This window comes from Reyranella sp. CPCC 100927, assembly GCF_007859315.1.
Lineage (GTDB): Bacteria > Pseudomonadota > Alphaproteobacteria > Reyranellales > Reyranellaceae > Vineibacter.
The window spans coordinates 1-57,262 of record NZ_VOHA01000021.1 but is presented as its reverse complement, the minus strand read 5'-3'; the positions used below and the strand labels follow the sequence as shown (position 1 = coordinate 57,262).

Genomic DNA, 57,262 nt, shown 5'->3' with positions numbered 1-57,262 from the left:
GGTGGTCAACGCGATCAGCCCTTTTCTCAGCGCCGATCGCAAGGAGTGGTTGATCCGGCGGTCGAACAAGCTCGACTACGTCAACGATAACAGGCCGATAGCCAAGCTCTATGAGGAACATGTCCGGGTGCTGCTGCAGGCCCATATCCTGCCGACCGAAATCGGTGCCGCGCTGTTCAAGCTGCTGCCCAAGGACATGACGATCTGGATCGTTCGCTTCGATGATCTGGCCCAGGCGTCGTTTGGCGTATGCAATGCCATCACCAGCCAGATGACGAGCCGGCTCAGCGACGGCGTGCGCATCCTGTTCTCGCCCGAGACCTGGGCCTATACGGCGTGCGGCAAGCTGCCAGGCTACCGCGCCGACGAAACGCTGCTGCATGAGATGGTCCATGCCGTGCGCCTGGCGCGCTTCGGCTTTGAGGGCACCAACCATGACCCCCTGCGCATGAACAAGGACCACGAGGAATTTCTCGCCGTCCAGATGACCAACGTCTATCGCTCGGAAAAGAAGGCCAAGTTGTTCAACCACGCCTACATGACGAGCGCGCTGGGTACCCAGGCGGAGGTCGAGCGCACGCTGGCGTCAATGGACTTCGTGACCGCGCTCGAGTCCTTTTCGGACGATCCGTTCGTCGCCGCAGTCGCCGCGATCAACACGCCGTTCAACCCCTTCCGCGACCTGACGCGCCTGAAGGACCAGGCGCGTTTGAACCAACAGCCCCGCCCCAACCAGCCGCAGCGCCCGCAGGTCCAGCAGCGCCGGTAATCGGGACGTTGGGCGACGGCACGGAGAGATCGATGGCAACACCACTGGTCCGCCCGCAGGGCGTCTTTGCAAACCCGCCGCAGGCCCGTGTCGGCGCCTTTGGACGCCCCGGCGGCCTGATGGCGTATATCGACACCGACGCAACCGGCTATACCCGCTACTACATCAACGCGATCGTTCTCAGTGGCCCGGATAACCAGGCCCAGGCGATCCGCAAGGCGCGCGATGCCCATCGCTACATGATCGCCAGTGCCGCGGCGCTGGCGAACCACAGAGGGTGGCCGACCTTCAAGTTCTACGGCTGGCAAGCCAATACCAACTTCCAGGCGCACGCCAACAAGCTCGCCGCGCGGGTCGGCGCCATGGGCTCGGGTGTCGCGATCGGACTCGACTACGAGGTGATCCTCCACACGTCCAAGGTGCTGGCCGAGAACTACCCGTTGGGGTGAGCACGCGATCGCGCAAGCACCGACGGTGTCGGCGCCGCCGGTGAATCTCTTGCTGTAAGCGCCGCTGTGCCTCGCTACTCTCCGGGCCGCACATCCGGAGGAAGCACCATGCAGGAGCGCACGATCGGCGCCGTGAAGGTTACGCGGATCGAGGAAATGATGGGGCCGGGCTTTCCCGCCGCGCAGTTCTTTCCCGAGTTCGATGCCGAGACCTTCAAGGCGCAGGAACACTGGCTGGCCCCGCGCTACTACGATCCGCCCAGCGGCAAGCTGGTGGCCAGCATCCACAGCTGGCTGGTGCAGACCGAGCACCACACGATCCTGATCGACACCTGCAGCGGCAATCACAAACCGCGGCCGGGCATGCCGCGTTTCGACATGCTGAACTCGCCCTGGCTCGAGCGGCTGGCCGCCGCCGGCGTGCAACCGGAAGCTGTCGACTTCGTGATGTGCACGCATCTGCACGTCGATCATGTCGGCTGGAACACCCGGCTGGACAACGGGCGCTGGGTGCCGACGTTTCCCAACGCCCGTTACCTGATGTCGCGCACCGACCATCAGCACTGGGAAACCGTCGCCCGCAACCCCGAGGCGGCCGCCTTCGAACGCAACACCTACAACGACTCCGTCCTGCCGGTGGTCGAACAGGGCAAGTCGGTGCTGGTCGACGACGGCCATGCCTGCGACGACTGCCTGACGGTGCGCGCCGCCGACGGCCATACGCCGGGCCATGTGCGGGTCGACCTCGCTTCCCGGGACCGCCGCGCGGTGTTCTCCGGCGATGCATTGCACAACCCGGTACAAGTACCGCTGTGGCGCTGGAACAGCGCGTTCTGTACCGATCGCGACCAGGCGCGCCGCACGCGTCACGGCATCCTGGCGCACTGCGCCGAGACCGGCGCACTGCTGATGCCGGCTCACTTCGGCACGCCGCACGCGGCACGTATCAAAGCCAAGGGCGATGCCTTCGAACTCGATTGGGACTGGGAAGGGCGGTGATACGTGGAATCGCTGGTCGCTGATACAGGCTGTCATCCCGAGCGCAGCGAGGGATCTTTCGATGCAGGCGCATCCGTGCATCACTTGCAGAAGATCCCTCGCTGCGCTCGGGATGACAGCTGTATCAGGGATGCGTGATTCCAAGTACCAGACGTCTCCGTTCAGGCCGACGGAGAACCGGCGGGCGTTGCCATCTGCGCAACCGCCTGAGCATACGCACGCGCCGCCTGCGTTGCGGATTCAGCGATATCGATGAGCGAGGGAGTGCCTTCATTCGCCGCCGCCCGCCGCGCTGCCGCCGCGGCATCCCTCATTTGCCGCCACAGGTCGTTGGCAAGGCCGCGCATGTCATCGGTCGCAATGGGCGCGGTCGTGACGATCTCGACCGTCAGGAGATCGAAACGATCCTGCCCGTGCATGTAACTCCAGCCGATCAGCTGGCTGTCCGGCAATGCGGCTACAAGCGCCGCGAGCAGCGCCTCCAGTGCAACGCGCTCGGCAGATGCCAGGATCACGTCATCGTGGCCAAGCTGGATGCTGATGGCTTTGGCGTGCGCACCCTCGGCATGCCGCCGGAAGCCGGGAGGCCCGGCATGCTCGAGCAGGACCTGGTTGCACAGGAAAATGCACCGATTGCAGATCGACATCGCTCCCGGGCCAGCAATCAGCTGTTCCACGGCATGACGGCTCTGCCCGCAGAATGAACATACGGTGGCGTTATCGCCGCGTCCGAAGAGGAGCGACCAGGCGCCCCGCAACCTCGTTCTGAAATCCATCCAGCCCTCAGTCCCGCCCGCCACGTTTGCGGGTGGCCATGTAGCCGACGACGGCGGCGATAAACAGGCCGCCCAGCACCGGATGTATGCCCATCAGTACGATGAAGACCAGGAGGCCCAGGATCCATTTCCCAATGGTGGCGAGCGTGCCGCCGCGTTTCGCAGCCGGTGCGGCGGGCGCCGGCGTGAAGGCAGGTGGTAGTTGTGCCTGACCAGCGCTGGTGGCACGCGACGTTCCCGGCGCGGCAGCGGCCTGGGCGGCGGCCTCGTGCGCCACGATGACCGGTTCGGGCGCCGGTGCCGGTCGCTCCCGGGGAATCCACCAGCGGCCCAAGGGTGTCTCGCCCCGCGCGGCCTTGACGCGAAAATCACGCGGCGCGACGGCCGGCACTGGCGTCGCCCCGTGACGTGCCGCCAGAGCACGGACTTGTGTGACCAACACCTCGCCCGATGACGGCGTCACCATGCGCACGAAGAAGGCGAAGCCCAATGCCGCGTCAAGGACGTCGCGCGCAGCGCCCCAGGTCTTGCCCACGGGGCCCGACGTCTCGATCTGGTGCAACAGCGCGCGGAAGCGGCGCAACGTGTCGCGCGGCACCGCGACACGCTCGTTGACGGTGAGGCCCGTCACTTCCTGGTGCGCACCCCGGCGCATCACACGCGTCTTGTCGGGATGCACGACAAAGCCCTCGGCCGTGACGATCTCGCGCACGTATTTCAGCAGCGCACCGACTTTCTTGGCAGCCTCGCCCGAGGCGGAGAACGTCATGTCGTCGGCATAGCGCGTGTAGGTGAATCCCAGCGCACGGGCGAGACCGCTGAGCCGCGCGTCGAGCTTGAAGCAGATGACGTTGGTCAGGACCGGGCTGGTCGGCGCACCCTGGGGCACGCGGCGCGGACCGCGCGTGGCGAACAGCCGCTCGCCGTCAACCTCCAGTTCGTCGACATCCGGCTCGGTGCAGATCAGCGCCAGCACCGTCGCGACGGCTTCGCTATAGCCCAGGCCACGGAACTTCCCCTTCACGCGGCGGAACGTCAGGGTCGGGAAGAAGTCCTTGAGATCGAGATTGACCACCACGTCGCGGCCGACATGCGGGGTGGCGTTGGTCAGGATCGAGCGGCCGGGCACGAAACCGTGGGCCGCGTCGTGCACGACGGCCTTGGCCAGCAGATTGTCGAGCACCCAGTACTGCGCCCGCTTCAGGCGCGGCATGGGTGCTGAAATCAGGCGCTCACCGCCGGCCTTCTTGGGGATCGTGAACCGCTGGTAGTGGCTGACGCGCGTGACCGCACGATCGTAGGCCAGGAAGCGCAGCTCGCTCAACGAGACGCCGATGGCCTCGGCCAGCGCCTTGGGCGAGGCGATCGACGGCAATCCGGCCTTGGGCGCCATCGCCGTCCCCGTCTGATGCAGACCGGTGGACACGCCGTCGCCGAGATAGAGCAGTTCCTGCTGGCGCCGTTCGTGCCAGGCCAGCGCGCGCTCGTGTCGGCCCTTGGCGTTGCGCAGCTTGGTCTCGGCCCGCCGCTGCAGGGCCGCCTTCTTGCGGCGCTTGTGCATCTCCTTCAGCGCCGCCTCGGGATCGCGCCACAGCGCCTCCTGGCGATGCAGATCGGCGATCTCGCGCTGCAGGTCGGCGCGGCGGCGGATCAGGTCGGCCGGCACGTCGGGCTGATCCGCGCCCGGCGGCCAGAAGCCGAGCCGGATCATCTCCTCCAGGATGACCTCGTCCTTGGAGCTTTCGCGGATGCGGTCATAGAGCTGCTGGCGCGTGAGCGTGCCGGGTTCAGTCATGAACCGGCCTCGCTCTCAGCCTCTCCCCACCGGGGAGAGGTCGGCGCGCCAGCGCCGGGTGAGGGGGCCGCAGTACACACGAGGTGCGTTTCATCGGGCACCGCGTGCGGCTTCGGCGCCCCCTCACCCGCCGAACGCTGCGCGTTCGTCGACCTCTCCCCGGCGGGGAGAGGTTCATGATCGAGGGGCGCCGGCCGGGATGCCTTCGTCGGATCCAAGGACTGGCCCGGTCCACTCGAAGCCGGCACGACCACCGTCGCGCTTTTGGGTTTTAGAAACCCATATTGCAAAAGCGCGACGGTGGTCTGTGCCGGCCCAGTGAAGAGTGGGCCAGTGACGCTTTGCCAGGCAGGGTGCAAGGACGGCGAAACGCCGCCCGGGTTGCAAGGTCCGCTCCGGCTGGCGCCCCTCGTCTGTGAATGCTTAGCGGGTTCGGCGTGTGGCAGCAACATCATCACGCCGTTCTTTCCATCGACGTGCCCTCGACCTGGGCATGAAACAGCCGGCGCACCGCCAGCATGTGCTCGCACGGTCCGCGCGCCAGTTTGTTGTGGCCGTAAAAGCCGCAGTCGCAGCGTGCCGTGACCATGCGATCATCATCATCGATGCCGATCGTGGGTTTCTGCGGCTTGCCGTTGTCCATGACCTCGCCGCTCACGATGCGCCGGCCATCGCGGCGCTCGACCGTGGCGATCGTGGCCAGCCGCGCGGCGACGAACCGGTCGGCTTTCTCTTCCTGTTCGGAGGCAAAGCGCAGCGCCCCCATCGGTAAGGGATCGCGCGCCAGCTCGCGGTGGCGGAACACGCCCTTGTCGAGGTCGTACATGGCGCGGCCGCCCTGCACGTACATGCCGAGCGCACTCTGCACGATGGCGCGATCCAGCCCGGTGTCGGCGGCGAGCGTTTCCGCTGTCGCGAAACGATGTGTCTCCAGTGCGGCGAACACGCGCTGGGCGGTGGCCTGGTCGACCTGGGCGCGCGGCGCCAGCAGATCGAACTGGCCGGCGCGCGACCAGTCGTTGGCCGTCCAGCCCGACAGGCCCAGGGTGAAACGCAGGCCGCCGAAATCGACCACGGCGAACGACGGCAAGCCCGTGCCCAGCAGATGCAGGCGCACCGATCGCGCCAACGGCAACGCGCGTTGCAGGATCATGAGCCGTCGGCGGCCCCAGACGCGGATCTCGGCACCCGTCGAGCCGGTGTAAATCGAGCGACGGAACGTCAGGCGCTCGTTCCACGGCTCAACCACGACCACGACCGGCTTGTCCGGCTCGAGCAGGAAGCGCAGCGAGCGCGGGCCATGTCGCTCCCGCCGCGCCGCCAGCCGCGAGAGGATCGCGTGCATGTCCATGGGGTGCAGGTCGACCACGTGCGTGGGCTGCGTCATGGCGCTGGAGACCTGCAGGAAGCCGCGCACCCAGCTGTCGGGCAGGTCGATCTTGTCCTCGCGGTAGGACTGCTCGCCCGTCGTCTGCACCTCGAAGCCCGACGGGTCGATGGTGAGTGCCGTGTCGCGGTAGCTGCGGATCTTCTGGAACTCGTCGTAGAGCGCGTGGCTGTAGTCGATGTTGGTGGTGCCGAAGGCCATGTCCTCGATACGCTCGAAGACATCGTGGTCGCAGGACAGCCGGCCGTAGCTCGATTCATCGAGGCTGAAGCACTCGAAGAAGATCTCGTCGGGATGAACGGTGATGACGGGATCCAGCACGAACCAGGCATCGCGGTTCGCCTGGTAGAGGTAGTCGAAGTAGCGCTGCCGCGCCTTGTAGAACGGCGCCATGATGTCGCTGGAGCGCTTCGAGATATCGTTCAGCTCGCGACGCAGGCCCTCGATTCGGACGCGAATGTCATCCTTGCCGGCGAGCGCCTCGGCGAGCAGCTGCTGCTCGTGCGCCTTCAGCCATGCGAAATAGGCTGTCCGGTCCTTCGGCTTGAAGCGCAGGTCGGAGACCACGACATGGTGCAGCGCCGAGATGGCTTCACGGAACGGCAGATGCCGGGCCACCTTGCCGACGAAGAAGGTCGGCGTGCGCAACACGTCGGGCGCGAAACCCAGGGTCGTGCTGGTGGCATCCGAGGACGCCGCGGTCTGCCCGAAATAGCGATGCACGAAATTCATCAGGCGACCTTCCCGGCGACGGGGCGGCGCTGGACCGGCGAGACGATCCCCGGGTGCCGTTCCATGATGTCGCGCAGCGCCAGGATGGCGTGGCTGCGATCGCGTGCCGTGCCGCTCAGCGTCAGGTCGGTGAACAGCGGCGCGATGCGCTGGGCCCGCACCGCATCGCGCAGCGCTTCGCCGTGGAGAAAGGCGCTCATGCGGTCCTTGGCGACGCGGCCCTTGTGAACCTGAAGCATCACGATGCGGGCCAGCGGCATCAGCTTGTCGAAGGCCGCGTCGCTGGCGACCGCGTCCTGCGTCAGCAGTTCGCTGACCAGCAGGTGCATGGATTGCGAGGGGTGCTCCAGCAGTCGGGTGAGCTGCGCACCCACATCCGCCGGTGCCAGACGGCTGCGCAGCAGGTGGCGCGCGAAGTCGAGGACCTCCGGCTTCACGCTGTCGGTGACCACGGCGATCGTTTCCGGCGTCCACGCTTCGGGCGGCCAGGCATCGAAATAGCGGCGCGCGAAATCGGTGATCTCCGGCCAATCGCTCTCGACGATCAACACCGCGTCAGCCGCCTCGGCGCGGAAACGAGCCGGCGCGTCGTCGTACGCAGCCATCACCCATTGACGCACGGCCAGGTGCGCATGGTTGCCCAGCCGCGCGGTCTGTCGGACCGAAAACGTGTCGAACGGCCGCTTGGGCAGCACAGTGGCGCCCAGCAGTTGCGCCCCCTTGGCGCGCGCCTGAAGCAGGCGCCACAGCGTGCCCGCATCCAGCGCCGCGAGCTGATCGGGCAGCGCCGCGTCCAGCAGGGCGACGATGTCGGCCGCATAGGCATCGTCGGGCGGCGTCAGGAACAGTGAATCGATCAACTCGCGCGCCAGCCGCGTCGCCAGCGCCGAATCGCGCGCCGCGACCCGTGCCACCAGCGGGCGGGCAGCCTGGCGCAATCCCGTCGATGGCGCGGTCGCGAAGGCGACCACCAGCGGCGCGTGTCGGGTCAAGGTCTCGTCGCTGTTGCGGCCGAACAGTGCCAGCGCCGCTTCCTGTACCTCCGGCGACGGCGCGCCCAGCAGCCGGCGCCAGACATCATCCGTCAGCGTCGCCGGATCGACGCCGGTCAGCGCCAGCATGTCGACGCCGGCGGCGGCGACGGCCGGCGACGGATGCTCCATCAGGCGCAGCACTACGTCCTGGGCCACCACCATGTCGCGCGCCGACCACAGCGCCGACAGGCGGGCCCGCACGGCGCGGATCAGGCTGTCGCCTGACGCATCGCGTTCGGCCGGCTGCGCCAGCAACCATACGGTAATCCCCTGCGCCAGCGGCTCACCGACTCCGGCGGCGAGTCGCCGGTCCCGTGCCCAACGCAGGATCGGTTCGGCAATGTCTTCGTGGCGCGCCGTCAACACCGCCTGTGCCAAGGCCGGGCTCGACCACGGCAGCGCCGCCTCGCGGTCGATCCGATCGACGGCGAGTTGGCGCGCCTCTTTCAGATCGGCGCCGATCAGGGCCACCAGCAGTGCATCATCGACGCTGCCCCGCGCGAGGCGATTGCGCGCTTCATCGAAGGCAAAGCGCAGGATGGCGGCGAACGGCGATGTCAGCAGCCGGCCCAGGGCCTCGCCCGCCAGCCCCTGCACGAAGGCCGCATCCGCCTGCATCACCCGCAAGCCATGCAAGGCCACGGGTTCGCATCCGCTACGCGCCGCGAGATCCAGGGCGAGATCGGGACGCGCTGCCCACAACGCGGGAAAGGCATCGTCACGGCGGGCCTCGTCGGCCGCCGGATGCTCGCCGATTTCCATGAACGTCATGCTGCCACTGCGCGCCGTCATCTCGGGTGCGTGGCGATAGAGCAGCTGGCTTGCGGTCCAGTTCCGTCCCAATGGCCCGATCGCGCGTGGCTGGCGCCCCCATGTGCCGTTGGACAGCCGGACCCAGGCCGTCCATCGGGCTGGCGGCGTCATGTCGTCGGGACGCAGGCTCAGCAGGTAGGCCGCCGCCAGCTCGACGAAACGCGGATCACCCAGGTCGCCGCGCTTGCGCAGGGCGCGCCAGATCCGGCGCTTGAAATAGAACAGTGTGGCTTGCGACAGGCCGACCCGGGGATCAGGTGTCCCGCGCTGCCAGCCGACCTGCACACGCGCACCCAGCGCCGGAACCCAGACACGTCCATCGCCGCCAGGGCGACGGCGGTACATCGGCTGCGCGGTTTCGAAACGATGCGCCGCCGCCGCAAAGAGAGCGGCATCGTCAGCCATCTCGGCATACTTGTAGAGCTTGCGCAGGCCGATCAGATAGGGCGGCCGCGCCGGCATCGTCATGACGGCCGCCGCCAGCACGGGCGCGCTATCGGTGTCGTGCTGCGCCAGGCCGGCCAACGTTGCCAGGATGGCACCGACCTTGGTTCGATCCTGCTCGGCAAGAGCGATGATGGCGCCGGCAAGCTGATGGGCATCGCGTGCGCGGACAGCCTGGGCGATCGCCGCCGGCAGTTCCTGGTCGATGTCGGTTGCCTGCTGCGCGGCGCCCACCAGCCGCGATCGCAGCGCGAAGCGCGCCAGGTCGCGCACCATCGTGCTGGTCGACCGCGCCGCGACGTCCTGCAGGGCCGGCACCGCGTCGGCCCCGGCCGCACGGGCCAACGCAAAGACCAGCGAGTAGCTGGCGTCGGCCGCCCCGACACGGCGGGCGATGTCGAGCAACGCCGGCGTCGCCGCCGTCAGCCGCACCTCACCGACGCGCCACAGCAGACGATCAAGCCCAGGCGGCTGTTGCGGGCTGCGCCGGCACTGATCGAGCCGCTCCAGCAACACGCGGGCACGCCCATCCGAGGCGCCCTGGCTGTCCGGCGCCGATGCCACCGGCGCCGCGCTCGCCCCGTCGAGCCGGCGATAGCCTTCGTTGATCTTGGAAACGACGACGCTATCGAATATCCGTTCGGCCGCCTCACGGACGACCGGCGTCGCGGTCTTGGTGCCCTCGCGCAAGGCCCGCCCGCGGCGGCCGTAGCGGAAATTCACCACGAACCGCTGTTCGCCCGGCAACGCGTCGTTCTCGATGAGGTCGACGTCGTAGACCTTGTCGGACGATCCTTCCTGCAGACCCAGCCGCGCCGAACGAACAACCTTCATCGGAACCCGGTGACAATCACTCAGCAGAACACGCGAAGCATCATGGCGCGCACAGTAGGCAAAGGTGCCGTATCGGACAACCGTGCCTCATCCATCTGGACCAAATGACGTCGAACGCGCCGCCTATCGGACGAAAGGTCGGTCATGTCTCACGGTATCTGCGCACCACATGACAAACGCATGAAGGACGTTACGGTGAGCAAACGATTTATGGTGTCTTCATGCTCCAAAGGTGCATCAACTGATCCAGCAGCGGTTTCTGGCCCTTGAGGATCTTGGTCTGCGCAACCGGCACGGTGAACCACGCGACTCTGTCGATTTCCGGCACGTCCTGAAACTTTCCCGATCGCGGTGGCCATTCGAGTTGGAACGTGTTGCTGCGAAAGCCGCTGACATCGAGATCGCAGTCGACGGCCCAGGCCGCGACGACCTTGCCACCAGGTTGTTTGACCGGCGTCAGCTCGATGAAATCGCCATCCGGCTGCAGGCCTGTTTCCTCGACGAATTCGCGCCGGGCGGCAGCGAAGACAGCCTCGCCCGGCTCGCACAGGCCCTTGGGAATCGACCAGGCACCGTCATCCTTCCTGGCCCAGAACGGCCCGCCGGGATGTGCCAGCAGAACTTCCGGCGCATCGTTCACGTGCCGGAACACCAGCAGGCCGGCGCTGAGCTTGGACGGCGACGGCATCTATCCGTTCGGCTTCTTCATGTCGTCCAGCACCTTGGTGACCGCCGGTGCCAGGTGCGCCACGACGGTGTCGACGCCTTTGGCGTTGGGGTGAATGCCGTCGGCCTGGTTGAGCTCCGGCATCATCGCCACGCCATCGAGCAGGAACGGCAGCAGGGCGACGCCATGCTTCGCGGCCAGCCGTTCGTAGAGACCGTCGAACTTGGCGACGTACTCCGGTCCGTAATTGCGCGGCGCCTTCATGCCGCAGAGCAGGACCACGGCACCAGCGGCCTTGGTCCGCGTGATGATCGCATCGATGTTCTTTTCGGTGTCATCGGGGTTCAGCCCGCGCAGTGCGTCATTGGCGCCCAGCGCCACGATCACCAGCTTCGGCTTGTCACCCAGGGTCCAGTCCAGCCGCGCCAGGCCGCCGGCCGAGGTGTCGCCCGACACGCCATGGTTGGCGACCGACACGTCGCGGCCGGCCGCCTTCAGCGCCTGCTCCAGCTTGGTGGGCAGCGCCTGCTCGGGCGGCAGGCCGAAACCGGCCGTAAGACTGTCGCCCAGCATGGCAATCCGCACCGTCTGGGCATGGGCCGCTGTCACGCTGGCGCAAAGCAACGCCGCAATCAGCCAGAAGTGCCGAAAAGCAAGGCTTAATTCCTTACCCCACGATCTCGTGAGGCGGGCGGGGCCGTTGACCCGGTCGGCGAAATCGCCATATCCCTGGTTCATGGCCGCCAAAACACCTGAATCGTCCGCGAGCCTGCTGCTCATGATGTGTCCGCCGTCGAAAGCCGCCGCCGCATGATCCGCCTGCGCGACGTACACCTAGACATGGCGAGCGCCGCCGGCACGGTCAACATCTTGCGCGGGATCGACCTGGATGTCCCGACCGGCGGCAGCACGGCCCTGGTCGGCCCCTCAGGCGCCGGCAAATCGAGCCTGATGATGGTGGTGGGCGGCCTGGAACGGGCCACATCGGGCACCATCGAGGTCGCCGGCATCACCCTGCAGAACCTGTCCGACGATGCGCTGGCCCGCTTCCGCCGCGACAATCTCGGTATCGTGTTCCAGGGCTTCCACCTGATCCCCACCATGACGGCCACCGAGAACGTCGCCCTGCCGCTGGAGTTCGCCGGCGTGGCCGATGCGTTCGCACGCGCCGAGGCGGCCCTGGGCGAGGTCGGGCTGGGCCACCGCCTGACGCATTACCCGGCGCAGCTATCGGGTGGCGAACAGCAGCGCGTGGCCGTGGCGCGCGCCTTCGCCACGCGGCCCAAGCTGCTGCTGGCCGACGAACCGACCGGCAACCTGGATGGCGCCACCGGCCGGCAGGTGATGTCCCTGTTGTTCGACCTGACGCGCAACGCCGGCGCCACGCTGCTGCTGATCACGCACGACACCACCATCGCCGAGCAGTGCGACCGCGTGATCCACATCACCGACGGCCTGATCGCGGCGGACACGGCCGCCGCAGCGTGATGCGACCTGGACGAGATCACGCCCTATGACGCCGCCATCCCTCGCCCTGGAGCGCACCGAAGCACCGCAGCGAGCCGTCTCGGGCGCCGGTTCCTCCTGGTCACTGGCGGCGCGCATTGCCGTGCGCGAACTGCGCACGGGTCTGGCCGGCTTCCGCTTGTTCCTCGCCTGCCTGGCGCTGGGCGTGGCAGCGATCGCCGGCATCCTGTCGATCTCGCGTGCGGTCGAGGAAGGACTGCGCGCCGATGCACGCCTGCTGCTGGGCGGCGATGTTGCCATCACGCAATCCTACCGCCCGGTGACCGCCGAGCAGCGCACTGCCATCGGCGAACGCGCCGCGCAGGTCGCCGATTGGGTCGAAATGCGCGGCATGGCACGCGCCGACACGCCGAATGCACGGCCGACCCTGGTGCAGATCAAGGCCGTCGACGGCGCCTACCCGCTGGCCGGCACGCTGGAGCTGACGGGTGGCGGCGACCTGCAGGCGCTGCTGCAGCCGCGCAACGGCGTCTATGGTGCCGTGGTCGAGGAGATCGGCCTGCGCCGGCTCGGCATCGCGGTGGGCGACGACATCCGCGTCGGCGACGCGACGCTGCAGGTGCGCGGCGTCATCGCGCGCGAACCGGACCGCGGCCTGGGCGTGTTCGGCATCGGCCCGCGCCTGATGATCGCCCGCGACGCCCTGCCGGCCACCGGGCTGCTGCAGCCGGGCAGCCTGATGACTTACGAATACCGCGTGATGATGCCGGCCGGGCTGCCCTACCGCACCTGGATCAGCGACCTGCAACGGCGCTTCCCCGAAGCCGGCTGGCGGGTACGCGGGCTGAACGACGCCGGCAACGGCCTGCGCACCTGGGTCGACCGCCTGACGCAATATCTGGCGCTGATCGGACTGGCGGCGCTGCTGGTGGGCGGCGTCGGTGTCGGCAACGCGGTCGACAGCTTCCTGCGCACGCGGTCGCGCACCATCGCCATCCTGAAATGCCTGGGCGCGCCGGCCGGCCTGATCACGCGCACGTATTTCCTGCAGCTGGGCATTCTCGCCGCCATCGGTGTCGCGATCGGTCTGGTGGTGGGCGCGCTGCTGCCGTTCGCGGCGCAGAGCGTGATGGGCGACCTGCTGCCGGTGCGGGCACGGGTTGCGCTCTACGCCCAGCCACTGGCCAGCGCCGCGATCTTCGGCCTGCTGGTGGCCCTGCTGTTCGCGTTGTGGCCACTGATGCGCGCGCGCCAGGTGCCGGCCTCGACCCTGATGCGCGGTGCGGTGGCGACCGACGATCCCAGCCTGCGGCTGCGCGATGCCATCACCATCCTGCTGGTGGTCGGCCTGCTGGCCGCCTTCACCGTGCTCACGGCGCCGGACCGGCGCATCGCGCTGTGGTTCGTGGCCGGTGCGCTGGGGGCGTTCATCGCCTTTCCGCTGCTGGCGCGGCTGGTGATGATGCTGGCGCGCCTGGCCGGCCGGCCGCGCTCGGCAAGCCTGCGCCTGGCGTTGGCCAACATCCACCGGCCGGGTTCGCCGACACCCACGGTCATGCTGTCACTGGGCCTGGGGTTGACCGTGCTGGTGGCGACAGCGCTGATCGAGGGCAACCTGCAGAACCAGATCGGCAAGCGGCTGCCCAAGGACGCGCCGGCGTTCTTCGTCGTCGACCTGCAGCCCGACCAGGTTCAGCGCTTCCGCGACGACCTGACCGCCCAGCACGTGCAGCGCGTCGATCAGGTGCCGATGCTGCGCGGCCGCATCTCCAGGATCGCCGGCAAACCGGTGCGCGAGCTGGCCATCCCGCAGAACGCCCGCTGGGCGGTCGAGAGCGACCGCGGCCTGACCTACGCCGCGACCTTGCCCGAGGGCAGCCAGGTGGTGGCCGGCAAATGGTGGCCGGCGGACTACAGCGGCCCGGCCTTGATCAGTTTCGATGCCGAGCTGGCGCGTGCCTTCGGCATCGGCGTCGGCGACACCATCACCGTCAACATCCTGGGCCGCGATGTCGATGCCACGATCGCCAACCTCAGGCGCATCGACTGGGGCACGCTGGCGATGAACTTCACGTTCATCTTCGCGCCTGGCACCTTGGAGAAGGCACCGCAGACATTCCTCGCCACCGTCTATGCCAAGGGCGACACCGAGGAAGCGGCCTACAAGGCGATCACCGACGAATTCACCAACGTCACCGTCGTGCGGGTGAAGGACGCGCTCGAGATCGCGGCCCAGATCCTGGGCAACATCGGCCTGGCGGCGCGCGTGGTGGGCGTGGTCGGCATTGTCGCCGGCCTGCTGGTGCTGGCCGGCGCCATGCTGGCGACGCAGCGGCGGCGCGTGCACGACACCGTCGTCATGAAGGTGCTGGGCGCCACCAGCGGGCGGGTGCTGCGCGTCTTCACCTATGAGTTCGCCGCGTTGGGCCTGGTCACGGCACTGGCTGCCACCGGCGTGGGGGCGCTGGCAGCCTGGCTGGTGGTGCGCTTCGTGATGGCGCTGGACTGGACCTTTCAACCCGAGGTCGCCATCATCACGGCCTTCGGCGCCATGATCCTGACCTTGGCCTTCGGCCTCGCCGGCGCGTTCAGTGCGCTGCGCCAGCGCCCACTGGGACTGCTGCGCAACGAGTAGATCGCCAACGCCGTCAGATCTGCCGCGGTCCCGAGACGACCCCCTTGGCCGCGAGATCCGATATCTCCTCGGCGCTGTAACCGTGCTCACGAAGGACCACATCCGTGTGCTGGCCGCACACGGGTGCCGTGGCGCCAGGCGTGCCGTCGGTGGGCATCGTGGCGCCCGGCACGATCGGCATCGGCACGGGCTGCGCCAAGCCAGGCTGGTTCAGCCAGTGAATCAGATCGGTGGCCTGAACCTGCGGTTGGGCGAGGAATTCGGCGTAGCTGTTCAGGCGCTCGTGCATGAGGCGCGCCGCCGTGAACCGCTCGGCCCAATGGGCACTTGGCCTGGCGGCAATGGCCGGCCGCATGATCGCGTAAAGCGCCACGTCATTGCCCGAACGCGCCGACGGGGTCGCAAAGCGTTCGTCCGTCGCGAGCTGCGGCAGGTCCATGGCGCCGCAAAGCGCCTGCCATTCGCGGTCGTTGATGGCGACGATCGACATCCAGCCGTCGGCGGTCTTGAAGACGCCGCCGGGTACGGCGCCCGGCCGCATGGTGCCGCCTTCCAGATGGCAGGCGATCAGGCGGACCGACTGCAGTGCCGCAGCCGCCTGCATCAGGCTGACCTCGATGAAGCGACCGTGCGTTTCGTCACGCCGCGCATAGAGCGCGGCCGATACCGCCTGGAAGGCATAGAGTGCCGTCGACATGTCGACGACGATCACAGGGACACGATGCGGAAGACCGTCCTCGCCGCGGTTCTCCGCCATCATGCCGGTGTAAGCCTGCAGCACCGGGTCGGTCGCCGGCCGCTCGGCCAGCGGGCCGGTCTGGCCGAAGCCGGAGATCGAGACGTAGAGCAAGCGCGGCTCGCGCGCCGCCACGGTCTCGTAGTCGAAGCCCAGCCGCTTGATCACACCGGGCCGAAAACCTTCGAGGAAGACATCGGCGTCGCGCAACAACCGCCACAGCACATCGCGACCCGACGGCGCCTTGAGATTGAGCGCAACGCTGCGCTTACCGAGATTGCCGACGATCGAATACACCGAGTGATTGCCATAGCGCACGCCCAGTCCACGTGCCCAGTCACCACCCCCGTCGATCGATTCGACTTTGATGACGTTCGCACCCTGCTGCGCCAGCATCATCGCGCAATAGGGACCGGCGATACCTTGGCTCAAGTCGACGACCTTGAGTCCGGCGAACGGTGCAGCGTAACTCAACGATGCCTCCAGCGGGGGCCCAACGGCATGGGACGGCGGTTATTGGGCTTACGTTGTCGCGTGGCGCCACTGCACCAGCGTGTAGCTTGGCTTGGCATCGTCATGGGGCTCGAACACGGCCTCGACCTCGGCACCGATGCGCACCGCCTGCTTCGGATCGCCCAGCAGGTTGCCCAGCATGCGGATGCCGCCAGCCTGCCGCAGCTCGACCAGGACCACGATATAGGGCCCCTGCTCCTTCAGTGCCGGGTGCACCGGATGCCACGGCCGTTCCCAGCTATAGATGCGACCACGGCCTTCGACCTCTTGCCAGCCGACATCGAACGACAGGCACTTGTGGCAGATCCACTCCGGGCCCCACTGCCAGGTACCGCAGGCTTTGCAGCGCTGCACCATCAGCACGCCACGCCGCGTGGCTTCCCAGTAGGGCGCGTCCAGCCCGTCATTCTCGGCCACCGGCGCCGGCAGGCCCGGGCGGAGATAGGTTGCGGTGGTCATCACAAGGTCTCCGCGCTGCCCAGGATCATGCTCGATACCGGCGTCACCATCGGGCCGGAGATCACCATCGATACGTGCGGGTCGGGCACCTGCGCCGTCGACTGGCCGCGCAGCTGGCGCACCGCCTCGACCTGCAGTTCCAGCCCGTGCATGTAGCACTCGGCAAGATTGCCGCCGCTGGTGTTGAGCGGCAATTTGCCCGACGGCGCCATCAGGTTCTCCGGCACCAGGAAATCGTTGGCTTCCTCGGCGGTGAAGAAGCCATGCTCGACCAGGCTCATCAGCACACCGCCGGTGAAGTTCTCGTAAGCCTGCAGCACATCGACATCGGACGGCTTCACTTTGGCCATGGCGTAGAGCCGCGGCGCCAGGGTCGTGAAGCTTGATGTGGCATAGAGCGGCGCATTGTGGCCGCGCGCGCCATTGCGATACTCCGAGCCTTGAACCGAGCCCAGCAGGTAGGCGGGCTTATGCGGGAAATCGCGGGCCCGCTCGGCCGGCACGATGATCAGCGCCGCGGCACCATCGTTTTCCATGCAGCAGTCGTAGAGCCGCCACGGTTCGACGATCCAGCGCGCCGCATCATAAGCTTCCGCCGTCAGCGGCTTGCCATGCATCACCGCGCGCGGATTGCGCTGTGCATGCGCATAACAGGCAAGCGCGATGGCACGCTGCGCGCCCGGCCCGATCCTGTTGTCATGGAGGAAGCGCATGGCCCGCATCGCGAAGCGCTGGGCCGGCGACATCACCCCGTACGGCGCATTCAGCGCTGCCTCACCCGAGGCGGCACCGCCCGGAGCCGCAGCACCGAAGCGCTGGAACTGACCCTGGGCAAGCGCGCGATAGACGACGACGCAATCGGCCATGCCGGCGGCCACGGCCGCGGCGGCATTACCGACAGCGCCGGCACCGCCACCGCCACCGCCGCCCCACATCATGTTGGAGAAGCGCAGCTCGGGCAGGCCCAGCGCCGCGGCCAACCGCGATGGCTCGTTGCGGTCGTTGCTGTAGGAGGCAAAGCCGTCGATCTTGCGCGGATCGATACCGGCGTCACTGCAGGCGGCAAGAATCGCCTTCAGCGCCAGCACGAACTCAGGATCAGGCGACTTGCCATGCTTGTAATAGGGTGTTTCGCCAATACCAACGATGGCCACCTTGCCGCGCAGCGTCCGCTCGGTCATGGCTCCTCCTGCATGTTCGGGTTTTTCCGGGAACCGCGCTGCTACCGCGGCGCGGTTCCCTGCATTGCTCACGCCTGCGGTCCGACGACACCCGCCTTGGTCAATTCGGTGATCTCGGCGGCCGAGAAACCGTGTTCGCCCAGGACCTCGGCCGTGTTGCTGCCGCGTTTGGGGGCCGGGCCCTGCACCGCCTCCCGGGTGCGGCTGAAGCGCGGCGCCGGCGCCGGCTGCATGAAGCCCGCCACGTCGACATAGGCATTGCGTGCCTTGGCGGCGGGATGATGCGGCGCCTCGCTCATGGTCAGTATCGGCGCAAAGCAGACGTCGGTGCCCTCCATGAGAGCGCACCACTCATCACGCGTCTTGGTCTTGAAGATCGCTTCCAGCTTCGCCTTCATCTGCGGCCATGCCTTGCGGTCGTGCTGGGCGGGCAATTCCTGGCCCTTCAGGCCGGTCTTCTCCAGCAGCAGGTCGTAGAACTGCGGCTCGATCGACCCGATCGAGACGTACTTGCCGTCCTTGGTCTCGTAGGTGTCGTAGAAATGCGCGCCGCCATCGATCAGATTGACTTCACGCTCCTTGTCGTTCCACAGGCCGGCGCCGTTCATGCCGAAGATCGCGCCCAGCAGCAGTGCCGCACCATCGACCATGGCGGCATCGACCACCTGGCCCTTGCCCGATTTCTGTGCCTCGAGCAGGCCGCACACCATGCCGAACGCCAGCAGCATGCCGCCGCCGCCGAAATCGCCCACCAGGTTCAGCGGTGGCGGCGGCTTCTGTCCCTTGCGGCCGATGGCATGCAGGGCGCCGGTGAGCGCGATGTAGTTCTGGTCATGGCCGGCCGCCTTGGCCAGTGGCCCGTCCTGACCCCAACCGGTCATGCGGCCATAGACCAGTTTCGGATTGCGCTTGAGGCAGGCATCAGGGCCGATACCCAGGCGCTCGGCAACGCCGGGCCGAAATGGCTCCATCAACCCGTCGGCCTTTTCGCACAGCCGCAGCACCACCTCGGCGCCCTCCGGCTTCTGCAGATTGACCGAGATGGATCGGCGGCTGCGGCCGTGCACGTTGAACTTGGGATCGGCGAACCGGTCCATGACGTTGCTGGTCCGATCGACGCGAATGACGTTGGCGCCCATGTCGCCCAGCATCATGGCGGTCATCGGTCCCGGGCCGATGCCCGCCACTTCGATCAACGTGTAGCCTGTCAGCGGCCCCGGCATTGCTGTCTCCTGGTGTCTGCACATCTTGATTGGAAGCGAAGCGATCGACGTCACGTGCGCTGCCGCCAGCGCAGATGGGCTCCCCCCGCTGCGCGCGACGACAGGCCGACTGGGCGCCGGCGCGTTACACCCGATACCGGGCCGGAACGTCGATCTTGAGGAAGCGCGCGGCGTTGAGGCCAAGGATCTTCGCCCGCGTGTCGTCCGGCAGTCCGCCCATCGTGCGCTCGATCGCTTCCGCGGAATGCGGCCACGTACCCTCGTGGTGCGGATAGTCGTTGGCCCACATGAAGTTGTCGGCAAGCCCATGCGAGTCGGCGAGGTCAAGGCCCGACTGGTCTTCCTGGAACGAGGCAAAGCCGTGAGTTCGGTAATAGTCGCTGGGCAGGCCCTGCAACTTGGGCCGCACCCAGAAATGATGCTTGCGATAGGATTCGTCCATGGCATCCAGCAGCCACGGAATCCAACCGATGCCGGCCTCGATGGTGGCAAAGCGCAGTCCCTTGAAACGCTCCAGCACACCCGAAGCGCAGAGATTGGCCACCGGCTCGACGCTGGGCGCCATGCCGTGCGACACGTAGTTGATGATGGCGCCGCCGTTGCCGCGCGAGGCGCGCGGGTCCCGCCCCGTCGAGACGTGGAACGTGATCGGCAGGTCGGCATCCTGGATCGCCGCCCACAGCGGGTCGAAGTGCGGCAGGTTGTAGTTGACGTGGCCGACGTCATGGGAGCCCCAGACGGGCTTGCACGGCAACGTCAGGCAGCGAACGCCGAGCTTCGCCAGGCGCTGCACCTCGGCGATCGAGCCTTCCAGATCGCCGGTCGCGATCGCCGCGGCGATGACGATGCGGTCCTTGTGGGCGCCGAACATCTCCCACGCCCAGTCATTCCACGCCCGGCATTGCGCCATCGCGAACGCCGCATCCGGCGTCGCCCACATGGCCAGTCCCTTGTTGGGGAACATCAACTCGACATCGATACCGTCACGATCGTGATCGGCGATGCGGCCGGCAGCCTGGGCGCCAACCTTGGTGCGCAGCAGGTCCTCGCCTTCCATTTCGGTGATGCGCAGCCGGTCAGGCCGATGACCCTCGGTGATGCGCCACTGCACGCCGTCCTTGTCAGTGACCACGCGCGGCAGACGCTCGTGATACTTCTTGTCCATCCGCTTGAGCCACAGGTCGACCGGTTCGTTCACGTGGCAGTCGGCTGAAACCATGAAGTACTTGCCGGCCGCACCCGGCCGTGCCGTCCGCGACCAGCCGGCGACACCCGGCGTTTCAAGGCGCCAGCGGTTCGGTTCATTAACGACCATCTGATTCATGCTTCCCTCCGCGCACCGTGTGACTTGACACTGTTCCGATATCGGAATATCGTTCTTGTAACGGAAGGATGCCGACTCATGGCCCGGAGCGCAACCCAAACTGCCGGCGCCTTGCGCATGCCGGATATGACGCCGCGCGCGCCCTCGCGCGTCATGGCGGTTATCGAAGCGTTGGCGCGTGAACCCGACGGGCTGTCGCTGGCCGCCTTGAGCCGCAAGCTCGACCTGCCCAAAACAAGCCTGTTCAGTCTGCTGCGCGCGCTGGAGAGCGACAGCTACGTGGTGAACGCACACGGGCTCTACCGCCTGGGGATGGCCTCGATCAGGCTGGGCTCGACGATCAGCGGCGGCGTGCCGCAGTTCCGCAAGATCGGTGCGCTGCTGCCGGCGCTCGCAACGCGGACCGGCGAAACCGTGATGCTGGCGGTACCGACGGAGGACGGCAAAGAAGCGTTCTACGTCGATCTTGTCGAAGGACCGCAGGCGGTCCGCTATGTGTCGACGGCCGGCGCGCGACGGCCGCTCTACTGCACGGCGGCCGGCCGCGTGATGCTCGCCTTTTGCGATCCGGCCTTCACGCGAACCTACCTCGCCAACACGCGTCTGACGGCCTTCACGCCGCAGACGACGACCGACAAGGACACGCTGCGCAAACTGATAGAAGACGCCAGGCGGCGCGGCGTTGCCGAGAGCCGTGACCAGGTCAGTGTCGGAGTCTGGGGGTTCGGCGCGCCGGTCTTCGACGCCGACCGCATCCTGGTGGCGGCCGTGATGATCGCGGCACCGACTGACCGCGCCAAGCAGAGCCATCAGCACCTCGCGGCCTGCGTTCTCAGCGCGGGCGAGGAGATGTCCCGCATGCTGGGACTCGTCGGCCCATACATCGAAACCCGTTGAGTTCGGCTCCGGCGATCGCTGAAGGGATGGACCGGACTGTCGCGGCGAACAGACGCAGGCCTTCCACCCCGTTCCTGTTTATGTGCCGTTGAAGAACGGCACCCGCTTTTCCAGCGCGGCCAGCATGCCCTCGCGATTGTCTTCGGTCGTATGACAGACGGTCATCAGAGCAGCGGCCATCTCCAGGTGGCTATCGATCCGCTGGTGACGGCCTTCGCGCAGCAATCGCTTGGTCATCCGCAACGCTTGTGGTGCGTTGCGCGCGATGCGCCCCGCCAGACCCTTGGCCGTGTCCATGAGGGACTGCGGCGACACGACTTTCGATACCAGGCCGAGACGCAGCGCCTCCTCGGCATCGATCGGATCGCCTGTGAACGCCATTTCGGCGTAGCGCGACGCGCCGATCACACGCGGGATGTACCAGGCACCCCCGTCACCCGAAACGACGCCCAGTCGCACGAAGACCTCGCAGAAGACGGCCGTGGTGCTGGCGAGCCGGATGTCGCACATGCAGGCGATATCGCAGCCGGCACCATAGGCCGGCCCATTCACGGCGGCGATGATTGGGATCTCGATCTTCTCGAGGATTAGCGGAATGCGCTGAATGCCGCCGCGATAGAACGCCATGACATCGAGCGGCCGCTTGCTCCAGATTCCGTGTTCGCCCGTCATCTGCTTGAGATCGGCACCAGCGGAAAAAGCCGATCCGGCACCGGTGAGGATCGCCACGCGAGCCGCGCCGTCCGCGCCAAGGCGAACCAGCGCGGCGGCCAGCGCTTCGATCAGGCCGCCGTCGTACAGGGCGTTGCGCGTGCGCGGCTCGTTGAGCGTTATCGTGACGATGTGCCCGTCGCGCGCGTAGAGAACAAGGTCTTCACGGGTCATGCACGCTTCCTTCCGCAGGATCTCAGGCGACGTCGCGCGTCCTGTCGCCGGCCGCGGTGATCATCGGCCACAATCCGCCCGGACCCTGCCGCGCCGCCAGCCCACCCAGCACCACCATCCAGTCGCGGTCCGAGCCGAATTCGTCGCGCCACGACCACAGTCGGCGGGTAAAAAGCTGCAGCGGGTACTCGTCCGTAAAGCCCATCGCGCCATGGATCTGGTGCGCGAGGCGCGATGCGATCCCTGCGGCACGGCCGGCGCGGGCCTTGGCAGATGCAACTGCAGCCCGCTGATGCGCACCGCCCTGAATGCGCCCCGCCAGCGTCACCATCGCGCGGGTCGCCGTGACCTCAGCCGCAAGGATCGCCAGGTTCTGCTGCACCGCTTGAAACGCGCCGATCGGCCGGCCGAACTGTTTGCGGTCCTTGGCATACTGCACCGAAAGATCGAGAGCACTCTGGAGTGCACCGGCCATCATGGCGGCCCGGCCAAGCGCGCCGCGTTCCCATAGCACCTCTTGCGACGCGGTATCCGGCAGGCGGTGTACGTCCGCTGCCGGCACGGGCACGCCATCGAGCTGAACGGTATCGCGCGGCTCCCCGGCCATGTTGACCGACGGGACCAGCGTGCAGTCAGCCGCGCCCACCGGCGCGATGACCGGGCCGTCGGCGCCCGTCGCGACGATCAACAATCGGTCACCGATACGCGCAAACGGCACCTTGTCGGTTCGCCCCGAAAGCAACCATGACGCCCCCGCCCTGACGGCGGTCATGCCGATCGAAGGGCTGGTCGACACCATCAGCACGCCGTCTGCCGCCGGCAATCCCACGTGCTGAGCGAGCCATTGTCCGATCATCACCGTTTCGAGGAACGGGACGGTCGCTGCGTGACGTCCGAGCTGATAGAGGATGGCCAGTTGGTCAGCAAGCGCCTGATCCGGGTCGAAATTACCGATGTCGGTCAGGCCGAGCGCCGCGAGTTCATGCCACAGCCCGCGATTCCACCCTTCCGCGCGCTCGGCCGCCTGGACGTCCGCCGGGCCCGATTTCGCCGTCAGCAGGCGGGCCAATGTGTCGGTCAGCATCGTGTCGGTGCTCATCGGATCACCTCAGCCCCAGGTCGCGGGCCACAATGCCGCGCAGGATTTCGTTGGCGCCACCGCGCAGGGTGTAGCCCGGCGACTGCAGGATGGCCTGCGCCAGCAGCGACTGGGCGGAATCGGCGGACGACAAGCTCGGCTCGGCGGCGATGAAGGCACGCAACCGCTCCGGCACGTCACCCTCGAAGCGGGTCCCCAGGTCCTTCACCATCGCCGCTTCCGCATTGGTCGACTGCCCGTGCTCGAGCATATCGGCGACATCCATCGACATCGCACGCAGCGCCCACAGCTGGGACGTGAGATCACCGATCGCGCAGAGCATCTCGTCGTTCGCCGATCCGCCGGCGGCGCCGGTAACGTGCGACAGCAGCGGGAACGTGCTCAGGAACCGTTCCGGGCCGCTGCGTTCCAGTGCCAACTCGGCGCTGATCTGCGCCCAGGCACCGCCGACCTCGCCCAGGACGTCATCGTCGGAGACCTCGACATCATCCAGAAACACCTGGTTGAAGTGATGGCCGCCGGTCAGAAGCCGGATCGGGCGGACCCGCACGTGGGGATTGGGCAGCTTGATGATGAACTGCGTCAACCCGCCGTGACGTTGCGCGTCAGCGTCACCGGTCCGACAGAGCGCGATCAGGTAGTGGGCGTGGTGCGCGAAACTGGTCCAGATCTTGCTGCCGGTGATGCGCCACCCCGTGTCCGTGCGTGTGGCGCGGGTGCGCACCGAGGCCAGATCGGAGCCGACATCCGGCTCGCTCAGGCCGATGGCGACAATGCATTCGCCGCGCGCGATCCCCGCCACCACCGTCTTCTTCTGCTGCTCGGTGCCGCAGCGCAGGATCATCGGTCCGACCTGCCGATCGTTGGTGTGATGGGCTGCGGTCGGCGCGCCCGCCGCCAGCAGTTCCTCGATCACGACGAAGCGCTCCAACTGCGAGCGCTCGTGGCCGCCGTAGGCCTTCGGCCATGTCATGCCGAGCCAGCCCCGGGTGCCCAGCCGTCGGGTGAACGCGGGATCGAACCCCGTCAGCCACGCATCGCATTGCGGCGTGATGGCACCGGAGCGGATCTCGTGGCGCAGAAAGTCACGGACTTCCTCGCGCAGGAGCCGGCATTGCTGGTCGATTTCAGAGGGGATCATCGTCATCGTCCGAGTTGGTTTCCTAGGGGATCAAGGATGATCACACGGTCCAGCGCTTTCATAGATGGGGCGCCTCGGCCCGGCCCAGGACAAACTCACGCAAGTCGCCCTTGACCACCTTGCCTGTCAGGTTGCGGGGCAGCGCCGGCAGGAAGACGAACTTGCGCGGCACCTGGAACCGACTGAGGTGCTGGGCGCAGAAGCCGGCGAAGTCGATCTCAGCACCCGCGACGGCGGGCTTGAGCACGATGGCGGCACAGATCATCTCGCCCCAGGCGCGATCCGGCAGCCCGACACAGGCGACTTCGGCCACGGCCGGATGGCGCGCGATGACATCCTCGACATCGGCGGCAGGAACATTGATGCCGCCGGTCTTGATGATGTCGCGCTTGCGACCGACCAGAAACAGGAAGCCCTCGTCGTCGAAGCGCCCGAGATCCCCGACACTCACCATGTCGCCGCGCCGGGTCTGTGCGGTGAGTTCCGGCTCGTTCAGATATTCATCGTACTGCGAGGCACCGCGCACACAGATTTCGCCGACCGCGCCGGGCGCGACATCCTGCCCTTCGTCGTCGAGCAGTCGCACTTCCGAGCCGAAGAACGTGCGGCCGATGCCGCTTGCGGTCTGATCGCGCAGGATATCGTGCCCCTTGAGGTTGGCGTATGGGCCCGACTCGGTCGAGGCGGCATAGGTGCTCAGCACATGGCCCAGCCTGTCGACCACTGCCGCGCGCGTTTCGTACGGCAGCGCGCCGGCAGCATTCTGGATCAGGCGCAGCGACGGGCAGCGCAGCCGGGCGAAGCCTTCATAGTCCACCAGCCGTTGCACCAGGGTCGGAATCATGAAGGTGGAACTGATGCCTTCATTCTCGAGCAGATCGGCGACACGTCGTTCATCGAAGTCCGGCTCCAGATACAGCGTCGCACCGAGATAGAGCGGCAGGAGGCTGTAACCGTAGCCATAGGACAGGCACAGCGGCATGACGCCGAGCGTGCGGTCCTCCGGCGCGAACCCCTGCTCGATCGCGCGCGCGCTCAGCCCCCAGCGCGACCGGAGCGCCCCCTTGGGCCGGCCTGTCGTGCCCGACGTGTGCAACAGCGCCAGGTTCGTTGCGCTCTGCCAATCGAACGCCAGCGGGCGCGCATCGGCCATCAGCGTATCGATCGCGGGCGGCATTGCCGTGGATGTCGCCGGGCCGATCGACAGCAGGCGCGCCTGTGGCAACGCCTGCGACAGCAGATCGGCATGCCCACCGTAGCCTGGCCCCAGCACGACCACCTTGGCAGCGCTGTTGCGGGCGATGAAGGCGATGTCGTCGTCCTTGAGACGATAATTGATCGGGGCGGGGCTGGCGCCCAGCCCGAGCGCGGCGAACATCACTGCCAGCATGTCGGGATGATTCTCCGACAGGAGACTGACCCGGTCGCCGGCGCCCACGCCCTGTGCCGCCAGCAGCGCGCCCAGCCGCGCCACGCGGTCGTAGAACTGCGTATACGTCCACGCCTGGCCGGCGAATACGACGGCGGGCTTGCGGGGATAGCGGCGCGCGTTCAGGAACAGTGCGCGCGTATAGAGCATGTCCATGTGATCCTCACGCGCGATGGCGTCAATCGAGCCTGGCACCCGACTGTTCGATGATCGTCTTCCACTTGTCGTGCTCGGACTGGATGAACGCGGCGAAGGCGGCGCTGTCCAGGTTGAACGCGTTGCCGCCGAGCCTGCGGATGGTCGCGACCACGTCAGGCTCCTGCAGCGTGCGACTGACCTCGGCCTGCAGGCGATCGACGACCGGCCTGGGCGTGCCGGCGGGAACGAACATCCCCAGCCATGCGATGGCCTGCACGTCGGGGTAGCCGGCCTCCACCATGGTCGGCACGTCGGGCAGCAGGGGCTCGCGGACGGGGCCGGTGACGGCCAGCGCACGCAGATTGCCGGCCTGGATGTAGGGCAGCGTCGACGCCGGGAAATCGAGGCTGAGATCGACTTGGCCGCTCAGCAGGTCGGTCAGAGCCGGCGTGCTGCCCTTGTACGGCACGTGCAGGAGCTTGATGCCGGCAGCCCGCTGGAACAGCTCCGACATCAGGTGGCTCGACGTACCGTTGCCCGCCGATGCCATCGACAGCTTGCCGGGATTCTGTCGGGCGTAGGCAACGAGGTCCTTGAGGGTGCGATAGGGCCGATCGGCTTTCAGGACCAGGCCGGTGGAGATCGACAGCAGCGTATGGACCGGAATGAAGTCCTTGGTCGGATCGAATTTCAGGGACTTGTAGAGGTATTGGTTGGCGACGTGCGTGCCCTGCGTGCCCATCAGCAGGGTGTAGCCATCCGGTGCCGCCCGCGCGACGAACTCCGTCGCCAGGTTGCCGCCGGCACCGCCCCGGTTGTCGACCAGCACGCGCTGGCCCAGCCGCTCCGACAGCCGGTCCGCCAGCACGCGTCCAAGCTGGTCGGTGAGGCCGCCCGGCGGCGCCGGAATGACGAACGTCACCGGCTTGGCGGGATACGGCCCCTCGGCGGCAGCCGGCGCTGAAACAGCGGCTCCAGCGATCGCGGCGACCAACGCGGACACGACACCTGCGGCGCGCCGACAGAGCGCGGCAACGAGACGATGCATTTCTTTCCCCCTTGTGATGGCTGCTGCTGTTTGCGGCTCAATCGAGCCGGGCACCCGAACGTTCGATGATCGCTTTCCACTTGCCGTGCTCGGCCTGCGTAAAGGCGGTGAACGCCTGGCCGCCGATGTTGAACGGCGTGCCGCCGAACTTGCGGATCGCCTCGAGCACGCTGGCCTCCTGCAGCGCGCGGGCGGTCTCCGCCTGCAGGCGCGCGACGACCGGTGCCGGCGTGCCGGCCGGCGCGAACAATCCGATCCAGGCCACCGCCTCGGCCTGCGGGTAGCCCAGCTCGGCAATTGTCGGCACGTCGGGCAGCGTGGGCAGCCGCGTCGGTCCAGTGACTGCGAGCGCGCGCAGCTTGCCGGCCTGGATGTGCCCCAAGGTCGTGACCGCGAAATCAAAGCTGAGATCGACCTGGCCACCCAGCAGGTCGGCGATGGCGGGTGCGCTGCCCTTGTAGGGCACGTGCAGGAACTTCACCCCGGCCGCGGTCTGGAACAACTCGCCCACCAGATGGGTCGATGTGCCGTTGCCGGCGGACGCCATCGACAGCTTGCCGGGATTCTTCTTCGCCTCCTCGATGAGGTCCTTGATCGACCGGTACGGCCGCTCGCTGTTCACGACCAGCACGGTCGAGATCGAGATCAGGGCCTGGATCGCCACGAAGTCCTTGGCCGGATCGAACCGCAGGGATTTGTAGAGATACGGGTTGGACACCTGCGTGCCCTGGGTGCCCACCAGCACCGTGTAGCCGTCGGGCGACGATCGGGCGACGAACTCGGCCCCCAGGTTGCCGCCGGCACCGCCGCGGTTGTCGATCAGGACCCGCTGGCCCAGCCGCTCCGATACCCGGTCGCCGATGATGCGCGCCACCTGATCGGTGATTCCGCCCGGTGGCGCCGGCACGACGAAGGTCACCGGTTTGGCCGGAAACGCGTCCTGGCTCCAGGCCGGTGCGCCGGCCGCACCGGCAAGTGCCGCCGCCAGCATCGCCATGACGATGCCCGACCGAACCTTGACCCGGCAGGTTACCGCCTTGATTCCATGCATGTTTCCATCCCCGTTTCGATGATCCGTCCGCGCTTGCCGCCGAAATCAGGTTGACTACTCCGATATATCGGAATATTATACGGCTAATCGGATTCATTGCCCTAATTGGCGCCGACGTCAAGAGGGCGGTGACGCAGCCATCGAAGGACAGCCATGCCGACCCTGATTCCAGCGGCCAGCCGTGCGCTCGCAGTGTTCGAGGTGTTCGCGCGCGAGAAGCGCGAGCTGTCCAATTCGGACATGGCCCGGCTGCTGTCCGTCGCAGACAGCAGTTGCTCGGACCTGCTGCACACCCTGCATTCGCTGGGCTACCTGATGCGCACGTCGCGGACGCGGCGCTTCTATCCGACCGGACGCCTGCACGAGATCGCTCGCCAGATCGCCGAGAATGACCCTCTCACCACGGTCGGACGCGAAGCGGTGGAACTCCTGGCCGAGCGGGCGAACGAGAGCGCCTCGTTCGGCATTCTCGACGTCACGGCGGTGAAGGTGGTGGCGGCTCAGCCGAGCAAGCACCCGTTGCGCTACATCTTCGATGTCGGCGAGCGGGTCGCGCTGCATGCCTCTGCCTTGGGCAAAGCCCTGCTGGCGCTGCTGCCGCCCGAAGAGGCGCGGACCGCACTGCAGCGACGACCGCTGCGTCAGGTCACGCCGCAGACGATCACGAACATCGACCAGATCCTTGCCCAGCTCGAGCAGGGCCGTGAGCGCGGCTGGTACGAGACCCGCGGTGAAGGCACCGAAGGCGTCACGGCGCTGGCCGTCTCGGGCCGGCTGGGCGGCCAGCCGGTTTCGATGTCGCTGGTCGGCCCCACCGAGCGCATGGAGCGCAACCGCGAGGCCTACCTGCAGATCCTGCAGGACGTGCGCCGCACGATGCTGGCGGACGACTGACACGCATCGCCATCAGGAGAGATCATGGATCTGGGACTCAAGGATCGCATCGCCATCGTCACCGGCTCGGCGCGCGGCATCGGCGCCGAGACGGCGCGCATGCTGGCCGGCGAGGGCATGGCGATCGTGGTGAGCGACATCGACGGCGACGGCGCTGCGGCCGCGGCCAAGGCCATCACGGACGGTGGCGGCAAGGCGATCGGGGTGCGCTGCGACGTGCGCCGGGAGGAGGACGTGCGCGCCATGGCCGGCGCCGGCCGCGACGCGTTCGGGCGCATCGATGTGCTGGTCAACAACGCCGGCCTGGTGAAGGACCGCAGCCTGCTGAAGATGGACGAGGCCGACTGGGACCTGGTGCTCGACGTTACGCTGAAAGGCGCGTTCCATTGCTGCCGCGCCGTGCTGCCGGACATGCACGCGCGCAAATGGGGCCGCGTCATCAACATCACGTCGCGGGCGCTGTTCGGCAACCCCGGCCAAGCCAACTATTCGTCGGCCAAGGCGGGCCTGGTGGGCTTCACGCGCGCGCTGTCCCTGGAGCAGGCGCGCAACGGCATCACCGTCAACGCCATCGCACCCGGCTTCATCGAGACCGAGTACATCCAGAGCCTGCCCAACTACGCCCATGTGCGTGAGAACGCGTTGGCGAAGAACGCCGTGCCGTTCGGCGGCGAGCCGCGCGACATCGCCTCGGCCGTGGCTTTCCTGGCCTCGACGCACGCCCGCTACATCACCGGCACCACCCTGTTCGTGACCGGAGGTCGCTATGGATGAGGTCGATGCCGACGGCCTGTCGCTCGAGCAGCGCCTGCTGCGCGACAATGTGCGGCGCTACCTGAAGGAACATCTCGCGCCCCTCATCCAGAAGAGCGAGGCGGAGAAACGCTTTCCCTTCGAGGCGATGACCGGGCTCGCCGACTTCGGCTACTTCGGCGGCTACCTGCCCGAGGACGCCGGCGGCCTTGGCCTGGACTACCTGACCTGGGCCGTGCTGATGGAGGAAGCCGGATATTGCTGGCTGTCGCTGCGCGTGCTGCTGAGCGGCCTGAACATCGTCTCGGGCATCATCAACGCCTGCGGCACCGAGGCGCAGAAGGAGCGCTTCATGCGGCCCCTGCTGCGCAACGAGCGCCGCACGTTCGTGTCGATCTCCGAACCCGGCGTCGGCTCGAACGTGGCCGAGATCAAGACCCGCGCCGACAAGCACGGCGATCGCTACGTCCTGAACGGCAGCAAGCTGTGGATCACCAACGGGATGTTCGCCGATTTCGGAATCGTCGTGGCGCGCACCTTCAGCGACACCTGCGACGGCGGGCTGTCGCTGTTCCTGGTCGAGAAGGCGCAGACGACGTTCGACTATCGGCCGGTGGAGACGATGTTCGTGCGCAGCACCGGCACGGCCGCCTTCACGTTCGAGAGCGCCGAGATACCGGCCGCCAATCTGCTGGGCCGCGAGGGTGAAGGCCTGAAGCAGATCCTGATCGGCCTGAATTTCGGTCGCCTGAACGTCGCCATGGGTGCCGTCGGCGCGGCGCAGTGCGCGCTCGACCTGTCGATCGAGTACGCCCGCACCCGCACCCAGTTCGGCCGACCGATCGCCTCCTTCCAGCTGGTGCAGAAGCACATCGTCGACATGACGATGAAGACGCAGGCCTCGCGCGCGCTGGGCTACCGCGCCGCGCACGCCATGCAAGCGAGTCAGGCGCGCTCGGAATGCTCGATCGCCAAGCTCTATGCCACCGAGGCGGCGCATCAGGTCGCCAACCTGGCGCTGCAGGTGCATGGCGGCATGGGCTACGCCACCGATTACCCCATCGAACGCATCTTCCGCGACACCCGCGGCGGCATGATCCCGGAGGGGACGACGGAGATCCAGACCCTGATCATCGGCCGCGAGATTCTCGGCATTTCGGCGCTGACGTAGGAGACAGCATGAGCAACCCATCCGTCATCGACGCGGTATCGCAGGCGTCGATCTATTGGGAAGACCTGCCGGTCGGCACCCGCTACATCACTTCGTCGCGCACCATCACCGAAGGCGACGTCGCGGCCTTCGCGGCGCTGACGGGCGACTTCAACCGCCTGCATGTCGATGCCGAGTACGCCAAGGCCAGCATCTACGGCCAGCGCATCGCGCACGGCATGCTGGTGGCGTCGTTCATGGCCGGCCTCACCTCGCGCTCGATTCCCAACCAGCTGATGGAGGGCGCGCTCTTCGGCGTGCTGCAGAATACGCTGAAATTCCCCAGGCCGACCTTCATCGGCGACACCATCCGGGTCGAGATCGAGGTCGTCGAACAGCGGCCCACCAGCCGGCCCGACCGCGGCCTGATCGGCTTTCTGCGCAAGGCCATCAACCAGCGCGACGAGGTGGCCGCCGAACTCGGCGCGACCTGCCTGCTGAAGCGCCGCAACCCGGCGGTGGCGTCATGACCGCCACCGTCGTGAAGACCGATATCGGCTATACCACCACCGACACCATCATGGTGCGCGGACTCAACCTCGCAACCGAGATCATCGGCACCTTCGACTTCGTCGATATGATCTTCCACACGGTGCTGTCGCGCCGGCCCAGCCCGCAGGAAAAGGCGATGGTCAACGCGCTGCTGGTGACCACGGCCGACCACGGCATCACCCCCAGCTCGCTATCGGCGCGCCTGACCTATATCGGCGCGCCCGAGGCGCTGCAGGGCGCCGTGGCCACCGGCCTGCTGGGCGCCGGCAGCGTGTTTTTGGGCACCATGCAGAACGCCGCCGAGATGCTGCGCGACGCCGCGCGGCCGCTGGCCGCCGATGCCGACGACGCGGCGATCCGCGACGCGGCACGCGACCTGATCCGGCGTCACAAGGCCGAGCGCCGCGCGATCTACGGCGTGGGCCACCCGATCCATGTCGATGGCGATCCGCGGGTGCCGGCGCTACGCGCGGTGTCGCGCGCCAACGGCTTCTTCGGCGTTCACTGGCGCATCATGGACATGATCGCCGAGGTGCTGGCCACGGAGCATGGCAAGAAGCTGCCGGTGAACGCCGTCGGTGCCATCGCGGCGATGGTGGCGGCCATGGGGCTGGATCCGCTGATCGCGCGCGGCCTGTCGCTGGTCGGCCGTTCGGCCGGACTGCTGGCCCATATCCTGGAGGAGAAGGAGGCGCCCATGGCCCGCGAGGCCTGGGAGCTGGTGCTGCGCGCCGACCCGCGCAACGTGCTGCCCTGACGCCAAACGGCCTCAGTTCACGATCTCGCCCTTGTAGGCACCCCAGACTTTGCTGCGCTCGACCCAGCCGACATGGGGGCCGACCTGCACGCGGCACCATTCGCCGTTGCAGGATTTCACCAGGCAGATCACCTCGGTCTGCAGGCGGGCGATCTCGGTCGCGTTGGTGGCCGGGGTTTTGTACAGGATCGCTTCCTTGGCCGAGACCGTCACCGAGCGCTTGCCGGTCAGCAGGCTCTGGTGCACCCAGCCGCCGGCGCCTTGCCAGTCACGGATCTTCCGCCAGTTCTCGTACTCCGCGACGATCTCGACCGGCATGGACTTGCGCTTGAAGACCCAGTCGATGGGGTAGCGCACGTTCGGACCGGTCCGGACGTTGGTCTCCTCGGACCGCAGAGCGGCAAAACGCGGCAGCGGCAGGCCGGTTCCCTTGCGCAGGGGCGGCGGGACATCGGCCGCCATTCGCGATCCGACCTGCTGCGCCAGGGCGGGCGACAGGCCCGCGGCCAGGATCGGAAGACATGCCAGGGACGCCGCGACGACGGCCGCTCTGACGGCGGCGCGGGGCGCGACCACGCGGGAACGCAACATGGACCCCTTATACCGCATGACGGACCGCGCGGCCATCGCGGACCGCCCGACAAGCAGCCGGAATCGTTGACGAAACACCGCAACCCGGCAAATGCCGCACAGGCTGGACTCGCGGCACGCCCCTTGCTATTGCCGGTGCGGGTGCCGCACGCAGGCAACGGCATCCCAAGACACCCTGGGCCCGCCGGAGCCGCTATGCCGTTTGCGCAGAAGAAGCCGCTGGTGATCGTCACCCGCAAGCTGCCCGACGCGATTGAAACGCGCATGATGGAGCTGTTCGACACCCGGCTGAACCCGGATGACAAGCCGCTCAGCCAGGCGCAGCTCGTCGAGGCCGTGAAACAGGCCGACGTGCTGGTGCCGACCGTGACCGACCGCATTGACGGCAAGGTCCTGTCGCAATCGGCGCCGCGGCTGCGGCTGATCGCCAGTTTCGGTACCGGCGTCGACCACATCGACCTCGACAGCGCCCGCCAGCGCGGCATCACCGTCACCAACACGCCGGGCGTGCTCACCGAAGATACCGCCGACATGACCATGGCCCTGATCCTGGCCGTGGCCCGCCGGGTCGGCGAGGGCGAGCGGCTGGTACGGGCCTCGAAATGGACCGGCTGGGCGCCGACGGCGATGCTGGGCGCCCGCATCTGGGGCAAGCGCCTGGGCATCGTCGGCATGGGCCGCATCGGCCAGGCGCTGGCGCGCCGCGCCCGCGGCTTCGGCATGACGATCCACTACCACAACCGGCGCCGGGTCCATCCCGACATCGAGCGCGCGCTGGAGGCGACCTACTGGGAGAGCCTCGACCAGATGCTGGCGCGCATGGATATCGTGTCGGTGAACTGTCCGCACACGCCGGGTACCTATCACCTGCTGTCAGCACGCCGGCTGAAGCTGCTGCGGCCGACCTCGATCGTGGTCAACACCGCGCGCGGCGAGGTGATCGACGAGAACGCATTGATCCGCATGCTGCGTGCCAAGGAGCTGGCCGGCGCCGGCCTTGACGTGTTCGAACACGAGCCCGCCGTCAGCCCCAAGCTGCTGGAGCTCGACAACGTGGTGCTGCTGCCGCACATGGGTTCGGCCACGCTCGAGGGCCGCATCGAGATGGGCGAGAAGGTGCTGATCAACATCAAGACCTTCGCCGACGGCCACAAGCCGCCGGACCGCGTCTTCGCCGCGATGCTGTAGGCCGGCGCGCGGCGGCGTCAGTTGCGGCAGCGCACCTGCCAGGGACTGTCGTTGCCGCCGGCGACGAATTTGCCCTCGGCCACGAGGACTTCACCCGTGGTGCGACGCGACGACCACACCTTGATCCGTTCACCCGCCTGTCGCAGCTCGATGTCGAGCTGGCGTCGGTCGCTCTGATTCTCCTGGAGATAGGCGATGCGATCCGCCCCGCGGCGTTCGGCCTTCAGGATCGTATAGACCGTAGGCGTGGAACGGGGGCCGTTGTCGTAGGTGAGGGTTACGGTACCGTTGGCCGCGCGGGCATAGATGGTGCGCGTGTTGCCCCGCTCACCGGCGGCCATCGTGCAAACCTCCGCCCATGTACCGAGGATTCCGGCGTCGCGCAAAACCGACTCCACCGTCTGTGCGCCCGCGGTACGGCCGATGCCGAGGAAAAGCACCAGAACGATCAAAGCCGTTCTTTGCATCATGCGCCTCCCGATCCGATGGCGCAGATCATACACCTCATCGGCGGACGGAGCATCTATTGCGCCGCTCAAGCACCCGGCGTCGGCAAGCGATAGTCTTTGAAGCGGTCACGCAGCGCCGTCTTGTGGATCTTGCCGGTGGCGGTATGCGGGATGTCATCGACGAAAACGACGTCGTCAGGCATCCACCATTTCGCGACTTTGCCGTTCATGAAGGTCAGAATGTCGTCTCTGGTGGCGCTCTTGCCCTCATTCAGGCGCACGATCAGCAGCGGTCGCTCGTCCCATTTGGGATGGTGGATGCCAATAACCGCGGCCTCCGCGATGGCGGGATATCCCGCGGCCAAATTCTCCAGATCGATTGACGAAATCCATTCGCCGCCCGACTTGATGACATCCTTGGCCCGGTCGGTGATTCGCATGTAGCCGTGGTTGTCGATGGTCGCGACATCCCCGGTATCGAAGTAGCCGTCGTCATCGAGGATACTGACATTCATACGGTAATAGGCTTTCGCTATTGCCGCGCCTCTTACCTTGAGGTGACCGGACGTCTTGCCATCCCAGGGCAGCGCACCGCCGCGATCGTCCGTGATCTTCATCTCCACGCCGAAGGGTGCGAAGCCCTGCGTCTGCAGGATGTCGAGCCGCTGTTCTTCGTCTGCGTCCTGGAATGGCGATTTGAGGCCGCCGACCGTGCCGATCGGACTCATCTCCGTCATACCCCAGGCATGACGGACCCCTATCCCCCGATCCAGGAACGCCTTGATCATGGAACGGGGCATGGCCGAGCCGCCGCACGCCACCATCCGCAGATCCGGCAGCTCGAGGTCACGCTCGCGCATGTGAACGAGCAGCATCTGCAGGACTGTCGGAACGCCCACCGTATAGTTGACCCGTTCGGCCTGTAGCAGCTCGTAGACGGACGTGCCGTCGAGCTTCCCGCCCGGCATCACCAGGCGCGTACCCATCGAGGGCGCCGAGAACGCAATGCCCCAGCTATTGGCGTGAAACATGGGCACAAGCGGCATGATCGTGCCGCTGGCGCCCGCACCCAGCGAGTCGCCGGCATTGGCCATCAGCGTATGAAGAACAGTGGAGCGATGCGAATAAAGCACGCCCTTCGGATCGCCCGTGGTGCCGGACGTGTAGCACATCGCCGCGGCAGTGTTTTCGTCGAACGTGTCCCAGACGAAGTCGCCGTCGGCCGCCTCGATCCACGCTTCGTAGGCCACGGCATTCTTCAGCTGCGTGTCCGGCATATGAGCGTTGTCGGTCAGGACGATGTACTGCTCGACGCTCGGCAGGCGACCGGCGATCTGCTCGAGGATCGGCAGAAACGTCAGGTCGGTGACGACGATCTTGTCCTGGGCGTGATCGATGATCCACGCGATCTGGTCGGGAAACAGTCGCGGGTTGACGGTGTGGCACACGGCGCCAATGCCCATGACGCCATACCAGACTTCCAGGTGACGCCACGTGTTCCAGGCGAGGGTGGCGACACGGTGCCCGCGTTTGATGCCGGCGCGGTCAAGCTGCTGGGAAACCCTGCGGGCACGGGCATGGATCTGGGCATAGCTTGTGCGGTGGATCGGGCCTTCGACCGATCGCGTGATGACCTCCTGCTCCGCGTGGCATCGCGCTGCATGTTCGATGATCCGATGGCACAGCAGTGGCCAATCCTGCATCAGACCAAACATTTTAGATCATCCCTGTTGGTGTTTCATCGGGCGCACGCAAGCGCGCCCCGAAGCGTTGCCCGCCGGGTGTCGTTTCTCGTTCCCATGTTTCGAGGCGTGCGCTGCAGAGCAACGGCTGCAGCAGCGCACGCAGGCGAACGCTAGGGGCGAACGCCCTCGCCCGTCAGCAGGCCGGCGCGACTATAGGCAGCCCGCATCTGGCTGCCGTTCACGTACACGTCCTTGCGCGTGACTTTGTCCGCCCCGTTGACCGTCACAACATCGAGCATTTCGATCTTGACCGTGAATGGCCTCTTCTCGGTGTCGACCAGATCCATGACCATGAGCCATTCGATCACCCAGTGGTCGGCGCCCGCGAAGAAGCGCTTTTCCTCCATGCCGAATTCATACTTGGCAAAGAGTTCCACGCAATGCCGGCGCAGCGCTTCCCGACCGATGACGGGCTCCGATCCGTCGTGAACGCAAAAGACGGTGTCGTCCGAATGGAGTGAGGCAATCAGATCGGGATCACGCGTTACCCACCCGACGTGATACCGATCGAAGACGCTCTTCAGACCAGGGCTATCTTCAACGACCTTGGGAATCGCCATCGTATCCTCCGCTTGATTGTCGTGGGAGGATGTTACAGACTCTAAGTCGGTAAATCAAGCGTCTTGACCACACCTGAAATTCACGCCCGTGACGTACCCTTCTGAAGGCCACTGAGCATATCTTTCAACATGGCGCAGTACAGTCGCGCGACCTCCAACGGCTTCGCCGCCGCGCCGGTTTCCAGGGCGGCCTCCATCACGGCGCCATCGACCAGCCGCGCCGCCGCATCGACTTCGCGGGGATCGGCCTGCGGTCCCATGATTGCGACCAGGCCACTGTGGATGGACGCGAAAAAGTGGCGATCGTCGATCTCCCGCCAGCGCTTCAAGCCCAGCACGACGGGCCCATCGATCAAGATCAGGCGATGCAATCCCGGCTCGCTGGCCGATTTCAAGTACGCCAGGATATTCGTTGCGATGGTGTCGGGCGTCCGCGGCCCCGGGTTGGCGTCGAGCCTGGCATTCAGTTGACTGGCCAGTTCCGACTGAACGCGATCGAACACCATCTCGAAGATGGCCCGCTTGGATGAAAAGTGATGGTAAACGCCGCCCTTGGCGATACCGGCCGCGGCAGCGATCTCATCGATGCTCACGGGGTCGAACCCCCGCGCCATGAAGAGATTTCGGGCTGCGCTCACGATCGCATCGATCGTCGCCGCTGATCTTTCTGATTGCCGTGCCATGATCGCCCGTATGCGCAGATCCTCGATGAATCACCGAACGCCATAGCCCCGGGCGGCCCTGCGCGCAACGACACCATGCGTTTCAGTTAGGAAGTTGCCGACCTACAGTCTGTAAATATGATCGAGATCACCCCTCACCTTCCGTGCCCGGCATGCCAGCGTCGCGCGCATCCAGCGCATCGCGCGTGGCGCGTCCGACCTGGCCGGCGACCAGCACGATGATGGCCGAGTAGTAGACCCACACCATCACGGCGGCGAGCGCGCCGGCGGCGCCGAAGGCGCTGGCGAGCACGCTGTGCGCGAAGTACCAGGCGATGGCGGCGTTACCAATCAGGAACAGCATGGCCACCACAACGCCGCTGATCAGCGCGAACCGCCAGCGGATCGGCACATCGGGCAGGAACTTGTAGATCAGCGCGAAAAAGCCGGCGGTGACGCCCAGCGACCAGCCCTCCGACAGCGCCGAGCCGAGATACTCGCCCAGCCACGGCAGGCGGCGCAGCACGCCATCGTAGGCGGCAATAGTGGCCGTAGCGGTGAAGACCAGGATGAACAGCACACCGATCAGGGCCATCAGCCCCAGCGCCAGCAGCCGGGAGCGGATCTCGGCCAGCACGGGATGGCGCCGCCAGCCGCCCGACGGACGCCAGATCACGTCGAATGCCGAATCCAGTTCGACAAAAATCGCCGTGCCCGAATAGAGGATCACGGCGACGCTGATGATTGTCGTCCATGTCGAGCCGCCACGGAACAGGCCTTCCTGCACGGCGCGGCGGATCACCTCGAGGTTCTCGACGCCGATGGCCTCCGACAGCCCCGCCATGATCGCTTCTTCGGCCGCCATGTGGCCCAGGATCGGGTCGGCGATGGTGATCATCACCAGCAGGATCGGCCCGACGGAAAACAGGGCATAGAAGGCGATGGCGGCCGCCATCGATGTCAGGCGGTTCTCGAAAAAGCCGTTCCAGGTCGCGACGACAATGGACTTCAGCAGGTGAAGCATGCCGCAGCCGCCTCACGCCGCGGCGGCGAAGCGCGGCACTGTGCGATCGCCGAACGGCACGAACATGGCCCGCACGCGCGCACCGATCGCCAGCGCCGGATCGGCATGCGCCATCAGGCGCACGCCTTCATCCAGATCGACCAGCGCGATGGCATACGGCGCAAACGGCTGCAGCGCCGCCGACGGCGGCCGATGCACGACGGTGATCGAAAAGATCGTGCCGGTGCCGGCTGCTGTCCGCGTCTCGACCCGTGTCGAGCCGCAGGCCGTACAGTGGCCGCGAGGATAGAACTGGGCCGTGCTGCAATCGGCGCAGACCTCATACCCGATCCGCCCCTGGGCGATGCCCGCCCACCAGTCCCGCGCGAGCGGATCGGTGGAAAGCGTCGTTGTGTCCGTCATCGTCATCCTCACACCCGCTCCAGCACCATCGACACGTGCGACGACATCACGCCACCATCGCCATGCACGAAACCGATCGTCGCGTTCTTCGCCTGGCGCTCGGCCGCACGGCCGGCAAGTTGGCGCTGGGTCTCGATCAGATGCGCAAGGCCACCACCCACGCCGCAATGGCCGAATGACAGCAAGCCGCCGTGCGTATTGAGCGGCAGGTCGCCGCCGACCTCGAACCGGCCGGCGCGCGCCGCCTCGCCGGCACCGGCCCGGCGCACGAAGCCGATTTCCTCCAGCAGCATGGCAAGCGTGATGGTGAAGGAGTCGTAGACCGCGAGGTAGTTCATGTCGGCCAGCCCCATGCCGGCGTCGGCGAGCGCCCGGTCGGCTGATGCCTTGGCCCCCATGTCGGCCCAGTCGCGCGCGCAGGAAATATGCTGGTGCAAGTGGGCTTGGCCGGCGCCGCGGATGCGCACCCGTGCCGCCGACGTAGGATCGCGCGTGATCACTGCCGCAATGCCGCCATCCGAAACCGGGCAACAGTCCAATAGACGCAAGGGCAATGCGATCGGCTTGGAGGCCATCACGTCGTCGCGGGTGATCGGTGTGCGCAAATGCGCATCGGGGTGTCGTCCGGCGTGGCGGCGCATGACGACCGCCAGTTCGGCGAGATCGCTGTCCGTGACGCCGAACTGGTGCATGTAGCGCGCCGCCAGCAGGCCGTAATAGGCCGGGATGGTCGCGCCGTAGGGCACTTCGTAGTCGGGATGGCCGGCCTGGGCCAGGGTCTGGATCGACTGGTCGCGGCTCTGGCCGCTGGCGCGATTTTCCGCCGCCACGATCAGCACGGCGCGGCAGCGGCCACTGTCGACCAGAATCTTGGCCAGCATGGCCATGGCGACGCCGGTGGCACCTCCGGCCTGCAGCGCATGCGCATAGGCCGGCCGGATGCCGAGGCGCTCGGCGATCACTGTCGCCAACATGATGTGCGGCATGGTGGTCGCATAGCCGGTCAGCAGGCCATCGATGTCCTTGGGCTCCAGGCCGGCATCGGCCAGGGCCGCCTGTGCTGCCGTCGCCGCCAGGCCCATCGTGGTGCTGCCGTCGATCTTGCCGTAACGCGTGTTGCCGACACCGGAAATGAAAGCCATCGAGCCACCTCCCGGGCCGACCATAGCCCGCCGGACGCGCGCTACTCCAGTGTCCACCTCTGCCGCAAGCGGGAGAGGTCGACGGGCGCTCGGCGTCCGGCGGGTGAGGGCTTCAGGACGGGGTGGGGCGTTCGTGGCCCCTCACCTTCCCATCGCGCTTGCGCGCGATGGGCCCCTTCCTCTCCCGCTTGCGGGAGAGGAGACAATGCGTACAGTGCGTCATGCACGAGCCGGTCGCGGTACCGCTGTGGCTGTTCCTGCCGATCGCGGCCTTTGCGCTGTGGTCGCTGCTGGATCGCCTGCTGATCCCCTCGGCGCGCTGGGTGCTGCGCCGGCGCGTCAACCGCCTGATCGATCGGGTCAACCAGCGACTCCAGGTCGAGATCCGCCCGTTCCAGCTTACCAAGCGCCAGGTGCTGATCGACCGGCTGATCTACGACCCGCAGGTGGTCACCGCCGCCAACGATCATGCCCAGGCCATCAAGGTGCCGCGCGAAGTGGTGATGAACGATGTGCGCCGCTACGCCAACGAGATCGTGCCGGCGTTCAATGCCTATTTCTACTTCCGCATCGGCTACCTGCTGGCACGTGCCCTGGCTCGCGCGCTGTACCGGGTGCGCCTGGGCATCGCCGACGACAAGGCACTGGCTGCGGTGAACAACGACGCCACCGTGGTCTTCGTGATGAACCACCGCAGCAACATGGACTACGTGCTGGTGGCGTTCCTCGCCGCCGAGCGCACGGCGCTCTCCTACGCGGTCGGCGAATGGGCACGGGTCTGGCCGTTGCAGACCCTGATCAAGGCCATGGGTGCCTATTTCGTGCGCCGCGACTCCAACGATCCGCTCTATCGCCGCGTACTGGAACGCTACGTGCACATGGCGACCGAGGCGGGCGTGGCGCAGGCCATGTACCCCGAGGCAGGTCTGACCCGCGACGGCAAACTGCGGCCGCCGCGGCTGGGCCTGCTCGACTACGCGCTGAAATCGTTCGACCCGCACGGCCCCCGCGACATCGTGTTCGTGCCGGTGGGCATCAACTACGACCGCGTGCTGGAAGACCGCACCCAGTTGCGTGCCGGCGATCCTGCCGCCGAACGTCGCAGCGGCGGCTATGCCATCCGCACCACCCTGCGGTTTGTCGGCCGCAACCTGCGCCAGATGCTGAGCGGCAACTGGTATCGCTTCGGCTATGCCTGCGTCAATTTCGGCGTGCCCGTCTCCACCCGCGCCTGGCTCGCGCAACATGCGGGGCAGTTCGGCGGCGACCTGCGGACATTGCCCAAGGAGCGGCGCTTCGAGGCCATCGGGCTACTGGCCCAGGATCTGATGACGGCGATCGGCACGGTCGTGCCGGTGCTGCCGGTGTCGCTGGTGTCGACCGTGCTGCTGGAGGCCGAGCGGCCAGTGGACGAACTGGAGCTGAAGGCGCGCTGCCAGGTGCTGGCCGACGCGCTGCGCGACGGCGGCGCGCAGATCTACGTGCCGCGCGACGATCGCGACTACGCCATTCATGTCGGTCTGCGCATGCTGCGCCTGCGCCGGCTCGTCACCGTGAACGACGATGGGCTGTACAGCCCGGCCGAGGCCGAGAAGCCACTGCTGCGCTACTACGCCAATGCCATCGCCCATCTGCCGCGGGGTCCCGATTCAGCCGCTCACGGGCCATCAAATCCAGCCCATCGCCATTGACCCGACGCCCGGTCGGGCACAAGTTGGGGTTACAGGATTTCAGGAGGTCGCCATGCTGACGTCGCTGTTCGGCAAAAAGGTCAAGATGCCAGAGCCGGAGCGCGCGCTGCCCGGCCGCAAGACGCTGGCGTTCGACGTGCCCGACACGCATTTCGTCAATGGCAACCGCATCCAGCCACCGTTCCCGGCCGGGTTGGAGGAAGCCATGTTCGGGCTGGGCTGTTTCTGGGGCGCCGAGCGCAAGTTCTGGCAGGCACCGGGTGTCTACAGCACCGCGGTCGGCTACGCCGGCGGCTACACGCCGCATGCGACCTACGAAGAGGTGTGCTCCGGCCTCACCGGCCACAACGAGGTGGTGAAGGTCTGGTTCGATCCCACCAAGACATCGTACGACGCACTGCTCAAGGTGTTCTGGGAAAGCCATGATCCGACCCAGGGCATGCGCCAGGGCAATGACATCGGCACGCAGTACCGTTCCGGCATCTACACGTTCTCGCCGACGCAGAAGGCGGCGGCCGAGATGTCGCTACGCCTGTACCAGACGGCACTGCAGACGCGTGGGTTCGAGGAGATCACCACCGAGATCCTCGACGCGCCGCCGTTCTATTACGCCGAGGACTATCACCAGCAGTACCTGGCCAAAGTGCCCAACGGCTATTGCGGCCTGGGCGGCACCGGCGTGTCCTGCCCGATCGGCGTCGGCGTGCAAGTCCCCGCGGCGGAGTAGCGTCGCCAGCACATCATCGTGCTTGCCTCTTGCATGAGGTGAGCGAGAACATGCCGTTGCGAAGTGACGTGGGCTTCGCGACAATGCTGCCGCGCGGCGACAGGATGATACCGGCTGTTCACAGCGGCCTTCCGACTGCCGACATACGTGGCGACTGCTCACCGCTCGCCGCCCGGTGCCGGGCATCGGCTGGTCAACCGCACGACCAGTCTCGCGAGTATGAGAAAGAGGAGCGCCGTTCTCCCCTTCTGTTTCTCCGAGATGCGTGAATGTCTCATCGGCCGACTTCATCGGAACAATCTTCAAATAGCACTCATGTGCCCAACAGCGTCGCCGGCAGCGTGGCGCCGCAGCCGACATTGGTGGTCATCGGTCACGCCGAGTCATCGACCCGCCGCTGGATGAAACGACTCGCCGGGCTTGGCGGCGTGGTGCTGCTGGCGATCATCGGTGCATCGGTACTCGACCAGGAGGCGCCGCCATCGTCACGAACGGCCGGCGACGTGGCGTCGGCCGACCTGCCGGTGCCCACCGCCGATGATGACCCGCAGGACGTGCCGGCACCGACGACAGAGGCGACGGCGCAACCGCAGACCGCACCCACACCGCCCGAGCCTGCATTCGGCCCCGACATTCAGGTTCCGGCAGCCCCGGCGGAAACCGCTCCTGCAACACCAACGCCGGATGCCGCCCCGATACCAACCCAGGACAGCGCCGCCGATACGCCGCAACCGGTCGAGTCGTATGTGACGATCGTGCGTATGGAGAAAGGCGACACCGTCAGCAGCGTGCTGGAGGATCTCGATTTCGCACCGGAGGAAGTCGGCAAGGCGGTCCGCGCGCTCTCGTCCCGCCTGAAGCTCACGCGCCTGCAGGTTGGTCAGGCCTTGACCCTCGAAGTCCGTGCCCCCTCGGACGACGACGCAAAACCGGTGCTGGAGGCTTTGACCATCCGGCCCGACGCGCGCCGCGAAATCACGCTGCGGCGTGACGATGAAGGTGCCTATAGCGCGGCGGAGAAGATTTTCGAGGTGATCGCCAAGCTCGCACGCGCCTCTGGCACCGTGGACGGATCGCTGATCGCCAGCGCCGACGACGCCGGCGTGCCACGAGCGGCACTGGCCGAGATGGTGCGTGCCTTCTCGTGGGATGTGAATTTCCAGCACGACATGAAGGTCGGTGATCGCTTTGCCATCCTGATCGAGCAGTCATGGACCACCGACGGCAGGCTGGTGGATTCCGGCCGCCTGCTGTGGGCCGAACTGACCACCGGCGCGGGGCGACAGACCTACAGTATCTATCGCTTCCGGCCGCACGGCGGTGCCGACTCGTTCTACGACGCCAACGGCCGAAGCGTGGTGAAGGCGCTGCTGCGCACCCCGCTGAACCTCAGCCGGATCTCGTCGCATTTCGGCATGCGCCGCCATCCGGTCCTCGGCTTCAGCCGTATGCACAGGGGCATCGATTTCGCAGCGCCACCCGGCACACCGATCCTGGCCGCCGGCGACGGCCAGGTCGTACAAGCCGGCCGCAACGGCGGGTATGGCAATTGGGTGAAGCTGCGTCACAGCCGCAGCCTGGCCACCGGCTACGCACACATGTCTCGCGTCGCCCGCGGCATGCGGGCCGGCAAGCGAGTCCGTCAGGGCCAGGTCATCGGCTTTGTCGGCAGCACCGGCCTGTCAACGGGACCGCACCTGCATTTCGAACTGCACCGCAACGGCACGCCGGTGAATCCGCTGACCGTCGCCCGCACGGCGCTGCGTGCCAGCCTGGCCGGTGCCGACCTGGCGCGTTTCAAGACGATCGTCGCCCAGGTCGAGCGGGCGCGCACGAGCGCCGACGTGCTGGGGACAGCGCAGCCGTGAAACGCGACACCGAGCGATATGGCCTGTTCGCCCGTCGTGCCCTGATCCTGGGCGGACTGAAAGCAGGTCTGGTGGGCGTGCTGGGCGCGCGGCTCTACTGGCTGCATGCCGTCGATGGCGAAAAGTACAAAGTCCTCGCCGAGGAAAACCGTATCAACACCCGGCCGCTGACCCCGGCGCGCGGCCTGATCTTCGATCGCAACGGCGCGCCGCTGGCGACCAATCGCAGCACCTACCGGGTAACGATGACGATCGACGAAGGCCGTGCGGCCTTGGCGATGCGACAGGCGGAGACGGTGCTGCGGCGACTTGAGCGCGTGTTCGCCATCAACGCGACGGAACGCGAGCGCATCCTGGCGCAGGTGCGACGCAGCCGGGCACTCGTGCCCATCACCATTCGCGAGAACCTCTCCTGGGAAGAGGTGGCGCGCATCGAGTTCAATACGCCTGACCTGCCGGGCGTTGCCATTGATCCCGGCTGGATCCGGCACTATCCGTATGCCGAGCCCGTGAGCCACGTTGTCGGCTATGTCGGCCGTGTCTCCGAGGACGATCTGCGCGACAGCGACGATCCCGTGCTCGAACTGCCGGGCATGCGCATCGGGAAGAAAGGCATCGAGAAGGGTGCCGAAGCGATGCTGCGCGGCAGACCCGGCGGCGTGCAGGTCGAAGTCAATGCCCGCGGCCGCGTGGTGCGCGAATTGGATCGCGTCGAGAGCGAGGCTGGCAGCAACATCCAGCTCACCATCGACCTGCCGCTGCAGCAGTTTGTCGCTGACCGGTTGGCCGAGCAGAGTGCGTCGGCCGTGGTGATGGACGCCATCACCGGCGACATCCTCGCCCTGGCATCGACACCGAGCTTCGACAGCAACGCCTTCGCGCGCACGATCACGTCGTCCGAATGGCGCGATCTGCTGAACAATCCCCGCAAGCCGCTGCTCGACAAAGCCGTGCAGGGTCAGTATCCACCCGGCTCGACCTACAAGATGGTCACCGCACTCGCCGCCTTGGAAGGTCGCACGCTCGGCCTGTCGGAGCGCCTGTTCTGCGGCGGCTTCATCGAACTGCCGGGCAAGGGCCAGAAGAAATACTGCTGGATTCACCCCGGTGGTCACGGCTGGCTGAACGTGACTGAAGCCTTGGAGCAATCCTGCGACTGCTTTTTCTACGAGGCCGCCAGACGCGCCACGGTCGATCGCATCGCCGAGGTCGCGACCAAGCTGGGATTTGGGGCGTCCACGCGGGTCGGTCTCCCGGAGGAGGCCGACGGACTGCAGCCGACGCGTGCCTGGAAACGCGACCGCGGGACGGCACCCTGGGGTGTCGGCGACACCTATAATCTCGGTATCGGACAGGGCGCGATGCTGGCGACGCCGCTGCAGCTGGCCCTGATGACAGCGCGGATCGCCAATGGCGGGCACGCCGTGCAGCCGCGGTTGATCGCCGCCAGCGCCGGCCCGACCGGGACGCTGCAGGCGCTGCCGGTGCAAACGAAGCCGGCATCAAGGAGCCTTGGCTTTCGCCCTCAGAACCTGCGCGCCATTCAGACCGGCATGGACATGGTGGTCAACAGCCCCAGCGGCACGGCCCACCGCGCGCGTATCCCCGAGGCGCACCTGGCCATGGCCGGCAAGACGGGCACGGCGCAGGTCAAGCGCATCACCGAGAGCGAGCGCCGCCGGCGTGTCGCGCAAGCCGATCTGCCGTGGCATCTGCGCCACCATGCGCTGTTCGTCGGCTACGCGCCCACCGACGCGCCCCGCTACGCCTGCGCCGTCGTCGTCGAACACGGCATCGGCGGTTCGGTTACGGCAGCGCCGCTCGCCCGCGACATCCTGCGCGAAACACAGAAGATCGATCCAGCGCGACGACCCGAGCGCTTCGAGAGCGCCGGGCACGACGGCGATCGGCCGGTCGAAGCCAGCACAACACCACCAGCGGCACGTCAGGGCCGCGACAGCAACTGAGATCTACAGCGTCACGATCTGCGCACCCGGTGGTGTCGCATCGAGCAGTGTGACGATGCCGGCAATCTCGTGCGGCACATCGCGGCGCAGGGCCGCGGAATCGATGCCTTGCGCCCGCAAGCCCATCTCACAGACGATGACGCGTACCCTCAGCTCAACGCAAGCCGACAGCAACGTCTCGAAGTCGCCGACGCCACGCTCCTTGAACCGGGTGTCAGTCTCCTCGCCACGCTTGGCTTGCGCGAGTGGATCGGCCGGCAGGCTTCGCCATCCCGGCTGGCCCTGAGCATCATGCGTCAGCGCACGCAGCGCACCCTGGGTGAAGAACAGGGTCACATGGCGACCGATGGCGCTGGCGGCACTGGCCATGGCCAGCGCGTAGTGCACCCGCTCGTAGTCGCCCGACAGCGCGATGATCGACAGCGCCGGTGCGTCAGTCGCCACAGTAGGCCTCCGCGTAGCTGGCCTGCGCCATAGGCGAATCGAGCGCGGTGATGGCAGGCTTCGTGCCGCACAGCGGGCAATCAGCGCGCCGCGCCACGGTCAGACGCTCGACGCGTGCATCCAGCGCATCGTACAGCAGCAGCTTGCCGGCAAGCGATTCGCCGATGCCGAGGATCTCCTTCACCACTTCGGTCGCCTGCCACGTGCCGATGGTGCCGGCCATGGCGCCCAGCACGCCCGCTGCCGCGCAACTCGGCACCGCGTCGGGCGGCGGCGGTTCGGGGAAGACACAGCGGTAGCACGGATACGGTGCGCCCAGATGCGGCTTGTACGTGGAAAGTTGCCCCTCGAAGCGCAGGATGGCGGCGGCGACCAACGTCCGCTTGGCCAGGAAGCAGGCGTCGGTGAGGAGATAGCGGGTGGCGAAATTGTCCGAGCCGTCGGCGATCACGTCGTAGTCGGCCACCAGCGCCAGCGCATTGCCCGGAGACAGGCGCACCTGATGCGCCACCACGTGCACTTCGGGATTGATCTCGGCCAGGGCCCGCTGGGCACTCGTGACCTTCGCAACACCGACGTCGGCCGTACGATGGATCACCTGCCGCTGCAGGTTGGACAACGACACCGTATCGTGATCGATGACGCCGATGGTGCCGACACCCGCCGCGGCAAGATACTGCAGCAGCGGCGCGCCCAGTCCCCCGGCACCCACCACCAGCACGCGCGCCGCGCGCAGCTTCGCCTGCCCCGTGCCGCCGATCTCGGGCAGGATGATGTGCCGCGCGTAGCGGTGGAGCTCGGCCTCGGTGAAATCGAGGTTCATGTTCTTAGCCCTCTCCGCCCGCGCGGCGAGGGGGAGAGGGAGAGGCCCATGCCGAAGGCATGGGAGGGTGAGGTGGGCGCTGGCCCCGAACGCGATCTCACTGGAAACGCCCGGTTCGTCTTCAACACCCACCTCACCCTCCCATCGCTGACGCGATGGGCCCCTCCCTCTCCCCCCACGTCGTGGGCGGAGAGGGTTAAATCAATACCCGTCGAACAACGAAGTCGACAGGTAGCGCTCGGCGAAGGACGGCACGATCACGACGATGCGCTTGCCGGCGTTCTCGGGTTTCTGGGCCAGTTCCAACGCCGCTGCGATCGCTGCACCGGAGGAGATGCCGACGGGCAATCCTTCCAGGGCCGCCACCTCGCGCGACACGGTGAAAGCCGAGCTGTTCGCAACGCGCAGGATGCCATCGATCACGCCGCGGTTGAGGATGTCAGGCACGAAGCCGGCGCCGATGCCCTGGATCGGGTGCGGCCCGGGATTGCCGCCCGACAGCACGGCACTGTCTTCCGGCTCGACAGCGTAAACCTTGAGGTTCGGCAGGCGCGGCTTCAGCACCTCGCCGACACCGGTGATGGTGCCGCCGGTGCCGACGCCAGAGATGAAGATGTCGAGCTTGCCGCCGGTGTCCTGCCAGATCTCCTCCGCCGTGGTGCGCCGGTGGATTTCGGGATTGGCGCTGTTGCGGAACTGCTGCGGCATGAAGCTGTCGGGAATGGTGGCCAGCAGCTCCTCGGCGCGCGCGATCGAGCCGCGCATGCCCTTCTCGCGTGGCGTCAGTTCCAGCTCGGCACCCAGGAAGCGCAGCATCTTGCGCCGTTCGATGGACATCGACTCCGGCATGGTGAGGATCAGCCGATAACCCTTGGCGGCGGCGACGAAGGCCAACCCGATGCCGGTGTTGCCCGACGTTGGCTCCACCAGGGTCGATTTGCCTGGCGTGATGCGGCCGGCTTTTTCCGCCGCCTCGATCATCGCCAGCCCGATACGGTCCTTCACCGACGCCAGCGGATTGAAGAATTCCAGCTTGGCCAGGATCTCGGCGGTAACCTCGTGCTTGGCGGCGAACTTGCCGAGCCGCACCAACGGCGTGGCACCGATCGTATCGACGATGCTGTCGTAGATCTTGCCGCGAAACTCCGGCTTGGACTCGATAGCTGGCGCGGAGTTCTGGGCTGCGGCCATGGCGGTTCCCCTCACGTTCAGGTCATTTCACATATCGATGACGTAAGACAGAACGGCCGGCCGTTCAAGCAGGGCGCGGATTAGATTCCCTTAAGCGCTTTCATGGTTCCTCTCCTGTAAGCTTGCGGGAGAGGTGAAAAGAAAACGGCGGCCGATCGGCCGCCGTTTGTTTGGTTTGTCGCCCTGCCGTCAGACCGGCTGGGGCGCGCTGGCCGGATCGACGCCGTCGCGCGGCGGCCGGGGCTCGCGCGGGAGGTCGGCGCCGGTCTGCTGATCGACGACCTTCATCGACAGCTTGACCTTGCCGCGGTCGTCGACGCCCAGCACCTTGACCTTGACCTGGTCGCCTTCCTTCAGCACGTCGCTGACCTTGGCGATGCGCCGCGGTGCGATCTCGCTGATATGCACCAGCCCATCGCGGGTGCCGAGGAAGTTCACGAAGGCGCCGAACTCGACGATCTTCACGACCTTGCCGTTGTAGACCGTGCCGACCTCGGGTTCGGCGACGATGCCCTTGATCCAGTCGATGGCGGCCTGGCCGGCCTTGGCGTCGACCGCCGCCACCTTCACCGTGCCGTCGTCCTCGATGTCGATCTTGGCGCCGGTCTGCTCGACGATCTCGCGGATCACCTTGCCGCCGGTGCCGATCACTTCACGGATCTTGTCCTTGGGGATGTTGATCACGGTGATGCGCGGCGCGTTCTGGCTGACGCTCTCGCGGGCGCCGCCGATGCCCTTGGCCATCTCGCCCAGGATGTGCAGGCGGCCTTCACGCGCCTGGGCCAGCGCCACCTTCATGATCTCCTCGGTGATCGAGGTGATCTTGATGTCCATCTGCAGGGCGGTGACACCGTTGTCGGTGCCGGCGACCTTGAAGTCCATGTCGCCGAGGTGGTCCTCGTCACCCAGGATGTCGGTCAGCACCGCGAAGCGGTCGCCTTCCTTGATCAGGCCCATGGCGATGCCCGCCACCGGCCGCGACAGCGGCACGCCGGCGTCCATCAGCGACAGCGAAGCGCCGCACACCGAGGCCATCGACGAGCTGCCGTTGCTCTCGGTGATCTCCGACACGACACGCACCGTGTAGGGGAACTTCTCCTTGGGCGGCAGCATCGGCCGGATGGCGCGCCAGGCGAGCTTGCCGTGGCCGATCTCCCGGCGGCCGGGCGAGCCCATGCGCCGCACTTCGCCGACCGAGTAGGGTGGGAAGTTGTAGTGCAGCATGAAGTGCTCGCGGTACTCGCCCTCGAGCGCATCGATGATCTGCTCGTCCTGGCCGGTGCCGAGCGTGGCGACAACCAGGGCCTGGGTCTCGCCGCGGGTGAACAGCGACGAGCCATGCGCGCGCGGCAGGATGCCGACTTCGGCCACGATGGGACGCACCGTCTTGGTGTCGCGACCGTCGATGCGATGGCCGGTGTCGAGGATGGCGTTGCGCACCACGTCGGCCTCGAGGTTGCCGAACTGCTCGCCCAGCGCGGCCAGTGCCGGCGCATCCTCGGCGAACAGGGTCTTGGCCTGCGCCTTCACGGCGGCGACCTTGTCCTGGCGTGCCTGCTTCTTCACCTCGCGATAGGCATCGGCGAGGCCCGAGCGCAGGTCGGTCTTCAGCTTCTCGGCGACGCGTTTGGCATCGGCCGACGGCTCGCTGAGCGGCCACGGCTCCTTGGCGCAATGCTCGGCGAGCTGGATGATGGCGTCGATCACCGGCTGGAACGAGCGATGGCCGGCCATGACGGCGCCCAGCATCACGTCCTCGGGCAGTTCCTTGGCCTCCGACTCGACCATCAGCACGCCTTCCTTGGTGCCGGCGACGACCAGGTCGAGATCGCTCTGCTCGACCTGCGTGAGGGTCGGGTTGATCACGTACTGGCCATCGATGCGGCCGACGCGCGCGGCGCCGATCGGACCCAGGAACGGGATGCCGCTGATGGTGAGCGCGGCCGAAGCGGCGATCAGCGACACGATATCGGGATCGTTCTCCATGTCGTGCGACAGCACGGTGACCACGACCAGGGTCTCGTTGCGGAACGTCTCATGGAACAGCGGCCGGATCGGCCGGTCGATCAGACGCGAGACCAGGACTTCCTTTTCGCTGGGCCGGCCCTCGCGCTTGAAGAAGCCGCCGGGGATCTTGCCGGCGGCAAACGCCTTCTCCTGGTAGTTCACCGTGAGAGGGAAAAAATCGATGCCGGGCCGCGGTTCCTTGGCGGCCACCACGGCCGCCAGCACGCTGGTGCCGCCCAGATGCGCCATCACGGCGCCATCGGCCTGGCGGGCGATCTTGCCCGTTTCGAGGACCAGCTTGCGTCCGGCCCAATCGAGTTCCTTCCTGTATACGTCAAACATCTTCTTCTCTTCCTTTCCCTACCGGCCGGACGCCCCCGCGACGCCGACCGCCCGGCTCCGCCCCATGCGAAACCGGGACCGACAGGATGATTCGCTCTCGCCCGCATCCCATCGGTTGCGCTGACAATGCCGGCAGTGCCGACCGTTTCCTCGGGGAATCGGCCTTGCCGACGCGAAAAGGCCCCGCCGTGAGGACGGGGCCTAGTTTCCTAGCGACGCAGGCCGAGGCGATCGATCAGACCCTCGTACCGCTTGTGGTCCCTGGACTTCAGATAGTCCAGGAGCCGGCGGCGCTGGCTGACCATCTTGAGCAGGCCGCGCCGCGAATGATGATCCTTCGTGTGGCCCTTGAAGTGCTCGGTGAGGTTGTTGATCCGCTCGCTCAGCAGGGCCACCTGCACTTCGGGCGAGCCGGTATCGCCGTCCTTGACGGCGTATTGCTTGACGATCTCAGTCTTCTTTTCAGCCGTAATCGACATCGGGGACTCCCGGATCAAAGGTTGAGGACGCGCACTGGCCGGACCAGCCCCGCGTCGATCCGAGCGATTGCCACCAGCCTGTTCCCTGCCATGGCCCGCACGACGCCCTTGCTGGCGTCCGTGGCAGGTCCGGCCGATCCTTCGGCGGGCGACATCGTCCCAATCGGCGCCGCTGGGCGGCCGCCTTCCTCGGGCAGCTTCACGGCCATTCCCTGGGAAAGCCGCTGTGCTTCGCGATCCGTCAAGGCCAGCGCCGGGATGTCGTCCAGCGCGGTCACAACGGGCCGCAGGTACCCGAAGAGCGCGGATGTATGCCCCAAATCCACCGGTGGGGAAAGAACATTTCCCGCCGCATCGCCGGCCGCCGCGATCAGCGTGTCCAGTGACACGGCCTCGGTCTCATGGAAGGGCCCGCAGGCCGTCCGCCGCAGCGTGGCGACATGTCCCACCGTCCCCAGGGCCTGGGCAATATCGCGTGCCAGCGACCGGATATAGGTGCCCTTGCCGCAGCGTACCCACAAGATCGGCGAATCGTCAGTTCCCTCGAGAAACTGTATGTCGTGAATTTCCACTTGGCGCGGGGCCAGTTCGACCTCGGCCCCGCCACGCGCCAGGGCGTAGGCCCGCTGGCCAGCCACTTTGAGAGCGGAAAATGCCGGCGGACGCTGTTCGATCCGTCCGCGAAAGCGGTCCAGGACCGCGACCAGGGCCGCATCGGAAGGGCGCACGTCGGAGGTGGCGACAACGTCGCCCTCGGCGTCGTCGGTCGCCGTGGCGATCCCCCAGCGGATGGTGAACCGGTACTCCTTGGCCCCATCCATCACCCAGGCCACGGTCTTGGTGGCTTCGCCGAGCGCGATGGGCAACACGCCGCTGGCCAGCGGATCGAGCGTGCCGCCATGGCCCACCTTGGCAGCGCCGAACAGGCGGCGTACCCGCGCTACGGCCTGAGCCGAACTCAGTCCCAGTGGCTTGTCGAGAGCGAGCCAGCCATCGATCTTATTCCCGCGCCGCTTGGCCATGCGGGGGCTTCTACAGGAACGAGGCGTGAGCCGGAAGTGATCATCACCACGGGCCCGCCCCATCGACGGGTGTTTTTTTGTCGACCACATTGCACGCACTCAAGAACCGATAGGCCTTGATGGCGTAGGCGCTCCAGGCACTGTGAGGCATGACGTTGGCGCCGACGCCGGGGGCGCGGAACTCGAAGATCGGCGCGTCGACCGTGACGAGGTCACTGATCACGACCTCATCCATCTTGGTGCCAAGCGCCCCGGAACCACGCAGCCGAGGCTCACCGTGGACGTCGAAGTACATCTTGAGATTTTTTCTCTTCCACCACCTGTGGGGGTGAGCGGCGGCGGTCAGGAGATCCGTGCCGTTTGTCATGGCGGTCAACCAGTCCCGCCGGGTGATCTCGATCTGGACCCGTTGGTCCCCCTGTAATTCCTTGTAGTCGGTGATGAGGCGGTCGATGAGCCAGCCGTCGGGATTCATGGCGGGGGTGTAGGCCGCCGGGTTGATGGCGGGCATGACGGTCGCGCAGATATAGTCGACCCAGTCGCGAGGCGCCTGTTGGTAGCGCTGCCGCTCGTCGTCGGGCAGCTGCCGGAACAGGGCGCCGAAGTCCGTCCGCGACATGATGAACCACAGTTGCTTGACAGCGCCGAGACCTTGGCCGGAATTGCTCGCACCGCGATGGAGATAGGCGCCAATAAGGCTCACGAGGCTGCGCATCTCTCTGGACGGCACATGATCGGGCCACTTCGGATCTGGCGTCTTCTTTGCCTCGAAAGTGTTGGAGATGCTGTCCAGCAGCTTGACGTAGGGAGCCTTCTCCACACCCAGAAAGATGTCCGAAGCCTCCGTATTTTGGGCCAGTATCTTGAAGACCTTCCGCAGCTTCTCAAGGGCGATCCCACCCGTGATCTGCGGAAAGCCGATGACTTCCGTCCTGTTGGGCATGTCCCATTTCAGAAGAAAGGGCGGATATTGGCCAAAAAGCGCCGGCGCATCCGAGCGGACGACCCACGGGCAGTTCGTCCTGCGCGCGTTGATGGTGAACAGAGTCTCGATCTCATCGATCGTCGCCTCGAGGTTCGTCATGGTCGTGCCCAAGTGGACGGCGCCATCGCCGGCGATGGGTACATGCGTGACGACGAACTCGACGTCGTCACCATCCGGCACCGCGTACCAGCCGGCTGAACGTGAAAGGACGACGCTCTTGCTGAAAAATGACGGCTTCGCCGTGATCGCTTCCGCTTGTCGTTTCAGCTCGACCCAATCCTCGGCCGCCTGGAGTCGGCACAGGTCGATTTCCTGTTTGCGGGTGATCCGGTAGATCTTCAACGTCGGAGATTGGAATTCGAATCCCACCGCCATGGCGCGTCCCTCCGTACGTGCAAATCGACTGCGGGCTCGTGCCTCACAATGCGACTCATTCTACGGAACGGCTTGTCGCCGACCACACACAGCACGCAGACACAACCGGTTCCGGGCTAAAAACTTGTCTCGACGTTTCCGATCTCGGAGTGCTCGCGCCTGCGTGCAGCTATTATTCTTGCGCTTCGATGCAGAGCGCCGCGTCGCGTGTGCAGGCCCTCGCGCGCCGAGCGAGCACCCGTCGACGACGTAACCGCCAAGCTCTGATCAGCGCTGAGGTAAATGCCGGTCCGGAAAATCAGGCTGCCCGAAAAGCCGGCTTCTCGTAGAGGACCCGATCAAGGATGCGGTCGAGGTGACGCTGGCTTCGCCGCGATCAAACAGCGTCTCATCGACCCGAAGATTGGCGATGAAAGCTGGCAGTCCCGCCGTCACTCCTTGCGCTCTGCCTCGTCCGATGGCTCGAGGTCACGCGCCACATCCGGCGAGTTCAGCAGCTCGCCGATGCGATGCGCATGATCGAAGCTACGGTCGAACTCGAAACTGAAATCGGGCGCATTCCGCAGTTCCACGCGCTGCGCCACCTGGGCGCGGAAGTAAGGCGCCGCCCGCCGCAACGCCGCCATCAAACGCTCGCGATCCGCACCACCCAACGGCACCACGAACGCCGTGGCGCGTCGCAGGTCGGGGCTGACATCGACTTCGGTGACGGTGATGGAGGCCCCGCGCAGATCCGGGTCGCGCATGTCGCCGCGTTCCAGAACCGCGGCGAGCACATGACGTAGTTCCTCGCCGACGCGCAGCTGGCGCGGCGTCTTGGTGCGCCCGGCGGCAGAGTCGCCGCCGCGGGCCCGCTCGGTGCGGCGGGGGCGGGACATGGCCTCGTTCCTTACCTGCCTTCCCCCGCGGACGGGGGAAGGCACTCCTTACAGCGTCGGACGGACTTCCTCGACGTCGAAGCACTCGATGATATCGCCGGGGCGGATGTCCTCGTAGTTCTCGAACGCCATGCCGCATTCGAACCCGGTGCCGACCTCGCGCACCTCGTCTTTGAAGCGCTTGAGCGTCTTGAGCGTGCCTTCATGGATGACCGTGTTGTCGCGCAGCAGGCGGACCTTGGCGCCGCGCTTGACCTGGCCTTCCGTGACGTAGCAGCCGCCGACGTTGCCGACCTTGGTGATCTTGAACACCTGCCGGATCTCGGCGTTGCCCAGGAAGCTTTCCTTGTAGGTCGGATCGAGCAGGCCGGTCATCAACGCCTTCACGTCGTCGACGACGTTGTAGATGATCGAGTAGTAGCGGATCTCGACCTTGTCGCGCCGTGACATCTCGCGTGCCTGCGGATTGGCGCGCACGTTGAAGCCGATGATCAACGCGTTCGAGGCGCGCGCGAGGGTCACATCGGACTCGTTGATGCCACCGACGCCCGAGTAGAGCACGCGCACCGAGACCTTGTCGGTCGACAGCTTGCCGAGCGAGGCGGAAATCGCTTCGACCGAACCCTGCACGTCGGCCTTGATCACGACCGGCAGTTCCTTGGCGGTGCCTTCGCGGATGCCGGCCAGCATCTCCTCCAGCGTGCCGCGGCCACCAGCCGCCTTGGCCAGCTGCGTCTGACGATCACGCCGGGCGCGGTACTCGGCGATCTCTCGGGCACGGCTTTCGGTGTCGACGACGTGGAACTCGTCGCCCGCCTCCGGCGTGCCGTTGAGACCGAGCACCTCGACCGGGAAGGCGGGACCGGCGCTGTCGACGCTGGCGCCGCGATCGTCGACCAGGCGACGCACGCGGCCCCAGATCGCGCCGGCAACGAAGACGTCGCCGGAACGCAACGTGCCGCGCTGGACCAGTACGGTCGCAACGGAACCGCGGCCGGGGTCCAGCTTGGCCTCGACAATGGCGCCTTCCGCCGGACGATTCGGATTGGCCTTCAGGTCGAGCAGCTCGGCCTGCAGCAGGATCGCCTCTTCGAGCTTGTCGAGGTTGATCTTCTTCAGGGCCGAGACCTCGACCGACTGAACGTCGCCGCCGAACTCCTCGACCTGCACTTCGTGCTGCAGCAGAGCCTGACGTACGCGCGAGGCATCGGCGCCCGGCTTGTCGACCTTGTTGATGGCGACGATCATCGGCACGTTGGCGGCCTTGGCGTGCGCGATGGCCTCGATTGTCTGCGGCATGATGCCGTCATCGGCCGCCACGACCAGCACGACGATGTCCGTCACCTTGGCGCCGCGGGCGCGCATGGCGGTGAACGCCTCGTGGCCCGGCGTATCGAGGAAGGTGATCTTCTGCCCCGACGGCAGGTTCACCTGATAGGCACCGATATGCTGCGTGATGCCACCGGCTTCGTGCGCGGCGACGTCGGTCGCGCGCAAGGCATCGAGCAGCGATGTCTTGCCGTGATCGACATGGCCCATGATGGTGACGACCGGCGGCCGCGACTGGAGCGCGTCCTGCGCGTCCTGTTCGGCACCCAGACCGACCTCGATATCGCCCTCGGCGACACGCTTGGACGTGTGGCCCATTTCCGACACCACCAGCTCGGCAGTATCGGCATCCAGCGCATGGTTGATGGTGACGAGCTGGCCCATCTTCATCAGCGTGCGGATCACGTCGGCACCGCGCTCGCTCATGCGGTTGGCCAGTTCCTGGACCGAGATGGTCTCGGGAATAGTCACCTCGCGGTACACCTTCTGCGCCGGCTCGGCGGCGTACATCTTGCGCTTTTCTTTCTCGTTGGCGCGCCGCAGGGCAGCCATCGAGCGACCGCGTACCGTATCCTCGTCGTTGAGCGCGGCGCCGACGTCGATCCTGCCGGCACTGCGCCGCTTGGGGTCCTCTCGGCGACCGGGTGTTGCCGGCCGCTTGGGCGGCATCATCGGCGGACGGCGTAGTGCGCCGGCGGGGCCGGCACCGGCCGGACGTGCCGCCATACCGCCGGCCGGGCGCGGCGCACCCGGACCGGGCCGGGCTGCCGGCCGCTCGTCGCGGCCAGCATCGGCATCCATGAGTTGCTGCGCACGCTGGGCTGCCGCTGTCGATTGCGGCGCCTGAGCCTGTGCTTCGCGCAGGCGCTTCTGGAGCTGATCCTCAGCCTTACGCCGAGCATCTTCTTCCAGCTTCTTGCGCGCCTCTTCCTCGGCCGCGCGGCGCTCGGCTTCCTCGCGCTGCTTGCCCAGCCGCGCCTCTTCCTCGGCGCGCCGGCTCGCCTCTTCAATCGCACGCTGCCGGCGCAGCACTTCTTCCTTGCCGGCCTCGACCAAGGCTCGGGCGCGCGCTTCCTTCTCCTCATTCGTGAGGGTGCGCAACACCACACCACGGCCAGACGGCGCACGCGGCGGCAGCTGTCGGCCAGACGCACCGCCTGACCCGCCGCCAGGCGAGCCGGGACGCACAATGCGGGCGGGTGGCGACGACGTCGTGGTGCGGCCGGATGTCGATGCGGCAGGCGCAGCCGGACGCGTGGCGGGTGCAGCCGGTGCCGGACGCGCGCCGGATGCCGACGGCGTGGGCCGTGACGGTGCCGGCGGCGCCGGGGGCTGAGCCA

General features: G+C 66.8%; 50 protein-coding genes (1 of these 50 cut by a window edge). 16 read left to right on the top strand and 34 right to left on the bottom strand.

The features are described from left to right. The 3 genes from FQU96_RS33635 to FQU96_RS33625 all read left to right on the top strand — a co-directional run. A protein-coding gene (locus tag FQU96_RS33635) for a hypothetical protein (RefSeq protein WP_146545780.1) crosses the window boundary here: on the top strand, positions 1 to 769 show its 3' portion. The gene continues 65 nt to the left of window position 1, outside the view; only the last 769 of its 834 coding nucleotides appear in the window; the start codon falls outside the window, past its left edge; the stop codon is at positions 767 to 769. A gap of 32 nt (positions 770 to 801) precedes the next feature. Beyond that, entirely contained in the window at positions 802 to 1,218 is a 417-nt protein-coding gene (locus tag FQU96_RS33630) for a hypothetical protein (RefSeq protein WP_146545779.1), read from the top strand. Positions 1,219 to 1,326: 108 nt separating this feature from the next. Continuing rightward, positions 1,327 to 2,217: an MBL fold metallo-hydrolase gene (locus tag FQU96_RS33625; RefSeq protein WP_146545778.1), complete on the top strand. Its 891-nt coding sequence runs from the start codon at positions 1,327 to 1,329 to the stop codon at positions 2,215 to 2,217. Positions 2,218 to 2,378: 161 nt separating this feature from the next. Here the strand turns inward: FQU96_RS33625 and FQU96_RS33620 are convergent, their stop codons facing one another. The 6 genes from FQU96_RS33620 to FQU96_RS33595 form a co-directional block, all read right to left on the bottom strand. After that, positions 2,379 to 2,993 (bottom strand): ClpX C4-type zinc finger protein, encoded by a 615-nt coding sequence (locus tag FQU96_RS33620; RefSeq protein ID WP_146545777.1) that lies wholly within the window; start codon positions 2,991 to 2,993, stop codon positions 2,379 to 2,381. 7 nt (positions 2,994 to 3,000) lie between these two features. After that, positions 3,001 to 4,788: a reverse transcriptase family protein gene (locus FQU96_RS33615; RefSeq protein WP_146545776.1), complete on the bottom strand. Its 1,788-nt coding sequence runs from the start codon at positions 4,786 to 4,788 to the stop codon at positions 3,001 to 3,003. Positions 4,789 to 5,242: 454 nt separating this feature from the next. Then, positions 5,243 to 6,907, bottom strand: a complete 1,665-nt coding sequence (locus FQU96_RS33610; protein ID WP_146545775.1) for an SWIM zinc finger family protein — start codon at positions 6,905 to 6,907, stop codon at positions 5,243 to 5,245. Then, positions 6,907 to 10,032, bottom strand: coding sequence for a hypothetical protein (locus tag FQU96_RS33605; RefSeq protein ID WP_146545774.1), 3,126 nt, complete (start codon positions 10,030 to 10,032; stop codon positions 6,907 to 6,909). The genes FQU96_RS33610 and FQU96_RS33605 overlap by 1 nt, the downstream gene beginning before the upstream one ends. A 208-nt stretch (positions 10,033 to 10,240) precedes the next feature. Then, on the bottom strand, positions 10,241 to 10,720 hold the full coding sequence (locus FQU96_RS33600; RefSeq protein ID WP_146545773.1) for an NUDIX domain-containing protein: 480 nt from the start codon (positions 10,718 to 10,720) through the stop codon (positions 10,241 to 10,243). Next, positions 10,721 to 11,479 (bottom strand): arylesterase, encoded by a 759-nt coding sequence (locus FQU96_RS33595; protein WP_370461634.1) that lies wholly within the window; start codon positions 11,477 to 11,479, stop codon positions 10,721 to 10,723. Positions 11,480 to 11,509: 30 nt separating this feature from the next. Here FQU96_RS33595 and FQU96_RS33590 point away from each other — a divergent pair, with 30 nt between their 5' ends. Continuing rightward, on the top strand, positions 11,510 to 12,187 hold the full coding sequence (locus tag FQU96_RS33590) for an ABC transporter ATP-binding protein (RefSeq protein ID WP_146545854.1): 678 nt from the start codon (positions 11,510 to 11,512) through the stop codon (positions 12,185 to 12,187). A 25-nt stretch (positions 12,188 to 12,212) separates the two neighbouring features. After that, positions 12,213 to 14,801 (top strand): ABC transporter permease, encoded by a 2,589-nt coding sequence (locus FQU96_RS33585; protein ID WP_146545772.1) that lies wholly within the window; start codon positions 12,213 to 12,215, stop codon positions 14,799 to 14,801. A 13-nt stretch (positions 14,802 to 14,814) separates the two neighbouring features. On the opposite strand, the gene FQU96_RS33580 is transcribed toward FQU96_RS33585, so the two are convergent. The 5 genes from FQU96_RS33580 to FQU96_RS33560 form a co-directional block, all read right to left on the bottom strand. Further along, on the bottom strand, positions 14,815 to 16,011 hold the full coding sequence (locus FQU96_RS33580) for a CaiB/BaiF CoA-transferase family protein (protein ID WP_178130869.1): 1,197 nt from the start codon (positions 16,009 to 16,011) through the stop codon (positions 14,815 to 14,817). Positions 16,012 to 16,059: 48 nt separating this feature from the next. Continuing rightward, positions 16,060 to 16,509, bottom strand: a complete 450-nt coding sequence (locus FQU96_RS33575; RefSeq protein ID WP_146545770.1) for a Zn-ribbon domain-containing OB-fold protein — start codon at positions 16,507 to 16,509, stop codon at positions 16,060 to 16,062. Next, positions 16,509 to 17,690 carry an acetyl-CoA acetyltransferase gene (locus FQU96_RS33570; protein WP_146545769.1) on the bottom strand — a complete coding sequence of 394 codons (1,182 nt, stop codon included), beginning with the start codon at positions 17,688 to 17,690 and terminating at the stop codon, positions 16,509 to 16,511. Before FQU96_RS33570 ends, FQU96_RS33575 begins: the two co-directional genes overlap by 1 nt. Positions 17,691 to 17,758: 68 nt before the next feature. Beyond that, positions 17,759 to 18,913 carry a CaiB/BaiF CoA-transferase family protein gene (locus FQU96_RS33565; protein ID WP_146545768.1) on the bottom strand — a complete coding sequence of 385 codons (1,155 nt, stop codon included), beginning with the start codon at positions 18,911 to 18,913 and terminating at the stop codon, positions 17,759 to 17,761. 124 nt (positions 18,914 to 19,037) lie between these two features. After that, complete coding sequence (locus FQU96_RS33560; RefSeq protein ID WP_146545767.1) at positions 19,038 to 20,237, bottom strand: amidohydrolase family protein; 1,200 nt, start codon at positions 20,235 to 20,237, stop codon at positions 19,038 to 19,040. 78 nt (positions 20,238 to 20,315) lie between these two features. On the opposite strand from FQU96_RS33560, the gene FQU96_RS33555 reads away from it, so the two are divergent. Then, on the top strand, positions 20,316 to 21,134 hold the full coding sequence (locus FQU96_RS33555) for an IclR family transcriptional regulator (RefSeq protein WP_146545766.1): 819 nt from the start codon (positions 20,316 to 20,318) through the stop codon (positions 21,132 to 21,134). A gap of 78 nt (positions 21,135 to 21,212) precedes the next feature. On the opposite strand, the gene FQU96_RS33550 is transcribed toward FQU96_RS33555, so the two are convergent. Genes FQU96_RS33550 through FQU96_RS33525 form a run of 6 tightly spaced genes read right to left on the bottom strand, consistent with a single transcriptional unit; the run spans position 21,213 to position 27,925 of the window. After that, the gene (locus FQU96_RS33550) at positions 21,213 to 22,019 is read right to left on the bottom strand and encodes an enoyl-CoA hydratase-related protein (protein ID WP_146545765.1); all 807 of its coding nucleotides are present in this window, start codon (positions 22,017 to 22,019) and stop codon (positions 21,213 to 21,215) included. Positions 22,020 to 22,041: 22 nt separating this feature from the next. Further along, complete coding sequence (locus FQU96_RS33545; RefSeq protein WP_146545764.1) at positions 22,042 to 23,118, bottom strand: acyl-CoA dehydrogenase family protein; 1,077 nt, start codon at positions 23,116 to 23,118, stop codon at positions 22,042 to 22,044. 4 nt (positions 23,119 to 23,122) lie between these two features. Then, on the bottom strand, positions 23,123 to 24,259 hold the full coding sequence (locus FQU96_RS33540) for an acyl-CoA dehydrogenase family protein (protein WP_218574982.1): 1,137 nt from the start codon (positions 24,257 to 24,259) through the stop codon (positions 23,123 to 23,125). A 58-nt stretch (positions 24,260 to 24,317) separates the two neighbouring features. Continuing rightward, complete coding sequence (locus FQU96_RS33535; protein WP_146545762.1) at positions 24,318 to 25,844, bottom strand: class I adenylate-forming enzyme family protein; 1,527 nt, start codon at positions 25,842 to 25,844, stop codon at positions 24,318 to 24,320. Between the two features lie 22 nt (positions 25,845 to 25,866). Further along, positions 25,867 to 26,874, bottom strand: coding sequence for a tripartite tricarboxylate transporter substrate binding protein (locus tag FQU96_RS33530; protein ID WP_146545761.1), 1,008 nt, complete (start codon positions 26,872 to 26,874; stop codon positions 25,867 to 25,869). Between the two features lie 37 nt (positions 26,875 to 26,911). Next, the gene (locus FQU96_RS33525) at positions 26,912 to 27,925 is read right to left on the bottom strand and encodes a tripartite tricarboxylate transporter substrate binding protein (RefSeq protein WP_218574981.1); all 1,014 of its coding nucleotides are present in this window, start codon (positions 27,923 to 27,925) and stop codon (positions 26,912 to 26,914) included. A gap of 153 nt (positions 27,926 to 28,078) precedes the next feature. On the opposite strand from FQU96_RS33525, the gene FQU96_RS33520 reads away from it, so the two are divergent. From FQU96_RS33520 to FQU96_RS33500, 5 genes are read left to right on the top strand one after another with little or no spacing between them, the layout of a single operon-like run. Beyond that, the gene (locus FQU96_RS33520) at positions 28,079 to 28,819 is read left to right on the top strand and encodes an IclR family transcriptional regulator (protein ID WP_146545760.1); all 741 of its coding nucleotides are present in this window, start codon (positions 28,079 to 28,081) and stop codon (positions 28,817 to 28,819) included. A gap of 24 nt (positions 28,820 to 28,843) precedes the next feature. After that, on the top strand, positions 28,844 to 29,593 hold the full coding sequence (locus FQU96_RS33515; protein ID WP_146545759.1) for an SDR family NAD(P)-dependent oxidoreductase: 750 nt from the start codon (positions 28,844 to 28,846) through the stop codon (positions 29,591 to 29,593). Next, positions 29,586 to 30,743, top strand: coding sequence for an acyl-CoA dehydrogenase family protein (locus FQU96_RS33510; RefSeq protein ID WP_146545758.1), 1,158 nt, complete (start codon positions 29,586 to 29,588; stop codon positions 30,741 to 30,743). The genes FQU96_RS33515 and FQU96_RS33510 overlap by 8 nt, the downstream gene beginning before the upstream one ends. A gap of 8 nt (positions 30,744 to 30,751) precedes the next feature. Next, positions 30,752 to 31,252, top strand: a complete 501-nt coding sequence (locus tag FQU96_RS33505) for a MaoC/PaaZ C-terminal domain-containing protein (protein ID WP_146545757.1) — start codon at positions 30,752 to 30,754, stop codon at positions 31,250 to 31,252. Beyond that, entirely contained in the window at positions 31,249 to 32,031 is a 783-nt protein-coding gene (locus FQU96_RS33500) for a citryl-CoA lyase (RefSeq protein WP_146545756.1), read from the top strand. Before FQU96_RS33505 ends, FQU96_RS33500 begins: the two co-directional genes overlap by 4 nt. 12 nt (positions 32,032 to 32,043) lie before the next feature. Here FQU96_RS33500 and FQU96_RS33495 read toward each other — a convergent pair whose 3' ends face one another. Further along, positions 32,044 to 32,622: an SH3 domain-containing protein gene (locus FQU96_RS33495; protein ID WP_178130868.1), complete on the bottom strand. Its 579-nt coding sequence runs from the start codon at positions 32,620 to 32,622 to the stop codon at positions 32,044 to 32,046. A 195-nt stretch (positions 32,623 to 32,817) separates the two neighbouring features. On the opposite strand from FQU96_RS33495, the gene FQU96_RS33490 reads away from it, so the two are divergent. After that, complete coding sequence (locus FQU96_RS33490; RefSeq protein WP_146545754.1) at positions 32,818 to 33,810, top strand: D-glycerate dehydrogenase; 993 nt, start codon at positions 32,818 to 32,820, stop codon at positions 33,808 to 33,810. A 17-nt stretch (positions 33,811 to 33,827) separates the two neighbouring features. Here the strand turns inward: FQU96_RS33490 and FQU96_RS33485 are convergent, their stop codons facing one another. The 7 genes from FQU96_RS33485 to FQU96_RS33455 form a co-directional block, all read right to left on the bottom strand. Beyond that, positions 33,828 to 34,277, bottom strand: a complete 450-nt coding sequence (locus FQU96_RS33485) for a hypothetical protein (RefSeq protein WP_146545753.1) — start codon at positions 34,275 to 34,277, stop codon at positions 33,828 to 33,830. A gap of 68 nt (positions 34,278 to 34,345) precedes the next feature. Further along, the gene (locus FQU96_RS33480) at positions 34,346 to 35,974 is read right to left on the bottom strand and encodes a fatty-acid--CoA ligase (RefSeq protein ID WP_146545752.1); all 1,629 of its coding nucleotides are present in this window, start codon (positions 35,972 to 35,974) and stop codon (positions 34,346 to 34,348) included. Between the two features lie 140 nt (positions 35,975 to 36,114). Next, positions 36,115 to 36,564 (bottom strand): nuclear transport factor 2 family protein, encoded by a 450-nt coding sequence (locus tag FQU96_RS33475; protein WP_146545751.1) that lies wholly within the window; start codon positions 36,562 to 36,564, stop codon positions 36,115 to 36,117. 80 nt (positions 36,565 to 36,644) lie between these two features. Further along, positions 36,645 to 37,202, bottom strand: coding sequence for a TetR/AcrR family transcriptional regulator (locus tag FQU96_RS33470; RefSeq protein ID WP_178130867.1), 558 nt, complete (start codon positions 37,200 to 37,202; stop codon positions 36,645 to 36,647). Between the two features lie 172 nt (positions 37,203 to 37,374). Continuing rightward, positions 37,375 to 38,250, bottom strand: coding sequence for a YihY/virulence factor BrkB family protein (locus FQU96_RS33465; protein WP_146545749.1), 876 nt, complete (start codon positions 38,248 to 38,250; stop codon positions 37,375 to 37,377). 12 nt (positions 38,251 to 38,262) lie between these two features. After that, positions 38,263 to 38,652, bottom strand: a complete 390-nt coding sequence (locus FQU96_RS33460; RefSeq protein ID WP_146545748.1) for a Zn-ribbon domain-containing OB-fold protein — start codon at positions 38,650 to 38,652, stop codon at positions 38,263 to 38,265. 8 nt (positions 38,653 to 38,660) lie between these two features. Next, a complete protein-coding gene (locus FQU96_RS33455) occupies positions 38,661 to 39,794 on the bottom strand; it encodes a thiolase family protein (RefSeq protein ID WP_146545747.1) in 1,134 nt (377 codons plus the stop codon). A gap of 221 nt (positions 39,795 to 40,015) precedes the next feature. Here FQU96_RS33455 and FQU96_RS33450 point away from each other — a divergent pair, with 221 nt between their 5' ends. From FQU96_RS33450 to mrdA, 4 genes are all read left to right on the top strand, one after another. After that, positions 40,016 to 41,485 (top strand): 1-acyl-sn-glycerol-3-phosphate acyltransferase, encoded by a 1,470-nt coding sequence (locus FQU96_RS33450; protein ID WP_146545746.1) that lies wholly within the window; start codon positions 40,016 to 40,018, stop codon positions 41,483 to 41,485. Positions 41,486 to 41,537: 52 nt separating this feature from the next. Beyond that, on the top strand, positions 41,538 to 42,212 hold the full coding sequence (gene msrA / locus FQU96_RS33445) for a peptide-methionine (S)-S-oxide reductase MsrA (RefSeq protein ID WP_146545745.1): 675 nt from the start codon (positions 41,538 to 41,540) through the stop codon (positions 42,210 to 42,212). Between the two features lie 317 nt (positions 42,213 to 42,529). Further along, positions 42,530 to 44,080 carry a peptidoglycan DD-metalloendopeptidase family protein gene (locus FQU96_RS33440; RefSeq protein WP_178130866.1) on the top strand — a complete coding sequence of 517 codons (1,551 nt, stop codon included), beginning with the start codon at positions 42,530 to 42,532 and terminating at the stop codon, positions 44,078 to 44,080. Then, positions 44,077 to 46,047, top strand: coding sequence for a penicillin-binding protein 2 (gene mrdA, locus FQU96_RS33435; protein ID WP_146545743.1), 1,971 nt, complete (start codon positions 44,077 to 44,079; stop codon positions 46,045 to 46,047). The genes FQU96_RS33440 and mrdA overlap by 4 nt, the downstream gene beginning before the upstream one ends. 3 nt (positions 46,048 to 46,050) lie before the next feature. Here the strand turns inward: mrdA and FQU96_RS33430 are convergent, their stop codons facing one another. The 9 genes from FQU96_RS33430 to infB all read right to left on the bottom strand — a co-directional run. Further along, the gene (locus tag FQU96_RS33430; RefSeq protein ID WP_146545742.1) at positions 46,051 to 46,491 is read right to left on the bottom strand and encodes a DsrE/DsrF/DrsH-like family protein; all 441 of its coding nucleotides are present in this window, start codon (positions 46,489 to 46,491) and stop codon (positions 46,051 to 46,053) included. Further along, positions 46,481 to 47,314: a molybdopterin-synthase adenylyltransferase MoeB gene (locus FQU96_RS33425; protein ID WP_146545741.1), complete on the bottom strand. Its 834-nt coding sequence runs from the start codon at positions 47,312 to 47,314 to the stop codon at positions 46,481 to 46,483. The genes FQU96_RS33430 and FQU96_RS33425 overlap by 11 nt, the downstream gene beginning before the upstream one ends. 201 nt (positions 47,315 to 47,515) lie before the next feature. Next, positions 47,516 to 48,505: a cysteine synthase A gene (gene cysK, locus FQU96_RS33420; protein ID WP_146545740.1), complete on the bottom strand. Its 990-nt coding sequence runs from the start codon at positions 48,503 to 48,505 to the stop codon at positions 47,516 to 47,518. 189 nt (positions 48,506 to 48,694) lie between these two features. Further along, a complete protein-coding gene (pnp, locus tag FQU96_RS33415) occupies positions 48,695 to 50,854 on the bottom strand; it encodes a polyribonucleotide nucleotidyltransferase (RefSeq protein WP_146545739.1) in 2,160 nt (719 codons plus the stop codon). A gap of 209 nt (positions 50,855 to 51,063) precedes the next feature. Further along, positions 51,064 to 51,333 (bottom strand): 30S ribosomal protein S15, encoded by a 270-nt coding sequence (gene rpsO, locus FQU96_RS33410; RefSeq protein WP_146545738.1) that lies wholly within the window; start codon positions 51,331 to 51,333, stop codon positions 51,064 to 51,066. Between the two features lie 14 nt (positions 51,334 to 51,347). Then, a complete protein-coding gene (gene truB / locus FQU96_RS33405) occupies positions 51,348 to 52,355 on the bottom strand; it encodes a tRNA pseudouridine(55) synthase TruB (protein ID WP_146545737.1) in 1,008 nt (335 codons plus the stop codon). A gap of 43 nt (positions 52,356 to 52,398) precedes the next feature. Then, on the bottom strand, positions 52,399 to 53,715 hold the full coding sequence (locus FQU96_RS33400; protein ID WP_146545736.1) for a hypothetical protein: 1,317 nt from the start codon (positions 53,713 to 53,715) through the stop codon (positions 52,399 to 52,401). 431 nt (positions 53,716 to 54,146) lie between these two features. After that, positions 54,147 to 54,593 carry a 30S ribosome-binding factor RbfA gene (rbfA, locus tag FQU96_RS33395; RefSeq protein WP_146545735.1) on the bottom strand — a complete coding sequence of 149 codons (447 nt, stop codon included), beginning with the start codon at positions 54,591 to 54,593 and terminating at the stop codon, positions 54,147 to 54,149. A gap of 48 nt (positions 54,594 to 54,641) precedes the next feature. After that, the coding region (infB, locus tag FQU96_RS33390) for a translation initiation factor IF-2 (RefSeq protein ID WP_146545734.1) at positions 54,642 to 57,262 on the bottom strand (2,621 nt) is incomplete at its 5' end.

Excerpts from the sequence above, each read along its gene's own strand:
- FQU96_RS33630 (WP_146545779.1), top strand. The coding sequence starts at position 802 with ATGGCAACACCACTGGTCCGCCCGCAGGGCGTCTTTGCAAACCCGCCG.
- FQU96_RS33625 (WP_146545778.1), top strand. The coding sequence starts at position 1,327 with ATGCAGGAGCGCACGATCGGCGCCGTGAAGGTTACGCGGATCGAGGAA.
- FQU96_RS33620 (WP_146545777.1), bottom strand. The coding sequence starts at position 2,993 with ATGGATTTCAGAACGAGGTTGCGGGGCGCCTGGTCGCTCCTCTTCGGA.
- FQU96_RS33615 (WP_146545776.1), bottom strand. The coding sequence starts at position 4,788 with ATGACTGAACCCGGCACGCTCACGCGCCAGCAGCTCTATGACCGCATC.
- FQU96_RS33610 (WP_146545775.1), bottom strand. The coding sequence starts at position 6,907 with ATGAATTTCGTGCATCGCTATTTCGGGCAGACCGCGGCGTCCTCGGAT.
- FQU96_RS33605 (WP_146545774.1), bottom strand. The coding sequence starts at position 10,032 with ATGAAGGTTGTTCGTTCGGCGCGGCTGGGTCTGCAGGAAGGATCGTCC.
- FQU96_RS33600 (WP_146545773.1), bottom strand. The coding sequence starts at position 10,720 with ATGCCGTCGCCGTCCAAGCTCAGCGCCGGCCTGCTGGTGTTCCGGCAC.
- FQU96_RS33595 (WP_370461634.1), bottom strand. The coding sequence starts at position 11,479 with ATGAGCAGCAGGCTCGCGGACGATTCAGGTGTTTTGGCGGCCATGAAC.
- FQU96_RS33590 (WP_146545854.1), top strand. The coding sequence starts at position 11,510 with ATGATCCGCCTGCGCGACGTACACCTAGACATGGCGAGCGCCGCCGGC.
- FQU96_RS33585 (WP_146545772.1), top strand. The coding sequence starts at position 12,213 with ATGACGCCGCCATCCCTCGCCCTGGAGCGCACCGAAGCACCGCAGCGA.
- FQU96_RS33575 (WP_146545770.1), bottom strand. The coding sequence starts at position 16,509 with ATGACCACCGCAACCTATCTCCGCCCGGGCCTGCCGGCGCCGGTGGCC.
- FQU96_RS33570 (WP_146545769.1), bottom strand. The coding sequence starts at position 17,690 with ATGACCGAGCGGACGCTGCGCGGCAAGGTGGCCATCGTTGGTATTGGC.
- FQU96_RS33565 (WP_146545768.1), bottom strand. The coding sequence starts at position 18,913 with ATGCCGGGGCCGCTGACAGGCTACACGTTGATCGAAGTGGCGGGCATC.
- FQU96_RS33560 (WP_146545767.1), bottom strand. The coding sequence starts at position 20,237 with ATGAATCAGATGGTCGTTAATGAACCGAACCGCTGGCGCCTTGAAACG.
- FQU96_RS33555 (WP_146545766.1), top strand. The coding sequence starts at position 20,316 with ATGGCCCGGAGCGCAACCCAAACTGCCGGCGCCTTGCGCATGCCGGAT.
- FQU96_RS33550 (WP_146545765.1), bottom strand. The coding sequence starts at position 22,019 with ATGACCCGTGAAGACCTTGTTCTCTACGCGCGCGACGGGCACATCGTC.
- FQU96_RS33545 (WP_146545764.1), bottom strand. The coding sequence starts at position 23,118 with ATGAGCACCGACACGATGCTGACCGACACATTGGCCCGCCTGCTGACG.
- FQU96_RS33540 (WP_218574982.1), bottom strand. The coding sequence starts at position 24,259 with ATGATCCCCTCTGAAATCGACCAGCAATGCCGGCTCCTGCGCGAGGAA.
- FQU96_RS33535 (WP_146545762.1), bottom strand. The coding sequence starts at position 25,844 with ATGGACATGCTCTATACGCGCGCACTGTTCCTGAACGCGCGCCGCTAT.
- FQU96_RS33530 (WP_146545761.1), bottom strand. The coding sequence starts at position 26,874 with ATGCATCGTCTCGTTGCCGCGCTCTGTCGGCGCGCCGCAGGTGTCGTG.
- FQU96_RS33525 (WP_218574981.1), bottom strand. The coding sequence starts at position 27,925 with ATGCATGGAATCAAGGCGGTAACCTGCCGGGTCAAGGTTCGGTCGGGC.
- FQU96_RS33520 (WP_146545760.1), top strand. The coding sequence starts at position 28,079 with ATGCCGACCCTGATTCCAGCGGCCAGCCGTGCGCTCGCAGTGTTCGAG.
- FQU96_RS33515 (WP_146545759.1), top strand. The coding sequence starts at position 28,844 with ATGGATCTGGGACTCAAGGATCGCATCGCCATCGTCACCGGCTCGGCG.
- FQU96_RS33510 (WP_146545758.1), top strand. The coding sequence starts at position 29,586 with ATGGATGAGGTCGATGCCGACGGCCTGTCGCTCGAGCAGCGCCTGCTG.
- FQU96_RS33505 (WP_146545757.1), top strand. The coding sequence starts at position 30,752 with ATGAGCAACCCATCCGTCATCGACGCGGTATCGCAGGCGTCGATCTAT.
- FQU96_RS33500 (WP_146545756.1), top strand. The coding sequence starts at position 31,249 with ATGACCGCCACCGTCGTGAAGACCGATATCGGCTATACCACCACCGAC.
- FQU96_RS33495 (WP_178130868.1), bottom strand. The coding sequence starts at position 32,622 with ATGTTGCGTTCCCGCGTGGTCGCGCCCCGCGCCGCCGTCAGAGCGGCC.
- FQU96_RS33490 (WP_146545754.1), top strand. The coding sequence starts at position 32,818 with ATGCCGTTTGCGCAGAAGAAGCCGCTGGTGATCGTCACCCGCAAGCTG.
- FQU96_RS33485 (WP_146545753.1), bottom strand. The coding sequence starts at position 34,277 with ATGCAAAGAACGGCTTTGATCGTTCTGGTGCTTTTCCTCGGCATCGGC.
- FQU96_RS33480 (WP_146545752.1), bottom strand. The coding sequence starts at position 35,974 with ATGTTTGGTCTGATGCAGGATTGGCCACTGCTGTGCCATCGGATCATC.
- FQU96_RS33475 (WP_146545751.1), bottom strand. The coding sequence starts at position 36,564 with ATGGCGATTCCCAAGGTCGTTGAAGATAGCCCTGGTCTGAAGAGCGTC.
- FQU96_RS33465 (WP_146545749.1), bottom strand. The coding sequence starts at position 38,250 with ATGCTTCACCTGCTGAAGTCCATTGTCGTCGCGACCTGGAACGGCTTT.
- FQU96_RS33460 (WP_146545748.1), bottom strand. The coding sequence starts at position 38,652 with ATGACGGACACAACGACGCTTTCCACCGATCCGCTCGCGCGGGACTGG.
- FQU96_RS33455 (WP_146545747.1), bottom strand. The coding sequence starts at position 39,794 with ATGGCTTTCATTTCCGGTGTCGGCAACACGCGTTACGGCAAGATCGAC.
- FQU96_RS33450 (WP_146545746.1), top strand. The coding sequence starts at position 40,016 with ATGCACGAGCCGGTCGCGGTACCGCTGTGGCTGTTCCTGCCGATCGCG.
- msrA (WP_146545745.1), top strand. The coding sequence starts at position 41,538 with ATGCTGACGTCGCTGTTCGGCAAAAAGGTCAAGATGCCAGAGCCGGAG.
- FQU96_RS33425 (WP_146545741.1), bottom strand. The coding sequence starts at position 47,314 with ATGAACCTCGATTTCACCGAGGCCGAGCTCCACCGCTACGCGCGGCAC.
- cysK (WP_146545740.1), bottom strand. The coding sequence starts at position 48,505 with ATGGCCGCAGCCCAGAACTCCGCGCCAGCTATCGAGTCCAAGCCGGAG.
- pnp (WP_146545739.1), bottom strand. The coding sequence starts at position 50,854 with ATGTTTGACGTATACAGGAAGGAACTCGATTGGGCCGGACGCAAGCTG.
- rpsO (WP_146545738.1), bottom strand. The coding sequence starts at position 51,333 with ATGTCGATTACGGCTGAAAAGAAGACTGAGATCGTCAAGCAATACGCC.
- truB (WP_146545737.1), bottom strand. The coding sequence starts at position 52,355 with ATGGCCAAGCGGCGCGGGAATAAGATCGATGGCTGGCTCGCTCTCGAC.
- FQU96_RS33400 (WP_146545736.1), bottom strand. The coding sequence starts at position 53,715 with ATGGCGGTGGGATTCGAATTCCAATCTCCGACGTTGAAGATCTACCGG.
- rbfA (WP_146545735.1), bottom strand. The coding sequence starts at position 54,593 with ATGTCCCGCCCCCGCCGCACCGAGCGGGCCCGCGGCGGCGACTCTGCC.